Below are 57671 nucleotides of genomic sequence, written 5' to 3'. Positions count from 1 at the left end.
GGCGGAATGATGGTTGAGCAGTGGGAGGCATTAGAGGAATCGGGATACTTTGATGATACGGCAGAAAAAGATGGCCAAACCTGGACGATTACTGGAACTTTTTGCGCCCCAGTGGAAGATTAGCCAGATTTGGAAATGCAGAGATATTCACTTCAATACACGTTGGACTCAAACGGGACGAAGGCAAAACCTTCGTCCCGTTTTGTTTCCTTATAATACGTGATCTCGGGTTAGTAACTCACCTTACGCGGTAAAGCTGTAAGGCGAGATTTATCTCGTCTTTCAGGTTGTTCTTGCGCAAGAGCGACATGAATGTCGCGTTACGGAGATCAGACCGACTTCAGTTTTGTTTTACCTCCGATGGAACGAACAGGACGCCTACATCTTTACTTTTGCCAAAGGAGGCAAATACAATGTCTGACAGAATTATCGGAACGGTCAAGTGGTTCAACGGAACAAAAGGCTTCGGCTTCATCGAGCGCGAAGGCCGCAAGGACGTGTTCGTCCATTTCTCCGCCATTCAAGGCGATGGGTTCAAGAATCTGACGGAAGGCCAGAAAGTCGAATTCACCGTGGAACAGGGACCGAAGGGTCCGCAGGCTAGCAACGTCACCACAGTGAGCTAGTTTGACAAGAGAACAGCCCCGCGATTTCGCGGGGCTGTTTTTGATTCAAAACCCGCCTCTCATTGAGACGGGTTCGTTGTTACGCAGGTATCTTTTTACTTTCACGCGTAATTTTAATAAGCGTTCGCAGAGCTTCATTCACGGATTCGGAATCTGTGAATACCTCAGCCACATCGGGCGAAAGGACGACGAGGTTGCTCCCCTCCTTGAAGCGGTCAACGTATTTACCCCGAATACCCTTGCTGAAATTATATTCTTCCAGCATGTTATCGTCAGCTGTGTTCGGAATGGAGTTTGTCATGCTCTTGTGGCAAGTCGTTGACGTAGCAAGTCGTTTGCAAGGCGGCTGGGTGTAACGCCCTTTTTCCTTGCCGCTTTCCGAAGCACCTGAGCGACGTTTTCATCAATGGCAATTTCGTAGCGACGCTCACGAAATTCGCTGATGACTTTTACAGGGCGCGAATTTTGCAGGTACTTTGTTGTATCGTGTTTGTCCCAGAATTCGGCGGCTTCTTCGTAACTGCCGAATTCCTCGGGAATGGGGTCAATTTTCTTTTTGTTTGTCATACTATTCGCCGATTACGATCTTCGCCTCGGCGCGAGTCGATTCTTCGAGAACCTCGTCGGCGTGGGGGCGGGGCGTGGGGGGCGAGTCCCTTCACGGCGCTGGTGACCAGACCGAGGCGGGGCGGGAGGCGAGTAGTCGAAGTCGGGCAGAGTCTTTTTCTCCAATGGATGCCCCATGATGCGTTCGAGAGCGCGGATCATATCCTTGTCTTCATCGGTGACCAGAGTGAACGCGTCGCCTGTGCGTTGCGCGCGCCCCGTGCGTCCGATGCGATGGATGTAGGCGTCGGCGGTGTCGGGCATGTCGTAGTTGATGACGTGCGTGATGCTGTCAATGTCGAGACCGCGCGCCGCGATGTCGGTGGCGACCATGATGTGGAAGTGTCCCGTTTTGAAACCGTGAAGCGCGCGCTCGCGTTGTCCCTGCGTGCGGTTGCCATGCAGACTCGTGACGCGATAACCCGCGTGCGCGATCTGTTTCGCCACCTTGTCGGCGCGATGTTTCGTGCGCACGAAAACGAGAATCGAATCCGAATCGGTTTGTTTGAGCAGGCGCAATAACAACCCCGTTTTCAAATGTTGCGGCACGGGATATAACGCATGACTCACCGTGACCGCGGGCTTGCTGATACCCATCGCAATTTTTTGCGGCTCAACGAGCGATTGCGCCGCGAGTTGTTCCACTTCGGCGGGGAAGGTCGCGGAGAACAGCATCGTTTGCCGCTGTTCAGGCACGGCTTTGATGATGCGGCGCACATCGGGTAGAAAGCCCATGTCGAACATACGGTCGGCTTCATCGAGCACCAAAATTTCGATGCGATTCATTTTCGCATGGCGTTGCCCGATGAGGTCGAGCAGACGCCCCGGCGTAGCCACCAGGATTTCCACACCCTGACGCAATGCCTTGATCTGACGGTCGGCTCCGACGCCCCCGTAGATGGTCGCGCTCCTCAGCCCCGTCCCCGCCGACAGCGCGCGCACGACCTGATTGATCTGCTCGGCGAGTTCGCGCGTCGGCGTGACGATGAGCGCGCGCGGCATTCCTCGTTGTCCATCCAGCAGTTTGTTGAGAATGGGGAGGACGAACGCAGCGGTTTTGCCCGTTCCCGTCTGCGCGGTGCCAATGATGTCGCGTCCGCGCAATGCGGCGGGAATCGCCGCCTCTTGGATCGGTGTGGCAGTTTCATACCCCGCGACTTTGATTCCCTGCATGAGGCGGGAATCTAAATTAAATTGTGTGAAGTTCAAAATGGTTTCCTGTTCTTCAGAAGCCTTGCACGTGTAAAGAGTGAGTATCCCTCAGTCGAAAACAGCGGTGGACTGCTGATGTAGATTATTGATGCGGAGATTATACACCACATCCAACCCTCGCTGGTTGAGTAGCCTAAGCAAGCGTTTCTTAAGTCTGGAGCCATGCTCTTTTGCGCGCGGATATCACGGAACACACGGAGTAAAGGTAACTTTTAGCGGACAACAAAACCACATGTGATAACTCTACCCTTCCCTCCGATTCCACACCGATGAGCGGTTTGCTATAATAACTTCATGAAGTCCAACGCAGAAATTCTCATCATCGGCGGGGGAGTAGTCGGCGTGTGCTCAGCCTATTTTCTGGCAAAACAAGGCGCGCGGGTGACGCTCATCGAAAAGGACGAGATCGCTTCGGGATGTTCGTATGGCAACGGCGGGTTGATCGCGCCCAGTCATGCCGTGCCGCTCGCGTCACCTGGCGCGTTGGGCGATGGGTTGCGCTGGCTGTTCGACTCTGAAAGTCCGTTTTACATCAAGCCGCGCATGGATGCTGAGTTAATCCGCTGGTTAGCGCGTTTTGTGTGGGCGAGCCGCGAAGGGCAGATGTTGAAATCTCTGCCGGTCTTGCGCGATCTGTTGTTTGCCAGCCGCGCTCTGTATGAAGAACTGTCGCAAACGGCTGGCTTTGATTTTGGCTTCGAGGGCAAAGGCTCATTGCTGGTATGTCTTACAAAACAAGCGCTCGAAAAAGAACGGCGTGAGACACGCCTCTTCGAAGAGTTCAAGATTCCCGTCAGCATGGTGAACCGTGATGAAGCGCTCGAACTCGAGCCTGCGCTGTTGCCGTCGATCGCGGGCGGCGTGTATTACCCGCGCGATGGGCGTATCGACCCGCGGCGCTTTGTCGTCGGGTTGGCGGAAAAGGCTCAAGAGTTGGGAGCCCAACTCCACACAAAGACAGAGGCGCTTGAGTTTGAATCCCAAGGCGGGCGGGTGACGAAAGTTCACACCACGCGCGGCGAGTTCACTGCGGAGCAGATCATCCTTGCGAGCGGTTCGTGGTCGCCACAGGTGGCGCGGGCGTTGAAGTTGCGTATCCCGATTCAGCCTGCCAAGGGATACAGCGTTACGGTGGAAAATCCGCCGGTGACGCCGCGCCTGCCCCTATTGTTTTCGGAGGCGCGTGTGGTGATCAACCCCCTTGGTCACGCGCTTCGCATCGCCGGGACGCTTGAGCTGGCTGGCATGGATTTTTCGCTCAATCCCCGGCGGGTGGCGGCAATGCGAAACGCCTCGTCGGACTACCTGCCTGGTTTGGCGGAGGCGAGGGTCATCGAGATTTGGCGCGGTCTTCGCCCGTGCACGCCCGATGGCTTGCCGATCGTCTCGCGCGTGAAGAAGCTTGAAAATGTGATCGTCGCGGCTGGTCACGCCATGCTGGGTATGTCGCTGGGACCGATCACCGGCAAACTGGTTTCACAGCTGGCGCGGGGAGAGGCGTCGCAATTGGGTTTGACTCCGCTGTCGGCGGAAAGGTTTTAAAACACGCATTTGCTTCTGGGGAATCGGAGCGATTTTTCCACTTTGCATGTTTGTTAGGCAGTTCAAACGAGGCGCGCCGGTACTCTGGTCTGCCCAGTACTTTCGTTCAGACGACTCTTACAAAAATGTTTGTAACTTTTGCTTAGCGAAACTTTCAATACAAGTGGTTGGCATGTAACCTTTAGGCACACCCTGATCGAAAAGGGTTTGCCCACTCGTGTGGCAATTCATTTCCTGGAGGTCCCATGTTTACTATTTCGACAAAGATTGCAAGGAAAGTCATGAATGTCGGCTTACTCCTTCTCATGCTTCTCTCCACAGGGTTTGGAGCAGTGGCGCCAGCGCAAGCCAGCGCCAGCGAGCAATCGCTCAGTTACGCGATCGTGTTCGTCTCGCGCAAGATCCCGACGAACGGAAGCGTGTACTACCCCGCCGGCGGCTCAATGCCGGGCGTAATGCCATATAGCCGCTTTCAAGTTGCCGCCCCGGGCAAGTTGATCGTCCGTGAAGCGAGCGGCGCCACGCGCACTTTGATCGATGGCGCCGCCCCAACCGCCGCGTCGATGAACCTGATCGACGTTAACGCGCCGGACGTTTCGTTCGATGGAACAAAGATCGTGTTCGCCGGCTTGGCAAACGGTTCCTATTCGTCAAATCCGATGAATAACCCGGGCGCCTGGCGGCTTTACGTGATCAATGTGGACGGCACCGGGCTAAGGCAACTCACCTTTGCAGATCAAAACCTGAACATGTCGCAGTTTGGCGGGGTGGCTTCATCCCTCTCTCGCTACGACGATACAGATCCCGCCTGGCTTCCGGATGGGCGCGTTGCGTTTTCGTCCACGCGCTGGCCCTCGTTCGGCATGTATGGCGCGGCGCGCACCAGCAACCTGTATGTTGTCAACGGCGATGGATCCAACCTGCACCGCATCACATCCGAACGTAACGGCGCGGATCGTCCGCTCGTCGACCCGTTGACCGGGAAGATCGTTTTTTCGCGCTGGTGGCGCAACCATCATGTCGCTACCAACGATATGGGCACCATCCCAGACCCGCGCGGCGGATATATTATGAAAGACGGCTTGTGCGCCCTCAACAGTTCCGGCGCGCGCTGTTTCGAGCCGGGCGGCAAGTTCAACATGGAACGCAATTCCTGGTTCCTTGCCTCCATCAACCCCGATGGCACCGATCTCGAACAGTTTGCCGGGCAATCCAACACGACGTTCAACGGAAGCAACATTAACCATGCGTACGGCGGGTCGATCGCGCCGGACGGTTCCATTTACACCACCTTCTTCCCGATGGCGAACGGAACGGAAGCCGCAGGCTTTGGCGGAATCCGACGCTACCAGCGCGGACCCAATGGCTATTCACACATCATCGGCATTACTACTCGCGATGAAAGCGTTCAACAGTTTGTGAAGACGAACCCCAACTCGTACGGCGTGTACGTGGGCAATTACGCCGGTGAACCGGATGTCTTGCCCGATGGTCGCGTGATCATCTCGTGGGCGCAAGATGCGACACAGGATTACGGCTTATACATCATCAATGCCGATGGCAGTGGCTTGACCAAACTGTACGATAACGTTGGCACCACCGAACTCCGCGCGCGCGCGATCCGCCCTCGTTCCGCGCCGGTGATCGCCGACAAGATCACCCAAAACCCCAGCCAACTGCCTCCGCTGGCGCAAGGTCCTTACAACACCGATGGGACGTTTACCTTCCAGGCGTTGAACGTGTACTTCAATGCGCCGGTGGATGTGAATATTCTCAACGCCATGCCTGTGGGTTCGGCGAACACCATCCGCTTTTTCATCGATCACCAGCGTTCGCAACAGACCGGCTCCATCGAAGCCTTCGACTGGCCCATCCTGCTTGAGGAGGTGCAGATTAACCCGGACGGTTCTGTGACGGCGCAAAGCCCAGCCAATGTGCCGCTGTTCGAGCAGATCCGTTCCGCTCAGCCGGGCTATGAAGTTCCGCTGGTTGGAAATAACAAGTTCTACTTCGAATCCCCTGGCGCGGCGCACGTAGCGGGCGAAAACTATGGTCGCCCCGGCGCAGTGACTGCGTGTGTCGGTTGTCATGCCGGGCATACCATGATCGATGTGCCTAATGCGGAAGCCGCCAAGTGGACCAACCTCGCCACCGGCGCGACCGTGTCGGTTTCTTCGACAGGCAGTGGTTCGCCCAGCGGCATCAATGACCGTCGCGTGAAAATGAGCATCCCCAACGGCGCCACCCCGCGTTATTGGTCGAGTGGCGGCGGCAACCCCAGCGCGCAATGGGTGACGTTGACCTTCCCTGTTCCAGTCACTGTGCGCACGGTGCGTTTGTATAACCCTGCCAGTTTCGACTCATCGAACAAGGTGTTGGATGCGACCGTCCGTTTGTATAGCGACGCGGCAGGCACTGTTGAAGTTGCCAATAAAAACTCGGGTCCGTTGACCGACACAGGCACGAATGTGGACTTCCCTGAAGTGTTTACTCGCGTCGTGCGCGTTCAGTTCAATTCGGTGAGTGGCAATGCCGCCGCCCTTGGTGAGATCGAAGTCATCGCCCGGGCTGAGGCGGCAAATGGCACAGGCGGACCAACCGCAACGGCGGGCCCGAACGTTACTCCCACGTTTGTGTCAACATCTACCAACACGCCGTCTGTGCCGGTGACCAGCACATTCACATCCACGCCGACAACTGTTGTATCGAATACGGCAACATCCACGAGTATCGCGCTCCCCAGCGCGACGGTCACGAACACGCCATTGCCGCCGGCGACGAGTTTGCCGACCATCACGAACACGCCGGTGATCGGAGTGACGAATCCGCCGGTGAACACGAACACGCCGGTGGTCGGAGTAACAAACCCGCCAGTGAATACGAATACGCCGGTGTTTGTGCCAACCAATACGCTTACGCAGGTCAGCCCATTGCCGACGAACACCTCCATTCCCGGTTCGCCGCTGGTTCGCACGATCTTCCCAACCGCATGGACAACGAGCAAAGGATCGGTCACCGGTTCGCTCGCCAGTTTGAGCCTGTTCGACCAAAAGGGAGCGGATAACAATCCTCAGGCGTATGTCGCCTTCCAGACGCCGTCTAGCGTGTACGACGGGTACCAGTCATTCTTTATCCCGGCAGATTTAAACCGCTCGCTGGTGACCGGCATGGCGCTGGAACTCAACTATAAATCGCCGGGACCTTCGACGCAGGTTTGGACCATTGCGCTGTACGATTGGAGATCTAAGAAATGGCTCACGATCGGCGCCACCAACGTGGATAGTTCGGTGGAGTGGCGCAAGCAGTTGATGGCACTGCCGTTCATTTCGCGCTACATTTCATCCAGTGGCGAGATCCGCATCCTCTTGAAATCTAACAATGCGAATGGAGACGCGTTCCTCGATTACGAAGCCATCCACCTCGGTCTTGCGGCGCCGAATGGAGCATTGCCTGAACCAACTCTGACGCCGACCATCATCGTTCCAAGCCCGACGGAAACAGCCACACCGTAGCAACGTCATACGAATCAAAAAACGGACAGCCGAGCGGCTGTCCGTTTTTTGATTTTCATTATAGACCCGCGGCTTGTTTCAGCGCGCTGGCTTTGTCGGTCCGTTCCCATGGGAATTCGATATCGTCGCGACCGAAGTGACCGTAGGCGGCGGTTTTGCGGTAGATCGGCGCGCGCAAGCCCAAATCACGGATGATCGCGCCGGGGCGGAGGTCAAAATACTCATCCACAAGGGAGGCGATCTTTTCATCCGCAATCTTCGCGGTGCCGAAGGTTTCGACGTTCACCGAAAGCGGACGCGCGACTCCAATCGCGTAGGCAACTTGCACTTCGACTCGATCCGCGAGTCCCGCGGCGACGATGTTCTTCGCCACGTAGCGAGCCGCATATGCCGCGGAGCGATCCACCTTTGTGGGATCTTTGCCGCTGAACGCGCCGCCGCCGTGACGTCCCATGCCGCCGTAGGTATCTACGATGATCTTGCGACCGGTGACGCCCGCATCGCCCATCGGACCGCCGACCACGAATCGCCCGGTTGGGTTGACGTACACCTTCACATGTTTGTCCACCATGTTTTCGGGAAGCGCAGGCATGATGATCTGATCGGTGACGATCTCGGTGATTTCGTTTTGCGAAACATCCGGCGCGTGTTGTGTGGAGATGAGAACCGTATCGACGCGGACGGGCTTGCCTTGCGAGTATTCGATCGTAACCTGACTCTTCGCATCGGGTCTCAGCCAGGGGATGCTCCCATCTCTGCGGAGTTCGCTTTGTCTACGGGTCAACTTGTGCGCGAGGTAGATGGGGAGGGGCATGAGGGTGGGCGTTTCGTTGCACGCGAAACCGAACATCATGCCTTGGTCGCCTGCGCCGACCGCTTCCACTTCGGCTTCGGTCATTTCGCCGGCTTTGGCTTCGAGGGCTTTATCCACGCCCATGGCGATGTCGCCGGATTGTTTGGCAATGGCAACCTGCACGCCGCAGGTGTTGCCGTCGAATCCTTTTTCGCTCGAGTCGTAGCCGATCTCGTTCACCACCTTGCGGACGAGCGCGTCGTAATTGAAACTCGCGTTGGTGGTAATCTCGCCCAACAGCATCACGAAGCCGGTCTTGGTGGCGGTCTCACACGCCACGCGCGAGCGGGGGTCCTGCTCAAGGCAGGCGTCCAGCACCGCGTCCGAGATCTGATCGCACATTTTGTCGGGGTGTCCCTCCGTCACTGATTCAGACGTGAACATCAGTTTGGGGGAGGTCATAAAAGTGTTGCTCATTTCGTTCTAACTCCTTTAAAAAAATTTGCCCTTTCAGACGAGCAGAAAGGGCAAATCAGTTTTTGGTTTGAAACCCTCTCATCTCCCAGAACATCCGTCTGTAGGAATTGGCACCTTTTCAACGGTAGTCTAATGAGAACATTGTTGATAGGTTGTCGAGGCATCGTCGGGCCGTTCCCTCCGCCTCTCTGGATAAGAGCGCCTTGCAGGGCTATTGAATTGTGGCGGCAGTGTACCACATGGAGAGGGGTTGAGTCAATTTTATTGCCGCTCCCAACGGATGAGGATCAAGAGTCTTGCAAGTGGCTGGGTATCGGGTTCTCACTCAAGTAATTTTTAGGCAGGGAGGTATAGAGGTTCTCCGGGTAGTATGGTGGCGCGTTGTTTTCTGCCTGCGCGAGAACCACAAGCATATCGCGAAGGGATGGAAAGAACCATTTTAGCATCTTCGAGTATCCGCGATGAGCATACGTATCGACAATTTCCGCGGCGCGTATCGAATAGCCGCAACCGGTTAATATCTGGGTCAATTCATCCAGCGTCCATTCCCGGTTGTGGCGGCCGTACACGCCATAACCCGAGTAGGGATGATAGATATTTTGCCTGTTTTTAAGCAGGGCAAGGATATTGCGCAATACAAGCACGTTGGGGGTCGTGATCAATAACTTGCCGCCGGGCTTGAGCACGCGATGGATTTCCATCAGCATATGCGTAGGGTCAAGCGCCAGGTGCTCGATGATTTCCCAGCACAACACGGTATCGAAACTATGGTCGGGGTATGGGTAACGGTCCAGTTCGACGTTGAAGGTCTGATACTTAAACACATGCTCCTCGCCGATGGCGGGCTTTGTGAGTTTGATCGAACTTTCAGACGGTTCTCCGGGAATAACCGCATTTGACAGGGACAACGAGTACGGAAAATACTTTTTCAGCAACAAGGTGGTGAAATAAGGCGCCGCCCCCAGTTCTAACAGCCTCTCGCCCTGATTTCCAGACGGTATAAAGCGCAGGGATTCGTGAAAACGATGCGCGTGGGCGTCTAAATACCGCTGATTCTCCTCCTGCCAGTTTTCGCCGCCTTCTTGAGAAAAACCCGTTAGATATTGACGAATCTCTGAGATTGTCGGTGTAGGCGTTGTCATCTAACCTCCATGGATAAATACGTTACTTTACTTTGCTTGATCTCGGATATTGAATTGTAGGATCGTTTCTATCTCTCGTTTACCAGCCTTCGGCTTTTGCCTTTGAGCCGGGGTATCTTTGCTTAATTTCTCTTCCTCGTCATTATAACCTTTCCATGGCGATCAATCGTTGCGGATAGATGGTAGATCGCTCTTTCGAATCCTTCGCGCAGGGACAGTAAGTAGGTAGGTAACATTCAGTAGTTCTCCTCAACAGAGTTGATTTCCCGCCGCTTTATATCAAGACGCGGAAGATTATTCCAGATGTGCCTATGCAGATTCTCATAAGCCTCGTTGAGGAGAGTTTTCAACTGGGTTGATGATTTTTGGAAATAAAACAACCTCCGCGTGGAGGTTGTTTTTTGTTGAGTTACAGATAGATGTAGTAACTGCTCAGCGATTTTCAACGAGCGGGGCTAAAGCTACCTGATTTCGACAAGCTCAATCCAAGGCTCAGCATGTGGAAGCCCCTTCGGGGCTGGCGTAATGAGTCCGCTTGAGCGGACTTTCATGAACTGAGGCAGGATGCTACGCGACCCGCCGAAACCTCATGCGGCAGACGGTTCCAGTATTTGAATCGATTCGTCTGCGAGCCACGCCGCGTATTGCAGAGCCTGACGAACGTCTTCCTCCTCGAGATAGGGATAATCCTTCACGATCTCGGCGGCATTCATCCCGTTAGCGACGAGATTAACGACCAAGGCGCCCGCCCATCACTAACGGATCGAATGTGATGCGATTGAATTGGGTCATGGTTTTAATCTCCAAATTTCAGTATATCGCAAACAGCAGAGTCTTATTTTGGCGATGGAGTAGGTGAAATTGAACTGCCTTTCGGCTAATCATTTAGACGTTTTCTTCGCCGCCTTCTTCGTCTTGCCGACTCTCCGATACGGCGGCATATCAATCACGCAGATCTGACACTTGCCCGTATCCAGCAACTTATTCCACAAACTCGGGTAACTCTTCGCAAACGACTCGGGGTCAAGCGTGGACGTGATCACCGTCGGCAGGTTGGCGTAGTAGCGGTGATTCAAAATCTGGTGCAGTTTATCCTCTGCCCACACGGAACTGATTCCGCTTTCTTTCAGGTCGTCGAGCATGAGCAGGGGTGTGGTGCGGATTTCGTAGGAACGGCGATCAAACGTCACGTCCGAGTTGGGGCGAAAGGTGGCTTTGAGATAATCCAACAGAGTCGATACTTCCGCAAGGATCGCTTGTCCGCCGAGGAGCAGGCGATAATTCCCAACCGCCGCGGCGAGATGCGTCTTGCCTGAGTGCGATCCGCCGAGGATCACCAGCCAGCCGTTGGGACCCTCCGCAAAATGGACAGCCGCATCCAGCGCCTCGTGCAAGCGCTTGATGTGTTGCGCGGTGACTTTCTCGCGCACGATCTCTTTGTCTTTGACGGGACGTCCGTAACGATCTTGTCGCTCCTTCGTGATCGTCGTGACAATTTCCTTGCCGACCTCATCGTCGCGTGTTTCAAAATTGCCAAATGACAAGTCCTTGATGTGCGAAAGCGACAGCATCGAGATGCCAGGGTTGCTTGTCTCGGTGGGACGGCGGAAGTCGGGCGCGGTGATGCGGATGTATTTCACGAACTCCGCATCCTGCAAACGCGAACGGATGCGGCTCTCGACTTCATCCAGAATCAAATTCGTCGTGATGACCGTCGGGAGTTTGTTGATGTACCGCGCGTTGATGATCTGGAATAGTTTTTCCTGCGCCCATGGGGTTGCGTTCTGTGTGCCGAAATCATCCATCACGAGCAAGTCTGCGGTGCGGATGGTTTCAAAGCGTTCCTCAAAAGTTGTTTCGGGGTCGGCATACGCGAAGCGAAGTGAATCGAGCAGATCGGGGACAGTGATAAACAACGTCGGCACGCCGCGTTGCACGCATTCATTTGCAATCGCCGCGGCGAGATGCGTCTTGCCGCATCCGTACGAGCCTTCGAGCAACAACCATCCGCTCAATGTTTTTGCAAAATGTTCCGAAGCGTCGAGCGCGTCGCGCAGACTCGCCACTTCCTGCGGCGAGACAAATTCCGCTTTGGGGTTGCCCGACGAGTTGAAATTCGCAAACGTGAGATGACTCAGCCGTTCGAGATTGCTCATCTCGTACAAACGCTGGCGCGCGTTGTCCGCGATCTCATTCGCGCGGCACACGCACGGTTCAAGCCGACCGAATTTTTCGTGTCCCACTGGCACGTCCACGCGCAAGAAGCCCACGCCTCCGCAGTATGGGCAATCGGGCTTACCGAGCAACGGCGCGACGTTATCCATCGAGATATTCGGCGAACTCGCTTTTTGTGTAGCGCTCAGAACCTTGTCGAGCGTCCCGTTGATTCGTTTTTCCATGCCTGCCTTCATCTTTCCATCGTTTCAAAATCGCTTCGCAATATTTCCAATTGCGTTTGTTATTTTTCACCGCGAGCTCGATCGCCTCGGCGATCCACTCCGCATGATACGTCCCTTCCGCATCTTTCAACGCGTCCGCGATCATCGGCGTCAGCGGACCGATATTCTCCTCGTACAACCGAAACACATTCGGTCGCTCCATCGGCGGCGCAGAAACAACACTGGATGGATTCCACTTTCCACTTTCTATCGCTTGGATTCCCGCCCGTCCCCTCGGAGAATTCAACAGGAAGTAAACCACCGCTTCTCTTTCGACCGTCAGCAGGCTCCCGCGTTTGACGGCTTTCTCCAGCCCGCGCTTGATCTCCTCCGCCCCCAGCCCCAACTCCTTCACATCGAAATCCATCTTCGTCAACGCCCGAAACGGACTGTCCATATGCTCCGCGCGCCAGAGAAAATACAGCGTCACTTTCAACTCCGCCGCATCGTCAATCTCTTTCAACAACTCGTGAAAGAACTTATCAGGCAGAGAAATGAATGTCTCGGAGTCGGTAAATCCACGGAAAGTCTTCATAACCTTCATCTACGCAATACGCAGTACGCAATACTTCGTACTCCGTACTGCGTATCCCGTAACTCGTATCATTCGTTAGGTTTAAACACCCTCGTCGCCGCATTCTCGAATTTCGCCAACGCGCCGCGGAAGACCAGCTCCACGCTCCCAACGGGACCATTACGATGCTTCGCCACAATGATCTCAGCCACGTTTTGCTTCACCGTATCTTTCTCGTACTGGTCGGGACGATAGATGAACATCACGATGTCGGCGTCCTGCTCTAAAGATCCCGATTCTCTCAAATCCGATAGCACAGGACGTTTATCCGAGCGTTGCTCCACCGCGCGACTCAGCTGCGCCGCCGCAAGGACGGGTACATTCAACTCGCGCGCCAGCACTTTGAGATTGCGCGAGATGTATGAAACTTCCTGCACGCGGTTATCGGTGCGCGTGTCGCCGCCCATGAGTTGGAGGTAATCAATGATGATGAGGTCGAGACCAAACTCAAGGTGAAGTCTTCTGCATTTTGTTCTTAATTGCAAAGGCGTGATCGCGGGCGTGTCGTCGAGATAAATGTGCGTATCGCCGAACACTTCAATCGAGTGTGTGAACAGGGGCCACTCGTTCTCTTGCAACTTTCCCGTCCGCAGACGTTGCGAGTCGATTCCCGTCTCTTGCGCGATCAATCTCTGCACAACTTGTTCGTTGGACATTTCCAATGAAAAAATAGCCACATGCTTTTTGTGTGTCAACCCCGCGTTCTTTGCGATGGAAAGAAGAAAGCCCGTTTTACCCTGGCCAGGTCGGCCCGCGATAATCAACAGGTCCGATGGTTGTAAACCCGTGAGCATTTTGTCGAGGTCAATGAATCCCGTCGGCACACCGACAATTTTATCGGGGCGTTTGGCGAGCGTATCAATTCGGTCATAATACTCGCTCAACACATTGGAGATCGGCTGAAGGTCGTGTTTGAGCCGCCGCTCGCTGACGTTGAAGACCGCCTTCTCCGCCTCATCCATCACATCGTCAACGTTCGTCTTCTCGTTGTACGCAATCGAAGCGATCTTGTTCGCCGCGTCGATCATCTTGCGACGGATCGAATGTCCCTCCACAATGTGCCCGTACGATTCCGCGTTGAGCGACGACGGCACTTGATTCACCAACGCGGTGAGGTACGCGGGTCCGCCGAGTTCGCCGAGTTGACCGCGCTTGTCGAGTTCGTTCGAAACAGTCAGCAGGTCGATGGGGATGCGTTGTTCGTGCAGGCTCGTGAACGATTCCCAGATCCACTTGTGACGGTGGATGTAAAAATCGTCCGCGCTCAAAAACTGCGCGACATCGTAATACACCTCAGGGTTAATGAACACCGCCCCAACGACGGCTTCTTCGGCTTCGCGGCTATGCGGCACTACCGTTGATGCGGCGGGGGCAGTTTCATTGGGCAGGAAGTCGTTCATTTTTTCTTTGGCTTTTTCGGTTTATCGGAAGAGTCGTCCTCGGATTTATTTTCATCGGGTTTATCGAAGTTGAGTTTATCCAAAAAATTTTCGAAGACGGATAAACGCTCGGCTCCTTCTTTCGACAGGGGAGCTGGTTCGCTTTTCTGCGGCGGAATCTCCCCTTCGGGCATATCCTGCTCAGGGACGATGCTCGCCACGTCCATCACGCTCGCGTGGACGAGGATCGGCACGTGCGCCCGCACCGACAACGCGATCGCGTCCGACGAGCGCGAGTCGATCCGCACTTCTTTACCGTTCACATCCGCGATGATCGCGCCGTAATAAGTATCGTTCTCCAGCTTGACGATCTCGATGCGCGTGATGCGCGCGTTGAATGCGTTGAACACATTCTTGAGCAGGTCATGCGTAAGCGGACGGCTCACTTCCACTTCCTGTAACGCGACCGTGATCGCCTCCGCTTCATACACGCCGACCCAGATGGGTAAATAGCGATCTTCGTTAACTTGTTTCAGCACAACCAAGCGGTTGGGCGTCATCAAGTGAACGCGGACGCTGTCTATTTGCACTTCGATCATGTTTGCCATGGGAAACTCCAAACGAGTTTTTCTATTGTACACCATTCAATGATGGATGTCATTGCAGTTACAACACCCCCGTCATTGCGAGAAGGCTCGCTCTGAGCGGAGCGAGTGACAACGAGCGCAGACGAAGAGCAGCCGACGAAGCAATGACGGAAAAATTATTTTGTTGCAAGAATGATGAAACGGGGCTATAATCCCGCCCTGTCACCGGGGACTTTTCCCTAGTTGATCGGAGAATGACGTATCGGTAAGCGCATGGCGCTGAGAGCGCCAGGGTCGTTATGTCACATCCGCAACGAATCATTCGGGGCGTGGCGCAGCCCGGTAGCGCACTTGCATGGGGTGCAAGGGGTCGCAGGTTCAAATCCTGTCGCCCCGACTGAATCCGATACGACGGCAGTTGAACTGCCGTCGTATCTATTTAGAGAGACCTGTGAGGTCTTTTTGATAAAAACATGACTCCCGAATTCATCCCCATCTCCTCCTTCAACCGCAAAGCCCTGCTCGGATTTGTGTTATCCATTCTCGCCGTCCTCGCGTTGTGCGCGGGCTTCTTGCCCGTCCCACTCACCGCGCTGATCTGTTACCCGCCGGGCTTTGTCCTTTCCCTCGCCGCGCTGATCCTCGGATTCATCGCCCTCCGCGAAACCCGCACCGACGGCACAAACGGACGCGCGCTCGCGTTATTCGCAGTCTGGGCAGGCGGTGTTACCTTGCTTGCCATGTTATGTTTTGTTACGGCGGGCGTGTTGCTCTTCCCGTATATTTCTCAAACCGTTCAACAAATGATTGAGCAAGCTAGACCTTAACGCTCACTGATAAACTTCCTTGCAAAGCCTTCTTGCTTCGATTATCCTTGCGCTTGGGAGTGGTTAGGTCCCGGTGGGCTTCCTGGTCTTCAAAACCTGTGGTGGGACGCGTTGCGTGCCGCGGTGGGTTCGACTCCCATCCACTCTCGCCTAGACTACCCATGTCATCCTGAGCGAAGCGAAGGATCTCCAACACGACCAGCAAGACTCTTCGGTCGCTATCGCTCCCTCAGAGTGACATGATGCCAACAAGGAAACACATGTCCCTCCCCGAAATCGAAATTCTCACCTCCCACGTTTCAAAAATCTTCCGCGTTGACGATGTGACCGCGGGCGACCCGCGCGAGTGGATCGTCCGTTATCGCGGACACCTGCTCGGCGAAGACACTGTCGCCGCGTACGATCAACTCGCCGACGCGGTTCGCGGCTTCAACCTCACCCCGTTGTTCAGAAAAGGCGAAGACGGCAGGCAAGTCATTTTTCTTGTGCAAAGCCTCCCAACGCCGCGGACGAATACGCGGGTACACATCAACATCATCCTTTTTATTCTCACGATCATCAGCATGTTGCTCACGGGGGTTGAAATTCCCCCAAGCGCCGTGCCAGCGGACGGATCGTTTCCCTTCATGTATCTGCTCCTCAATATTCTTTCGGGCTGGCCCTTCGCGCTGAGCATGATGGGTATTTTGTTCGCCCATGAAATGGGACATTACATTGCTTGTCGCATTTATAAAGTCCCTGCCACGTTGCCGTATTTTTTGCCCGCGCCGATGATCAGCCCGTTGGGGACGTTTGGCGCGTTTATCGCCATGCGCGGCATCCCGAAGAACAAACGTGTGCTGTTTGATGTGGGCGTGGCGGGACCGATCGCGGGTCTCATCGTCGCGCTTCCCGTTCTGTTCATCGGATTGTCGCTTTCGAATTTGGGTCCAATTCAACATGCGCCTGAAGGTATGTCTGGTTTCCTCGAAGGGAATTCGATCTTTTACCTGTTTTCTAAGTTCATGGTGTTCGGTCAATTGTTGCCCGCGCCCGTCAGCACCGGCGGATTGTCGCAAGCCGTGTATTGGCTTCAATATTTTTTCTCAGGTTCGCCCATTCCCTTCGGCGGCATGGACGTGCAACTTCATTCGGTCGCGCTCGCTGGCTGGGCGGGACTGCTCGTCACCGCGTTGAATCTCATCCCAGTTGGGACGCTCGATGGCGGTCACGTGGCGTACGGCTTGTTCGGCGATAAAGCGCGGAAGATTTTTCCCTTCGCCATCGGAACGTTGATCGCGTTGAGCATTCTCCCATCCCTGCTGACTCTTTCGCTCGAATCGTTCAACTTCAGTTGGCTTCTGTGGGTGTTCATCTTGTACTGGCTGGGCAACGTCCGCGCACAGCCGCTTGACGACATCACCGAACTCGACTCCCGCCGCCGCGTGTTGGGATTTGTGATGCTCATCGTTTTTGTTTTGCTCTTCACCCCGATCCCGATGATGGCGTATTGATGACTCCCAATCCCGAAGGGATGGTAGGATTCTAGATGAAGATGAAATGACACGAAATCCCGAAGGGATGACATAGCGACCAATGTATGTCATCCCTTCGGGATTTGAAATTTTCATATCGTCATCTATAATCATGCGACCCCTTCGGGGTCGTTGACGCTATAATCTAATTTATGCGAGTTTCAATGCCAATCAGAAAATTCCTCACCGTATTTTTGTTATTCATTTTCATTATTTCCGCCTGCGCACCGACCTCAACCGACTCAACTACGCAAACGCCTCGTCCGAGCGCGACGCCAAATATTGAAGACGTGAAAACGCCGACGCCTGCCGCGAGCCAGCTTGGCGTCGAGAAAGAAGCGTTGCGCGGGAAGCAGGTCAACGTCTGGCATCCATGGTTCGGCGCGGAGGCGAGTCTGTTCGAGTCGCAAGTCGAAAAATTTAATTCGACGAATGAGTGGGGCATCGTCGTCAACGCGGAATCAAAAGATAATTACAACGAAATTTTTTCGCAGACCTCCGCCGCGCTGGAGGAGTCCAGCAATCCGCAAATTGTGATCGCGTTGCCCGAGCACGCGCTCGCGTGGGGCGACGATGTGCTTGACCTGAATCCATACGCGCATGATGTCGAGTTTGGAATGAGCGCGCTCGACATGTCGGATTTTGCGAACGTGATCTGGCGGCAGGATGAAGTGGACGGCAAACGATTCGGCGCGCCCGCGCAACGGACAGCGCGCTTCATTCTCTACAATTCAACTTGGGCGCGCCAACTTGGGTTTGACTCGCCGCCTCAAAATTCTTCCGAGTTTGAGGCGCAAGCCTGCGCGGCGCACATCGCGCTCACGAAAGATTCCGATACCGCCAACGATTCGCTCGGCGGCTGGTTGATCGACGCGGACGCGCACAACGCGCTTTCGTGGATGTTCGCCTTCAACGGCGGCGCGCAAGAGGCAGATGGTTATCGTTTCCTCGCGCCCGGCAACATTGACGCGTTCAAATATTTGAAATCACTGCAACAAAAAAGTTGCGCGTGGGTCGCGTCGCCCGATCTCTCTGTGTATGATCGTTTCGCGGCGCGGCAGGCATTGTTCGTCACCGCGAGCCTCGAAGAATTTCCGAATCTCTCCCGCGCGTTTTCTGCCGCGAGCAACACCGACGAATGGATCGCCCTCCCATTCCCCGGCGCCGATCGCGACGCGCTCGTCGTCTACGGCTCGTCGTTCATCGTGTTCAATTCGGACGACGCGACTCAACTCGCCTCGTGGCTGTTCATCCGCTGGATGCTTTCCTCGGAGACTCAAGCGGACTGGGTGAGAAGCACGGGACTTTTCCCGCTTCGTTCCTCGACGGTGGACCTGCTCGCCGATTATTCAGCCGATCATCCCCAGTGGGCAGAAGCAGTGACGTATCTATCAAGCGGCGAAGTGACACCGCAACTTTCATCATGGCGGCTCGTACGAGTCATGTTGGAAGATGGTTTCCGTGATATGTTTGACACCATCCGCCATCCCGATCTGACAGAGGGGCAGGTGCCTGTCATTTTGACTCAGATGGATCAGACAGCGGAAGAGTTGTCGAAGTAAGTCGCGCTGAGCGGAGCGAGCCGTTAGGCGAGCGCAGACGAAGCGTCCTTCGTCTGCGGACTTCGCAACGAACGCTCAGTCCTCCGCTCAGGACGGAAGGAGTTAATATGTCCCAATCACAATATCGCGCGCGGCAGGTTGCCGCGAAGACGCATGAGGTCGTTGAATACGACCACGATGATTCAAAGCCCGGCAAGCCATTGCACATCATGGTGCCCGGCGGACTCGTCGCGTTGGGCGCGTTAGGCACGATCATCCTTGTCGCTTATCTCACCTGGATTGAAACCCGGCTTGATCAAAGCACAGGGCTGATTCTGATCGGCTTGCTCTTTCCATTTTATGTCGGCGGCGTGTTCCTGTTCAGTTATGGCTATGAGTTGTACAACATCCCTCGCGCAATTCGATTAACCGCGATCATTGTGTTCCTCACGTTGGCGGCGGTGGTGATCGTCGCTGTGTTGTTCTTCGTGTTGGGCGAGTCGAAAGGCGGCGGCTCGTCGCGGTCTTCGGGATCGAAATCAAAGGTGTCGTCAGGCGGATCGAAATCCAGTTCGGTTTCTTCGAGCGGATGGAACGCGCCGAATCTTGGAAATGTTGTCGTTTTAGGCGGCGGTGGGACACGCACACGCGAAGTGACCAAAGAAGTTGTGAAAGAAGTGGAAGTGCCGGTTGCACCGCGTTCGATCAATTGTCCGAGTTGTAATCGCGGATATGTGCCTTCTGAGGAAAAATATATTTGTCCCAGTTGCGGCGCGCCGACTCCACAAGAGTTGATCGAGGAGTCCGAGAAGCCGAGGAGCAGAGAGTAATTGGTAAGCCTGCCCTGAGCTTGTCGAAGGGTGGTAATTAGAGATTTGAGACTGGCGGCTGAAAGAGCGGAGAATTAGAGGATTGGAGAATTGAGAGTTGGGAGTAGAGACTGGAAATTTGAGATTGGAGACTGGAGATTGGAGATTGATTCATGAAGTTCATGCACATCAGTGGTGAATTCACGAAAAGGAAGTGTAATTGTCAGACTCGATCAATTCTGCTAGAGGAATTGCGCGCATTGGGGTTTCAATTTTGAAGATAGATTCCAAAGATATCCATGAGAGAGGTGGAGAGCGGGTTGGTTAGAAGAGGTTGTGTGAATGGTATTCGTATATAATGGTTGTCTTGATGATTGCTCCCTGAACTGAAATGACAATTTCCGTAGCGCAGAACCCGAATAATTTGAATGGATAAGGTTGATGTCCGCCCGTCAGTGTAAATTGATGTTTGGCTTGTGGAGTCTACAGGGATTTATTGCCTTCCTGTGGATCGTCATGATTCCGACGGATGCGGAAAACCCCGCGCTTTTCGGTTTTTCCCCCGCGCGCTTGATGTTGATGAGCGCCGCGCTCGCCCCTGCGGCGTTGTTTGCTGTACTGTCGCTCAGATACAAGGTTTTGGAGCGGCAGCCTTTCTGGTTGAAGATTATACAGCGCGAGGCGTTTTGGGACGCATTGTATGTTGCTTCTGTTGTGGTCGTGCTTTCTTCGATCCTTAGTTTGGAACTATTTAATTTACTTCACCATTCTTCTAGATATGAAGCTTACGCGCTTAGAATACAGCCGTTACAACTCTGGTTTGGTCTTTGCGGGCTTGAATGTGCATTCTTGATCGGGCGGAACAGATATGAACAAGTTAAAGGTATTTTTGACCTGTGGCGCCCTGTTTTTATTGGCTTCGTCGCCGCGCTTGGTCTATTTGTCATTTTGGGCTTTCTGATAATTATTACCGGAGTTGGTATCACTCCGATTGATAACTTAGGCGGACCACCGGTCCCTTATTTTGAATGGCAAATTCTGTTTGTTTTATTCATCATTGGAGTCATTGCTTATTTATCTCGCGCAAAGTTATTGATCAACATATCTTGGGCGCCTTTGTTGATCTACGCGCTTACTGTGTTTATTTGGTGGAGCCAGCCTATCAACCCTGGCTTTACCGCGACGCCTCCGCGCGCGCCTAATTTTGAAATTTATCCTTTTTCTGATCCTCTTTTCTACGCTCAATATGCCCAATCAGCATTGACCGGGAACGGCTTTCATTGGCCCGAAATTCCCTCGCGACCGTTTTACGACGCTTTGTTAACCTGGTTTCACTTGCTTGGAAACCAAAGTTATCTCCGTGTCATATTCGTTCAGTCATTGTTACTTGCGTTTTTTCCTGTCATACTCTACCTGTTGGGCAGGGAGATTGGCGGATGGCCCCTGGGCGTGGGACTTTCGCTATTGACGATCTTCCGCGACGTGAATTCTAACGGCGCTGTTCTACTTGCCAATAATGTTACAAATTCCAAATTGTTTCTCTCGGAATTGCCTACGGCGCTGTTCATCAGCCTGGCTACGTTGTTGTTGTTTCTTTGGCTGCGGTCTATCCATAGACCTGTCTGGCTTTCCGCATTGATAGGCGGAGTGATCGGAGTCGCCGTTCTTATTCGGTTGCAAAGTGTTGTGTTTATTTTTGTGGCGATCGCCATAACGTTTCTTATGTTTTCTGATCGTAAGCAATGGCTCATTAACACATTATTATTAGTCACGGGACTTGGCGTAGTCGTTGCCCCATGGTTCGCGCGGAATTATTTAGCCGCTGGCGGTTTCGTTTTGGACAATCCGCTATCTCAGACAATGACAATGGCGCGTCGGTGGAGCGGCAGTTGGGGCAACGAAATACTACCTCGCCTTCCGGGTGAAAATGACGCGCAGTACTCGAGCCGGCTCACGCAGATGACATTCAAGAGCCTTCTGCAGCATCCAGGTTATATTTTAGGCACGGCTGCCGATCATTTTGTCGATAATACGATCACGAGTCTTTTAGCGTTCCCGGTGCGCGATGAATTGCTTTCCCCAACCGAACTATTTTTGCCGCAACATGCGTTTTGGGATTTGCCGTTCACGAGCGAGCGGGTCTCGCGTCTTGCCATTAACATTATATTTTTTTCCCTGGGGCTTTCCGCGGCTTGGCGGCGGCTGGGGCTGATCGGGCTATTTCCTCTTTGCCTGGGTATTGTTTACAACTTGTGGACTTCGCTATTCTTTAGTTCGGGTGCGCGCTTTATTATCCCAGTAGATTGGGGTTTTCATCTATACCAATTCTTTGGCATATTGTTGTTATGTGGACTCCTTCTCTCTTTTACAAAAATTGGGAAAGACAGTTTGAAGTATTGGCTCCCGATGCGGAACGGCGCTGGCTTATCCTTGCCATCCCTGCCTTCTTTCACCCGTCGAAATTTAATCGGAAGTTTTCTGTTGCTGTTGGTTTTAGGTGGTTTTACGCCAACGACCGAATTTGTTTTTCCGCAAAAATACCCTCCAAAATCACAAAAAGAAATCCTCGAGCAAATCGGAGCAACAGCGCAACCTGGAGAGATCGCGCTGTATGGCCGCGCAATTTACCCTCGATATTACGCGGCGGGGGATGGAGAGCCTGAAACGGCAAAGTTGGGCTACGAAATAAGCGAAACCCCGCGCCTGGTATTTTATCTGACGGGTCCCAATCACTATTTGGTGATCTTTAATTTAGAGTATTCGCCGGAGTATTTCCCCAACTTGTCAGATGTCTATATGGTAGGCAAACAAGTCGATGGATACTTTTCTCCGCGTGCGGTGTTTGTGACAAAGGATGGTCGCGCCGAAATGTATGAAATGACCGATCAATGAATGCGCTATATATGGGAATTAATTCATGATAGAAAATCATAAGTGGGTAGTTTGGGGAACGCCCTTCATATTTTTGATCATATTGTTCCTTTCGTTTGGATTAATGATCCCGTGGCTGGGGCATGAATTCGACGAATGGCATTTTGTTTACTATGCTACTCGCGGCGCGCAAGGCTTGACTGAAATATTTAACTACGACGGTCACCCCCAGGCAGTATGGTCGTATATTCCTAGTTTCTACTTGTTGGGCTATAACCCTGTTGCCTGGCATCTCTATTCGTTACTCTGGCGCTGGCTAGCAGTTCTCTCTTTTTGGTTATGTCTGAAGCGAATCTGGCCCGATTACCACCGTCAGACTTTTTTCGCCTCCGCTTTATTTGCGATTCACCCGGTCTTCACATTACAAATTTTCCCGATTTCGTTTTATGAAATATGGCTAGGGTATGTATTATTGTTTTTATCTTTCTTGTTTACGATCCTTGCTGTCCAGGATCTTAAAAGAAGCCGAATATTTACGATCATTTCGGTTGCGTTGGCGCTTGGACACATATTTACGTCAGAATATACATGGTTCGTTGAGTTGATGCGCCCCGCATTGATTTGGCTTGCCCTTCCTTCCGATGAGAGACCGGGGAAGAAAATCATTCATATCGCCAAAACATGGGTGCCCACAGGGGCTATTTTTGTTTCTGCAGTAGTATGGAGAGGCTTTTTTTATACCCCGTTGCGTAAATCTTTTCAGGTTCAGAGCGATCTGTTTGCAGATCCCATAAGAACCATTCTCGTATGGACCGCGAATTTCTTGCCCGATGCAAGTATCGTGCTTGTTACTTCCTGGTACAAAACCTTTAGTTCAGAATACATGTATCTGGCTCGGCCCTTCAACCTTGCTTTAATTCTATTGCTGATTCTGATATTGATCGCCGGGAGTATGTACCTGCGTCAAGTTGATCGCTTATCGCAAAACCCTGAACAATGGTCAACCCAGGCTGTTTTCTTGGGCTTGCCCAGCCTCTTATTTGGAATTCTCCCGTTTTATATTGCGTCCTATTCAATCCAGTGGACGGAGCCCCCATATAATTCGCGGTTAGCCCTGGGCATGTTGCCGGGCGCGGCTCTTATTTCCGTCGCAGTGATCGAACGAATCGTTTCTAAACAAAACCACAAGAAATTCATGATCTTGATGATTCTTGGCGCGGCGATCACTTGGCACATTCGATATACAAATGACTATAGAAAAGTGTGGGAGTATCAGTCTAACTTTCTTCAGCAACTGATATGGAGGGCTCCAGGAATAGAAGGGAATACAGCGTTATTTGTTTGGCAGCCCTCCCTGCCCGATATTGGCAACTCGGAGGCTAACTTTGCGTTTTATGGAGATTTCTCCCTTAGTCTGGCTGTAAATTCATTGTATGAACCAAATCCGGTTGCTGCTGAAAACAGACTATCGTACTGGTATTATTTCGTATCGGGTGAATCCGCCACTGGAATGGATAATAGCCCGTTGCGAATGGAGCACGCAACAACCTATTTTGAGGGAAATTCATCCGATAGTTTGTTCTTTTATTATGACCCACGAAACGATCGCTGTTTGCACTTGGTTACTCCTGAAGATCAGTATTATAAGCAGTATCCGGGGACCATCAAAGAAATTGCATCACAGGTCGCGGTTGATAGAATTCTCCCGGAAACAAGACAAAATATAAACCTGCGAGACGATATCTTTAACAGCGGAAAGAAAACCTGGTGTTACTTTTATCAAAAAGCTGAATTAGCGCGTCAATATCAACAATGGGACGAAATCAAGCCGTTGTGGAATGGCGCAGTTAGTAATAATCTGCAAACGACAATTGGCGTGGAGTATATTCCTTTTATTGATGGCTTTGCTCATCTTTCTGATTGGCAGATGGCGGCAGAGTTGACAGTATCAGCCAACAAACTCTCGAAAGCCATGAGTTCTATCCTTTGCCCTCTTTGGAACGAAATAGAACAAACAACATTCGATTCAGTGAAAAGAGACGAAACGATCAGGCAGGTCGAAATAGAACTTGAATGCGCCAGCCCGTAACCATTCCAAGTCTCATCCGTTTAGCTGTTGCTTCCAGTGATTACCGCCTTGGGGTGGCGATGTCGCTTTTGTTCGATTATTGTGGCGCCATATTTTGATTCGATCTTCTCCTCTGGATAATAAGTGTGACTGCGTTTTTGAATGTGGTAAAATCTCGCTCGCACGCGGGAGTCGCCAAGTGGTAAGGCATCAGCCTTCCAAGCTGATATTCGTGGGTTCGAATCCCATCTCCCGCTCAAGTTCGGTGAGCAGTGATCAGTTTGTCAGTTATCAGTAGAAATTACTGTTGCGCTGATTGCTGATCACTGATTACTTTATCACTGAAACGAGGGCCCATGGCGCAGCGGTTAGCGCAGGCGACTCATAATCGCTTGGTCGTAGGTTCGAATCCTACTGGGCCCACTTTCAATTTACGATTTCAGATTGACGATTTTCGATTATGGATGGACGATTTGTGCCGCGCTGGATGGCGGCATTTTGTGTTAACATGAGAACCAGATTTGGCTTGCCATGAAAAAGATTTCCATCGTAATTCCCGTCTATTTCAACGAATCCAACCTGCCTGATACCATTCCTCAACTTCTTTCCTTGGAGGAGAAACTCGCGGAGTATTCTCTCGAACTTGTTTTTGTGGACGACGGCTCAGGAGATCGCTCGCTTGACGTTCTGCGGGACTATCAATCCCGGAGCCCGGAGAGAATCAAAGTCGTCAAGTTGACTCGCAACTTCGGTTCGATGTCCGCTATTCAGGCTGGGTTCACGGTGGCGACCGGCGACTGCGTCGGCATGATCTCCGCCGACTTGCAGGATCCGCCGGAGATATTTCTGGACATGATCTCTCACTGGGAAAAGGGGAGCAAAGCCGTCTTCGCCGTTCGGCAGGATAGGGAGGAGCATCTAGTTCAAAAGATGTTGTCCAATACCTATTATTCGCTGATCCGAAAGTTCGCGCTTGCCGATTACCCCAACGGCGGATTTGACTTTTTCCTCGTTGACCGTCAGGTGGCTGCCGACCTCAACCGCATTCAAGAGAAAAACACGAACATCATGACCCTCGTCTACTGGCTGGGATATAAACCTGTGATGATTCCCTACATCCGCAGGCAAAGGACAAAAGGAAAATCCCGCTGGACGCTGGCAAAGAAAGTCAAACTTTTCATTGATACTTTTGTGGCTTTTTCCTTTGTCCCGATCCGCATCCTTTCCGCGCTGGGACTGCTCGTGGCGGTGGGGTCATTCATCTATGGCGGCTACGTTTTGTTTTACTGGTATTTTTACGGGATCGAGGTCAAAGGCTATGTGCCGATTGTTGTCGCGCTGGCGTTTAACTCGGGTTTGCAAATGGCAATGCTCGGCGTGTTAGGCGAATACCTGTGGCGCACACTCGACGAAGTCCGCCGGCGACCTCAATTTGTGATTGACGAAATTTATCAAGAACCTCAACAGGCAGACTCTGAAAAATAAGAAAGTGGCGAAACCTGTGCGCAAAAGGCTTCTTCGCCACAGAGATCATAGAGAAAAAATCTCAAAATCTCTGTGCGCTCTGTGGCTTCACGCGCCAAAGCCGCCACTCCAAAAATAACGGAGATTGAATGGCTGATTTTTTTTCACATCCGAATTCAATTGTTGAGTCCACGCAGGTCGGAAAAGCGACGCGCGTGTGGGCGTTTGCCCACGTGTTACCCGGCGCGGTGATCGGCGAAGACTGTAACATTTGCGACCATGTCTTCATTGAAAATGACGTGGTGGTTGGGGATCGAGTCACGGTCAAATGCGGCGTGCAGTTATGGGACGGCATCCGCCTGGAAGACGATGTGTTCGTGGGACCGAACGCCACGTTCACGAATGATCCGTTTCCCCGCAGTAAAAAATATCCGCAGGAATTTTCCAGAATCGTCGTTCAAAAAGGCGCTTCGATCGGCGCGAATGCGACCATCTTGCCCGGCATCACGATCGGGCAAAATGCGATGGTGGGCGCGGGAGCGGTGGTCACAAGGGATGTTCCTCCGAACTCAATCGTCATGGGCAACCCCGCGCGGATCGTGAACTATGTGACCGAAAGTTTTCACACCGAAGAGACTCTTGCGCAACCCGCGAGCGGGAATCAGGATCTGCCGGTGAAAGGCGGTGTGTTGATTCGCCTGCCCGAGATCACAGACCTGCGCGGCAGTTTGTCCTTTGCTGAATTTCCCGGTCTGCTTCCGTTCGAGCCGCGCCGTTTTTTTATGATCTACGATGTGCCGAGCAAGGACGTGCGCGGCGAACATGCTCACAAGGAATTGCATCAACTTCTTGTGTGCATCAAAGGCGCGTGTTCTGTTGTGTTGGATGACGGAAACGTTCGCGCCGAAGTGAGGCTGGACAAGCCGACCCTCGGGCTTCACATCCCGCCGATGGTTTGGGCGACCCAGTACAAATTCACGTCCGACGCGGCTCTTCTCGTGTTCGCCTCCGATGTGTACAAAGCCGATGATTACATCCGCAATTACAACGAATATTTGGAATCGGTTTCCAAATGAAAACATCCGTTCCTTTTCTCGATATGAAAGCGCAGTACGATGAACTGCGAGAGGAAATCGATCAGGCGTATCAGCGCGTGATGGATTCGGGTTGGTATATTCTCAGCGACGAAGTGCGCGCGTTCGAGCAGGAATTTGCAGATCGTATCGGCGTCAAGCATTGTGTGGGTGTAGGCAATGGACTTGAAGCGCTTCAATTAATTTTCATGGCGTATGGAATTGGCGCGGGGGATGAAGTGATCGTGCCGTCCAACACGTACATCGCGTCGTGGCTGTCGGTCTCCTATGCTGGAGCGACACCGATTCCCGTCGAACCGAATCCGTTGACTCACAACAGTGATCCGTCGCGTATCGCCCAAGCCATCACCAAGCGGACGAAGGCGATCATGCCGGTGCATCTATATGGTCAGCCAACGGAGATGACTGAAATTTGGAAACTTGCCGAGGGACATGGACTGCGCATTGTGGAAGATTCCGCGCAAGCGCACGGCGTGAAGTACATGGACAAGATGGCGGGAAATTTAGGCACTGCCGCCGCGTTCAGTTTTTATCCCACAAAGAATCTCGGCGCGTTCGGCGACGCAGGCGCGGTAACCACCAACGATGATGAACTGGCGGACAAAATTCGCGTGTTGCGAAATTACGGATCGCGTAAAAAATATTACAACGAGGTGAGGGGACATAACTCGCGGCTCGACCCATTGCAAGCCGCGTTCTTGCGCGTGAAGTTGAAATATCTCGATGAATGGAATATGCGTCGAGCGAAACTTGCCAGTTACTATTGCGAACGCCTCAACGGACTGCCCGGGCTTGGCTTGCCGATCACCGCGCCGCAGACGGAACATGGCTGGCACATCTTCGTCGTTACCCACGATAATCGCGATAAACTCAAATCATATCTTGATGAACACGGCGTGGACACGTTGATTCACTATCCCGTCCCGCCGCATCTGTCTAAAGCGTATGCCGACCTCGGTTACAAAGCGGGCGATTTTCCTCTTGCAGAAAAACTTGCAAACACTGTGTTGAGCCTGCCGATCGGTCCGCATGTGACACGAGAACAAGCCGATGTTGTGATCGAACGGATCAGGGAGTTTTGCCTCTCAAGCAGGTCGTGACTTGACGATGGAAAAGCGGTCTTTCATCCGCAAGAAGAACTTCTCAAATGCTTCGTATGAGATGACAGACATAATCACCGTGATCAGAAACGAAAGCAATAGCCCGGCGACACGATACGGAAGATCGCTGGACGGGTCTATGTTCTGTTTGATAACTTGATAAGCAAGATAAATCCCCAACTTGTGATACACATATAACCCATACGATATCTTTCCAAGGTAGGCGAGCGGCTTGACCCTGAGCAGGGGCGAGAGCGCCCAAAGATTTCCTTGCGTCAGCGAATGGATGATGAGCGATGTGCCGATTCCCACGAGCGGATAGGTTAGCATCAAGTCCCATTGAATCTTTGTCACATTAGGCAGCTGTGTTACCTGCCACAGCGCGAGGATGCCGAGCGCCAGCCAGATGAGATTCGGGATTTTCTTCAACGGCTTATCGAGTACGCCAAGCCCGATGACGATTCCCCCAAGTACGGAATCAAAATGGGAAAACGGCAACACCCAAATATCGGGATGGTTCGTGCCGCGATAGATCATGAAGGCGCGGATGAACGTCCCGAGCAAACCCATGCCCAGCAGAATCAAACCTGCGACAGACGTCTTTCGACGATATAAAAATAGCAAGACCCACGGGATGAATAAATAGACCTGTTCTTCGTATGAAATAGTCCATAGGTGATTTGAGTAGAGGATTGCGTTGTTGTATCCCCAACGCGCCGCCATGAAGTTGTCGGTAAAGGTCAACATTCCCAGCGCGCGCGTGGTCAACGAGTTGCTCCACCCCTCCTGTTGAACCGTCAATGTGACTGCGATAAGGAAGAACAACACATACAGGGGCCAGATGCGGAATGCGCGGCGGATATAAAAATTCTTGACCGTTACGGTTCCTGTCGCTTGGTATTCTGCATACAACAACCGCGAGAATAAAAAAGCGGAGAGGCATAGAAACAGATCAACGCCCATCCAACCGTACTTTGCAACGACCTCCCAGGATGGAATAAGGGCTGAGTATCCCGCGTGATGGATAAGCACCAACAAGAAGGCAAAAAAACGCAGGCTGTCGAGTTCGGGAATATAAAATCCGCTTTTTTTCATTGGCATTTCATAAGGACATCGCTTACGCAGTTGGCGGGCAGTTGTACTGCCGCCGCCGCAGTGCAACTACGGCGCAACAGGTTCAACTGCGTAAATCCGAAAGGATAAGTTTTTTCACACAGAACGCCCGATATGTTATCATGGTTTCAACCCCGAGGAATCATGTCGCCTTATATTGCCACTCTTCTTACCTTTGCCATTGCCATCGCCTTCCTCCGCCTCATGGATTTTCTCGCCCATCGCGGCGTGATCGAAAGCCGGTTGAGTCGAAAACTCATCCACATCGGCACGGGTCCCATCTTTGTCTTGTGCTGGCTCATGTTTACCGATGTGTCCATCTCTCGCTGGCTTGCCGCGCTCGTGCCGCTGGTCATCACACTTCAATTCGCGCTGGTCGGCTTGGGCATCATCAAAGACGAAGCCGCGGTTAAAGCCATGTCGCGGACGGGCGATCCGCGCGAGATCTTGCGCGGTCCGCTATTTTATGGGATCGTGTTTGTCGCCATGACGTTGATCTACTGGAAGGATTCGCTCATCGGCATCCCCGCCTTGATGATCCTCTGCGGCGGCGACGGGATCGCCGACATCGTGGGGCGCCGCGTCAATTCTCCGAAGTGGTTCTGGTCGCGCGAAAAAAGCGTTGCCGGCTCCCTCAGCGTTTTCCTCGGCGGCTGGCTGTTGACCATGTTCATCTTCACAATTTACGTGTGGCTGGGCGCGTTCAGCGGACCCACCACGCGCTTTGTTATCCCTGTTGCTCTTGTAGCGTTAGCGGCAACGCTGATCGAGTCGCTTCCGTTCAAAGATATTGACAACATTACCATCGCTCTCGCTTGCGCGTTCATCGGACAACTCGTATTCTAGCAACATAATTACTCCCAAGCTTAAGGAATCAGCCACAGATTACACGGATTCTCGCGGATTTTAATTTTTCTGTCTCGAGTTGAGAAAGACTAAAGCCGACCAAATTGAAACTGGTCGGCTTTTTTCGTGTAAATTCGTGAAATCCGTGGCTAAAAGCTCGAAAGATTTAATTCAGGGTGAGTCATGTTTCAACCAACCTGCTCTTCCTCATCCTTTTTCAAAATCATCACGCGATAACTCTCGGCATACTTCATGCCTTTGTCTTTCGCTTCCTCCGCCGCCCAATCTGTTATCCATTTGCCGACTTCATCAACGGGAATTTGACTCGCGTGTTGTTGCAACGCTTTGATCTTCAGTTCCAACGTCTCGGTGATGTCAACCCACGTGTCCGACTTTTCCGAGCCGTGGACGTATAAGCGCTTCACCTCATGTGGTTCATACCCCGCTTCGAGCAGGTCCGTGAACATCAGCCGACTCCCCGCCGACGGGAAGACTGCCGTCGTTGCCGCCTCCGCCGAGGCGCGATGATCGGGGTGGTTGATATATTCATTGCCGTAAAACCACGCTTCGGGGTTGCCGCAGAGGACTGTATCAGGCTTGAATTGGCGGATGAGGCGCGTCAGGTCCTTGCGGAGTTGCATCGTCGGCTCCAATTCCCCATCGGGGTAGCGCATGAAAATCGTCTCTTTGACTCCAAGCACGGCGCATGCCGCGAGTTGTTCCTTTTCGCGCAGTTCAGCGAGTTCATTTTTGTGACGTCCATCCTTCGCGGGATCGTTCGACCCTGAATCGCCGCTGGTGATGACAACGCAAATAATTTCACATCCCGCCTTTGCCCATTTCGCCAGCGTGCCGCCGATGCCGAACTCCTGGTCGTCGGGGTGCGCTTGGATGGTCATTGCGATTCTTGGTGTGTACTCTTCTGGCATAAGTTCTCCTGTGATTCGCGCTGAGCGGAGGGTCGAGCGTTAGCGAGACCCGTAGTCGAAGCGCTTCTTTCCAACCACCAACATCTTATTTTGTATCTTGAACACTTTGAAAAACAATTTTACGAACGGCAATATTACATTGACAAGCAATTGCGACTTGAATAATTTCTTCAAATAAAATTCGTACGGGAAAGACAACTCGTGGAATTTATGCAAGTCGATCACTTCAAACCCAACGGACTCAAACAACCGCTTCATTTCGCTTGTCGAAAAGATCTGCTTGTGCCCGAACAAATGCGACGAGTACATCGCGTTCAAAAATGTCGGAAACCTGCCGCCGCTGAGACGGTACGTCAACGCGCCGAAACGGTGATAAAAACTATCGCGGCAGGGAGTATCGATCAGCAACAAGCCTCCCTGCTTCAACACCCTCGCCGCGGATTGCAACGTCTGCAACGGATAATTCACATGTTCGATCACATCCCACAACGTGACCGCGTCGAAGTGAGTCGCGTAGCCAGATTGCCAATACTCATTTTCTATCGGATGTTTCTCTATAACGAGTCCGTGTTTGACTTTGGCATAGCGCGCGCGGCTGTCGCTGAGTTCGATTCCGATCACCTCCGCGCCTTGTTGTTTCAACAATGAGAGAAATAATCCGCCGCCGCAACCGATGTCGAGTACTTTGGCATCTTGGAGGGGGAGGTGCGCTTTGACGATGTTCGCCTGGGTATCGAATTTTTTCGCGTTCGCTTGTAACTGCGTCTCGATGTACGCGGCAACTTCATCGGTCAGTTGGGAGGCGTCGACCTCAGGCGGGATGTCTTCCACAGGGTCGAGATAATCAATGAAATGGAATCCGTTTTTTGAAACGAAGACATTCGCATTTTTCAACTTGTATGCCAAACGCCCGCCCTCACGCGGATTCTTCTTCAGCGCGTCTATGTTTTCCATGGTCATAGGGAGCGATTGTAACCGAAATGCTGGAGACGACAGTTCAAACTCAAACTGTTGATCCAGCGGTTTTGGGGTCGGGAAATTAATAACTGCTGTTACGCAGTTGAAGTCAAGGCGGCTCTCGTAATGCGACATGTATGCCGCTCTTGCGGCGGAACAGCCTAAAACGCGAGATAAATCTCGCGTTACGACCATTAGATCGTTATGTATGGGTGAGATCGAGCCCGATGTTGATCGTCGCCGCATAACCGTTTGTGTGATCGCCTGCGATGTCGAGCAATAACTGGTCGCCGCCGTTGTTGAAGATGCCATCGGAGGCGTTGAACGTGTTGCGTTGCCCTCTCGCCGCGTAGGGTTGCGCGGAATACACTTGATCTGAAAGCGATTCGTCGAAGAAGAACTGCGATACGAACTCATACGCGTTCCCGTTTGCGCCCGTCGCGCGGATCATAAAGTGGATGTGAACCGTTCTGCCTGAATACCAGCCCGGATAAATGGTGAGGAACTGCGCCTTGCCTGTGGCGTCCGTCAGTTGATAGCCGCGCAAAAATTTTTGACCGACGGTGTTGAATGCCCGATCTGTTACGCCCGAATACACGCCAGCCGCGTCGCAGTGCCAGATGTCCACCTGAGCGCTTTCAATAGGGTTGCAACTGTTTTGCGACACATCGTACACGCCAATTGCCAGCGTCAGGGGCGCGCCTTCCTTTACCGAATTATCCGAAGGTTCAGCGCGGATGTCGGAACGATTCAATTGCTTATCCACGAAATACGGTCCAAGTGTTAACTCGGGGCGTACCACACAGGAAAGCGCCTCGGCAGTTGCAGGCAAGTTTTGCGTAGTTGGCGCGACTGTTGAAGTCAACGCGGGGAACAAGGTGCTTGTCAGTTGAGGAGCCGCGCACGACGCAAGAAATGCCGCGCCTCCCACGCCCAACAACTTGAGCATATCTCTTCGGCTGAGGATCAATCCTACGGGTTTGTCGTCGTTATCCATGAAATCTCCTTTTATATTTCGCAGTATCATACACAGAAGATTTTAGAACAGGATGAAAAACATCCATGTAGATTTCGCGCGGGCGTCACGACCGCGGCGCGGTTTCGAGCGGTTTGATGCGCTTCCAATTCCCAGCCGCGAATGCCGCCAGCCCAAGCAATTCCAAGATTCTTCCCGCGAAGACAAGCCCGGTCGCCGCCAGCAGACTCTGCCCAGCCGCGAGAAGTATGCCGCTATTCAATAACATAAATGCCGCCCAACTTAGTTTTTCGTTTCCACGCGGAGAGTCGCTTGAAAAACGGGGCGCGATCCAGAAGACCATGCCCATGGCTAATTGCGCCATCCAGCCCATGAACGCGAATTCGATATGCAGAGGCAATAAATTCCAAAGCGCTGGCAGGTACATAATTCCCTTATTTGCCAGCAACAGCCCGCCAACGGTAAACCCCAGCACGGCATAGATCAGCGATGCGCGAATAAAGTAAACGCTCAGGCGGGGCATCTATCGTTCCTTGACGCGGGTCCAGGTGTTGATGGCAAAGCCGACGCCGGCGAGCCATTGCAAAAGAGCGGAGGCGACCAACGTCCAGCCGGTCAACGCGGAGGGGGCGGCGGCGTTGATCGGTTCGGCGACAATCCGCAAAACCAGGCCCGCGTTGAACGTGATGAAGGTTGCCCAGCCCAGCCATTCGTGCCCGCGCGGTTTCGCAAGGTTGAATTTGGGGAACATCCAAAAAGCCACGCCGAAGATCAATTGCGTGAGCCAGCCGAAGGTGAGCATGTGAAAGTAGGCGGGGAAAAACCCGGTAAGGGGATTTCTTAACGGTAACGCCAGAAGTATTCCCGCGACGAGCGCGAAGAGCAAATACAAGAGGGCGGCTTTCAAGAACCATCGGGTAAGGGTTGGCATTAGGCGCTTTTCCTGTTGAGAACGGAATACACGGTCATGCCTAGAAACATCAGGATGGCGACTTCATTGAGCAACCCGCCAAATTTGCGGATCTCCACTTGATTGGTCAGGTCGCCTGTCACGCGCAGGAGCAGGGAAAGATGTAGAAGCGCGAGATGACCATAAAAAGCGGGATAAAAATTGATCGGCGCGCCTAGGATGGCGGGGAAGATGATCGGCGCGTGACCGAAGATCATGGACATCACGAAGCCGACAAAGACCGTGTGCAAGACCGCGTCGTATAGCGGACCCGCGTAGGTTGCGCCATACATTAATTGGAGTATCCCCCCGATGCCCATCCAGATGAATCCGCTGAAGAGGCAAAAGGCGATGTAACGAGTCAACGGGATGGGGTGACGGATGTTTCGCGCGGCGAGATCGTTCTTGAGAAACCATAGCGACAGCGCCAACATGACGAGTCCGCTGAGGCGCGCGCCCCAGTTTGCGTTGAACATGGAAAGGACCGTGCCGGCGAGAAGGGCGAGGGCGAGAACGCCGAAGATTTGAATCTGCCCGCGCGTGGGACGCAGGACGCGGCTGAGTTCGAGCCGTTCTCCGCCGATCGTCAAGATGAGATAGCAGATCCACCAATGCGCGAGTTGGTAGATGGGAAATCCAGAGATCCATAAGATGTTGCCGATTACCCAAGCCGCCATGCCGACCGCCATGGTGATGGTGTGGATGACGGGTTCGCGCCGCACCATCACGATCAGGATGAAAAGCGCGACAACACTGCCGAGGGTCATCAAGATGCCGCCGAGAGGCGGCGCAAACAGGAGGCTGACCCAGCCAACCCCGCAGGCGAGAGGCGCGGCGAACATCCATTTTCTGGAGCGAAGCGGAAGCCCCGCGTATTCGTTGCGGGGTGAGTTGATGGCGACCGCGCGTTCGAGCGGGATTAATACGCCGAGGAAACCGGAGATCATGAGCGGTCCGTGCGCGAGCGCGAGGGTGGGGAGGGTGGGGAGCGCCCAGCCTAAACGCAATAAGCCCGCCCACATGGCGAACAGCAGGGCAAGGATGGCAAGCGCGAGGAAGGGAATGAAGCGGGTTTGAAGTTTCATTGAGGCTGTTTCATCCTGTGGTTTGATTACCTTACACTTTCAAAATTGGGACGCTGATTCACGCTGAAAACGCAGATTTTCTCCCTTTGGAATCAGTGAAATCAGCGTTTTCACCTGCCCGTGCGGGCGGTGCAAAGGTCTGCGTCCAAACGCATTCTGTAAGGTAATCAGTCCGGTGGTTTGGAAATAAATAACGGAGACCCAGAGGTCTCCGTTAATGATATGGAATTTTGGAAATGGGTCAACCCAAAAATCTAATGTCCTCCGCCGGATTCAACCGTGCCATCGAAAATTTCCGGGTCTGCTTCTCCTGTGACGTGGAGCACGCCCCAGGCGCCTCGGTCTACGCGAGCAAGCGCGTGGTCGACGAGCACATAGTTGCCGGGGAAATCCACCTTGAATTCGATCATCACCGCGCCGCCTGCGGGGATCAGCGTGGTTTGCAGTCCCTCTGCGGGTGGGCTGATCAGGTCGCCCTCGCGATAGACCCGGTCGAAGATTTCGCCGATCACGTGGAAACTGGAGACAAGATTTACGCCGCCGTTGCCTACGTAGAAGCGCACCGTGTCGCCGACTTCGGCGCTCATGTTATCTGCTAATGCGCCGGTCTTGCCATTGAAGACAATATATTGCGGTTTGCCATCGAGATAACCTTCCGTATCGAATAGTTGCAAACCCTGACGACCAAGCGCGCCTTCGGTGTAAAACTCGCCTTGCATGATATAGAATTCCTTGTCTACAGGAGGCAGACCGCCTTCGGGTTCGACGAGGATCAACCCATACATGCCATGCGTCATGTGCAGGCCGGCGTTGCCGAACGCGCAGTGGTAGACGTAGATACCGGGGTAGAGCAGTTTGAATGTGATTTCTTTGGAATCTCCGGGGGCAACGATGGTAGCCGCCGCGCCTCCGCCGGGACCTGTGGCGGCATGGAAATCTACGTTATGTGGGTGCAGGCTGGTTGGGTCGTTGTGAATTGTTAGGTGGACGGTGTCTCCCACCTTTCCGCGGATGAACGGACCCGGCACGGCATTGTCGAACGTCCAATAGTTCATTGTGGCGCCGTCAGCCAATTCCGCGATGACCTCGGTGGTGGTGAGGTTCACCTCGATCATGCCGTTCTCCCCGTATACTACAGAAGGCGGCACATCGTTTGGATCGCGGGAGATATTCTCCACCCGGGCAAAGTTATTGAAGTTCCTGAAAAAGTGATAGACGTTTTCGAACGGCAGATTGGGGGCTTCGCCCGGTCCGAACGCGCGGAGAGAGAGGGGGTATGCCAGTTCGTCCGGCATTCCGTGCGGCACATAGAACGCGATCGAAACACCGATGAAGATGGCGACCAATGCCGCGGTGATCTTGCGCGAATGAGCGCGGCGGAGCATCAAAAAGATAAAGATTGCCGCGAACACGTAGGCAATAATCAGCCCGAAGGCTTCCACAATGTATTGCCAAAGGTATGAGAGTATTTCCATGTTTGTCTCCTTTATCGGGCTATTTCGCCCGGCTATCTATGAATTGCTTGTTTCTTGCGCTGATTGTATGCAGGCGCAATTTTCTAGATAGTGATAATCTTCACTAATTGTAACCGATTTTGTCATAATTTGGATGATATTTGTCATATTTTAGCGTACGGCTTGATGTTCAACCTGAGAGCAGGAGAGAATTCGATGATTTGCTTTGTCAGGGGTAAAATACGCTTATTCCACGCTTAGGAGAGTCTTCATGACTATTGCCTTGAACGGATCGTCCCTCACCATTGAAAAACTTGTTGCTATCGCGCGAGATAACGAAGAAGTTGAACTAGCCCCCGAAGCGCTCGAACGGGTCAAAGTCTGCCGCGCCATGCTGGAGGAGAAACTCGCCAAGAAAGAGATCATGTACGGCACGAACACCGGCATCGGCGAGTTTTCAGAAAAGATTCTCAATGACGATCAGGTGAAAGAGTTCCAAAAATATTTGATCTACAACCACGCGGCAGGGATCGGCGATCCGCTTCCGATTCCCTTCGTCCGTGCGGCATTGGCGGGGCGGATCAACGTTCACGCGCACGGGAATTCTGGGTGCCGGCCTGAGATCACGCTGACCTTCGTCGAAATGCTGAACAAAGGCGTGACGCCGGTGGTCTGCACGAAAGGTTCCGTTGGCGCGAGCGGCGACCTTGCTCCGATGGCGCAAGCCGCGCTGTTGTTGATGGGGGAGGGCGAAGCGTTTTACGACCCCGACGGTGCCGGGGCAGGCGGCGAGCGACTCTCAGGGTCCGAAGCGATGCGGCGGGCGGGAATCAAAGTCCCGGGTCTGCAAGCGCGCGACGGACTCGCCGCGATCAACGGCTCCAATGTGTTGACCGCCATCTCCGCGTTGCACATCTACGAGATGGAACGATTCATCAAGCAAGCCGAGATCGCCGCGGCAATGACGATCGAAGCGTTACTCGGCAACCTCAAACCATACAACACAAAACTTCACGAACTGCGCGGGTTCAGCGGCGCGATCACGTCTGCAAAAAATTTGATGAAAGTGTTGGAAGGATCTGACTTGAAATCGGGCAAGATGAAAACGAAAGTGCAGGACGCGTACTCGATGCGTTCGACCCCGCAAGTGATCGGCGCAGCGCGTGATGCGATTGCGTATGCGCGTTCGCAAGTGGAGGTCGAGTTGAACGGCGTCGGCGACAATCCGATCTTTATCCCCGAAGAGAAATTGACTCTCACCGGCGCGAACTTTCAAGGGAGTCCCGTTTCGCTTCCGATGGATATGGCAGGCGCGGCGATCACGATGGTGTGCGTGTTATCGGAGCGGAGACTCAATCGCCTGACGAATCCCGCTCTTTCGCAGGGACTGCCTGATTTCCTCGCCCACGAGCCGGGCTTCTACTCCGGGATGATGCTCAGCCAATACACCGCCGACCATTTGATCGTTGAACAGAGAATCTTATCCGCGCCCGCGAGCGTTCAATCCATCCCTGCCGCGGCGGATCAGGAAGACTTCGTTTCGATGGGTATGAACACTGCCTTGAAGAACGAACAAATTCTAGACAACGCTTACGGAGTTTTAGGAATCGAATTCATGGCGGCGGCGCAAGCCATGGATTTCCGTCAGTTCCTGCCGGGGCATGGAACGAAACGCGCGCGCGAAATCATCCGCAAATACGTGGAGCATCTCGAAGTGGATCGTCCGTTGTACAACGATCACAACGCGATGAAGAAGTTGGTGAAGTCGGGGGAGATTTTGGCGGAGGTGGAGAAGACGGTGGGGGAGTTGGGATAGTGAAACAAAGTGACTGTCACTTTCAAGGTGACCGTCACTTTTCAGACAAATAGTTCAACACCCCGTTCCCCGCCGCGTAGCCGCTGGAGAAACATGCCGTCAGCAAATATCCACCGGTTGGCGCTTCCCAATCGAGCATTTCACCGGCGCAGAAAACGCCGGGCAAATTCTTCAACATCAGGTTTTCATCGAGCGCGTCAAACGTCACGCCGCCCGCCGTGCTAATCGCCTCATCCAATGGGCGCGGAGCGACGAACGGCACGGGCAAGGCTTGGATGAATCCCGCGAGTCGTTTCGCGTCTGAGAAGTCCTCTTTCGATACGAACTCGCGCAGTAATCCCGCCTTCACCCCCTTGATTCCCAGCGTTTTTTCCAAATAACTTGCCAGTGACCTCGACCCGCGCGGACGCGATAATTTTTCTGTCAACCATTCCAGTGTGCGGTCGGGTTGTAGGTCTAACAGAACGGTCGCTTTGCCTCTCGCATAAATTTCATCGCGGATGAATGTCGACGCGCTGTAGATCAACCCGCCCTCCACGCCTTCTTTTGTCACGATGAACTCGCCTTGTTGACGAAACTCGCCAAACGATAAAATAACCGATTTGATCGGATGCCCTTCGAACTTCTCTCGAAAATGCGGACTCCACTCCACATCGAATCCGCAATTGGATGGAGACAACGGTTCGACCTCCGCCCCAGCCTGTTTCAACCAGTCAACCCACGCGCTATCTGAACCGAGTCGGCGCCAACTCCCGCCGCCGAGGGCAAGGACTGTCGCATCCGCTTTGACATGCGCATCTCCATTGGGCGTGACGAAGCGTAGAGACCCGTCGGGTAGAAAACCTGTCCACTGGTGACGCAGGTGAAACGTCGCGCCTGAATCGGTTAATCGTCTCAGCCACGCCCGCAACAGCGGACTCGCCTTCATCCCTTTGGGAAAGACGCGCCCCGAAGTCCCGACGAAAGTTTCGATGCCCAATCCATGCACCCATGCGCGGAGTTCGTCCGCGCCGAATTGTTTTAGCAGAGGTTCGATCTCTTTGCGGCGGTTGTCATATCTTGCAACGAACACCTCGAACGGATCGGAATGTGTGATGTTCAACCCGCTTTTGCCCGCCATCAAAAATTTGCGCCCAACAGACGGCATGGAATCGTACACATCCACTTGTACGCCGCGCGCGCAAATGACCTCCGCCGCCATCAAGCCCGCCGGTCCGCCGCCGATGATCGCTACTGATTTTTGCATGGGGTCATTATAAAGACAATCTCCCGAATTTGCGCTGAATCAAAACACGCACACCGATAACCCGTGTACGTGTTTTCTTGTGTATTTGTTTCCGTAAATCCTTCTACGGCTCCACGCTGAGAATACCATCCGCGAGATTCATTCTTTAGACGTTATCGGAAATAATTTTTCGGACGCGGATTGACGCGGAAAACGCGGATTTTTTCTTCTTTATCAGCGTTCATCGGCGTTTATCCGCGTCCTACAAAAGAACTTAGGCCTATTACCGATAAAGTCTTTTATCTACGACCGATTCACATCTCCTTTAGGATCTCAACGCGCTTTTGTTCATACTCCGCTTCGCTGATCAGATTCGCATCGCGCATGCCCTTCAATTCCTTCATGCGATCCAACGCATTCAACGACGATTTGGTCCTCGCGCCTCGATCTTTGAATTCCAAATTGGTTTGGTGAATTTGTTCAGCCAGGTCGAGCTCCCAATTGGGCTTGGGTGTCATATCGTCCTGAATTGGCAAGACGCGAGAAGCAAGCTTGTACATCCATATCTTCCAGCCCGCATAAATAACGAGGAAAAGCAAAAAGCCATAGATCAACCCGGCATACAAACTCATGGGGAAGAGACCCAACTCGACCTTTTCTCCGGTAGTGTTGTCCACGCAATACCACGTCAGCGTTGTGACCGTCTCCACCGGCGAGGGATGGTAATCCTGCGTTACCAACTGCATTTCTCCGCGCGGACAAATGAACGGCTTGGCGATGCGGTTCATGGAGGGAAAGACCGCGCCGAATCCGATCGAGATGGCGGTGACGCCCATGAAGAGACACCAGATAAAGAGCAAAGATATACCCATCCAATTATTTTTCATTGATAGACTCCTTGAGGATGAGTATATTCCTTTTTGATTTTCCGCGTATGCTCGAAAAGTCACACATCTGTATGTGATGTGAGAGACGTAGACGCATACGCTTCAGAATGAATCAAAACACGCACACAAACTACCTGTGTGCGTGTTTCCTTGTTTACCTGTTTTCGTTTTCTACGGCTCCACGCTTACCACGCCGCCCGCGAGATTCATGTTCAACGTCCATGTGCTTCCGGTGGTGAATTGCTGAAATTCAGACACTGAACTTGCTGTGTATGTTTCTTGCGAGCCATCATCGGTTAGAAAATACACGGTCAGCGTTTCGGATGTGTCTCCCAAGCGTTGATCAGAGGAAACGTTTGGACTTTCATAGACCGGTTGCAGGTTATGCCCATCGAGCGTGTACGTTTGGATCGTCGTCCATTCGTCAACGGTATACGAACAATATGTTTCCGTCTCGGTGTGACATTCCTCCACAACTTCCGAGTAGCCGTTGCCTTTGTCAACTGTCTTTTGTTCGCAGACATCGCGGCTTTCATCGTGACATGAAACATTGTACGCGTCGGAAGGCGCATTACCGCGTTCATTGTTGTAATGCACCGGCTGAACTTCCTGCACAGGGACCGAAGTCTGCCAGTACACATCCGTCACTGTGGCTTGTACCGACGAAGTGGGAAAGACGAAGAAGACTAACACGCCAACGCAAATGATCGCCAAACATCCCAGCACCGCCGCCGCGATGATCCACGGCGCGCGCGATGACTTTTTCCCGGTCAACGGCGCGGCGGGGGAGAGTCCGCTTCGAGTTTGCGGAGCATTCATCACCGGTTGAGCCGGTGTCAGTTTGGGCAGTGGCGATCCGCAATTCGAGCAGACCGAGTTACTGCTTGGGTTATCCGTTCCGCAGTTATCGCACTTCACAATTTTTGGTTGCGCGGCGGGTTGTTGCATCACGCGCCCCGCCTCGCGGGCTTTGCCCTCTTTCAAGTCCGCGCCGCATTGCGAGCAAGTCACGGCAGTGGCAGGGTTGCGCGTCCCGCAGAATCCGCAGTGGATGTCCGCGCCTGATTGTGCGGCTTTCACCGCACTTTCATCGGTCACAAATTTTTGTTCCGACGGCAATTGAAATTGCACATTCTCGGGTTGCGGCGCGCCGCAATTTTCGCACGTCTTCTCGCCGCCCTTGTTGCGCGTTTGGCAATTCGGGCATACCCATTCATTTTGAACATAACCAACCGTACGTCTTCGAGCCATCATCGCTCCTTTAAAAAATCCTTCGTGACCTTTGTGTCCTTCGTGGTGAGAAGGTTCTCTTCTCTATTATAAAACGCGTCTCACGAAAATCCATGCCACTTTCGTATCTCTTCGATTCGGGATTCGCAATCCGGTTCCCGGTGCGGACTGGGATCACTCGCTTCATTCCGACGGGGCGACTTGGTCAGCGCGTGGATGGTTGCCTCAGCCCCCTCCGCCACATTGACCGGGTCGTAGCCGCCTTCCAGCACGAAAACGATTTTGCCACCGCAGAATTCCTCCGCCAGCGCGACGCACTTTTGCGCCAGCATCAAATATCCATTCGTTGACAGCCCCAGCGACGTGATCGGGTCGTTCCAATGCGCGTCGAACCCAACGGAGACAAAAATCATCTGCGGCTTGAACGACTCCACGAACGGCTTGAAAATTTTATCCGCAACTTCTTCGTAGACTTTATCCCCCGCGCGGGCAGGCAACGGCACGTTGACGATTCGTTTCTTTGCGTGCGCCGCTTCCTTCAACGCGCCCGTGCCCGGGTAAAACCCCGGCTGAAATTGATGCGCCGATAAAAATGCGACGCGTTCCTCGTTCAAAAATGCGGCTTGCGTCCCGTTGCCATGATGCGCGTCGTAGTCAAGGATTAGCGCGCGATCCATGCCATGTGCGAGCGCGTCCATCGCGCCGATGGCGACATTGTTGAATAAACAAAATCCCATCGCGCGATCGGGTTCCGCGTGATGCCCCGGCGGTCGGACGATGGCGAAGGCGTTGTCGGCCTCGCCGTTGATTACCGCCCGCGCGCAAGCAAGAACTCCGCCCGCCGCGAGCAAAGCATCGTCGAAGGAAGATGGAGTTACATACGTAGGCGCGTAATCAATGATGGCAGGCGCGTCCTCCCGGCAGACCTTTTCCAGCGCCGAAATAAGTTCCGGGTTGTGGACTCGCGCAACTTCCTCGCGTGTCGCTGGCGTCGCATCGATTCGCGCTGCGGAAAATGAATCCAAGCGGGGTTGCAAAATATCCAACCGCCCCGGTCTTTCGGGATGATCGGGGTACAAATGATTCGGCGAGGGGACAAATGTGTACACGGTGGACATGAGTGAATTATAGTCTTAGTTAATTATGCGACCTTGACCCCGAAGGCGGTGCGTTGAGCCTGTCGAAACGGGTCAAATGATTATCAATACTTCACGAAAGTTGAGGCGACAGTTGTACTGCCGCCTGTCTTGACGCAGTGCAACTGCGTCAAGAACTTGTTTTCGTGATCTACTGATTATAGATTTTGCGGGAACAAAAATTAACCCCGAAGGGGTGTCATAGACACAATGGTATATCATCCCTTCGGGATTTGAATTCATATTACTCTTTCCCTATCATCCTTCCATCCCTTCGGGATTGTACAGTGTTTCTTCATTAGGCTGTCCTCGGTCAAAAGCGACATGAATGCCTGTCCTGAGTTTATCGAAGGGTCGCGTTACTCAAATCCTCAAATCCTCTAATTCTCTAATCGTCTGCTCTTTTCCCCCCAAACTCTTTCATCCATTCTTCCACTTCTTTTTCTGAAATAACTCTCTCGCCTTTTGCCACGCGCGGAGAATTCCTCACCTTGTTGAGAGTCTTCGCAAATTCATCCGATGAAATAACCTCCGCTTGCATTGCCCGCGCATTGGATTGCACTTCGCGGTCGGAGGAAACGACGGTCCAATTTTTGGCGGCTTTGCCGAGACTCTTCAACCGCTTGCGGATGGCGTTGTCGGCGGGACTGCCGACGGGCGAGAAATGCTGAGTAACGGCGCCCAGCTTTACCGTCCGAGAAAGAGGCGCTCCGTCAAAGTAGACTTCCACTTGACGGCGTTCGAGGCGGCAGAATTCCTGCAAGATGGCGATCAACTCCATTTCATCGTCCAGAGAATCGAGTCGCAATCCGAGTTTGGGAATGAGGTTGTGCCCGTCAATGAGATATGGCATGAGAAGAGATCGTCCCGCAGGTTTTTATTTTTCCAAAACCTGCGGGACGTGAATGTTTATTGACTCAGGTCAATCGTCTCGCCGCCGTATTCGCCGGTGAGCGTCATCGAGCCGTCGTTGTAATTGCTGGTGTAGGTGAGTGTGCCGGTTTTGTCTCCGCTCACTTTCGCCTCAAACGTGAGGAGTCTGGCGCTGTAATCGAAACCGCCCGCGCCTGTGATGGCAAAGCCTTTCGTGAATTGACACTTGTCGTACGTATACTTCTCGCCCGCGTCGCTGGGACCGAAGGTGAACGAGCCGCCATACGGACAGGCAAAGGATGTGTCTTCGGTGAAGCCGTTGTAATAATATTCAGGCTCGATCGAGAGCTCGGTGTCGATCGCCGAGAAAATGTCGAGCGGGTTATCGTACTCGCTTGCTTTCGGGGACATGCGCGGCACATACGCGCTGATGACCGACGGGTCCCACTCGCAGACGATCTCGCGCTGTTCGGGAAGTTCTCCATTGACCATGAAGTTGGTGATGTAATCGTCGGGGCATTCGTTGCCGAAGCCGTAGATGGAATGACGCCCGCCTTCCACATACAGGTGATAACCGTTATCTAAACGTTCAAACACGGCTTTGCCTTGCGCGAAGGGAGTCGCCGGGTCGAGGGTGGCGTTCAGCACGAACGTCGGGACGCCTGGCGCGGTGAGCGGCTCGCGTGTGACGACCTCTTTCGGGGCGCTGGGCCAGTACGCGCAATATAAGCCGGTGTACACGCCGCCATCTATACGCGGAACGGTTCCATTCGATGCTTGTCCTGCTTCGATGGTCTGCTTGATCCGCTCTTCGGGCGTGCCGCTAAAATACGAATCGTCGGTGCAGTTCACGCCGGTGAACATCGTGTCTGAGAAGGTGGAGTCTCCCAGATATTCGTCGGTGGCGGGGTCAACGGTGGCTTGTATATAAAATAATCGCGCCATTGGAACCATGTCGCCCTCGTTGGCAGATGCCAGCGCGCGCAAGAAGAGCATCCGCCCGCCGAGCGCATACATCTGATAAGCGGCGGTAAATTCCAATTGACCGAAGGTGAATTTCTTTTTTACGGTTTTGCCCGAAGCGAGCGGATATTCATAGGCGATCGCTTTCTCCGCGAGTTTTGACGCGAGCGAATCGTACGCCGCCAGCGCGTTGCCGCCCAACTCTGCCGCGCAGGCTTCGTCGGCATCGCAGGCTTTGAGGGTCGCCACGAGGACTTCATCGAAGGCTTTTTCTTGCGCGAGCGCGCCTTCTTCGCCGTTCAACGTGAGGTCAATCGTCCCATCGAGGATCAAGCCCGCCAGATGATCCGCGTGAGCCGCGGCGTAGGTCTGCGCGACGGAGGTGCCATAACTGACGCCGTACAGCCAGAACTTGTCGTCGCCGACCAATTGACGGAACGATTCGATATCTTCCGCTACTTGGTTCGTTCCGTAGTAGACCAGTTTCGCCGGGTCAATGCCGATCTCTGCAACGCAACTATCCACAAAGGTCCGGGCTTCGTCAATCGCGTCTTGTTGTTCGGCGGGCGTATCGTAGCCTTCTTCGCCGGCTGTGTCATCGTAATTCAGGGAACTCGAGAAGTCTTTCTCATACGCCTTCGGGCAGGCTAACTCGCTGGAGAGACCGATTCCGCGCTGGTCGAAGTAGACGATATCAAAGTGTTCGAGGATCCCCTCGGGAAACCAGCCCAAGCCGCCGGAACTGATCCCTTCGCCGCCGGGTCCGCCGGGGAAGGCTTGCACGAACATGCCGTAGCGTTCGCCGGTCGCCTGCGAAACGGCAAACGCCACATTGATCGTTTCGGTATTTGCCGCGTCGAAATGATTCAACGGTACGGGAATGGTCACGCATGTGAAGTCGGGGTTTTCCTCGCAGGGAGCGCCGTTCAAGCGTTCGAGCAGTCCAGCCATGTCGCCGTTTTGAGTGGTCGTGACTTTCGTCGGCGGCGCGGTCGGGGGTGGAGCGGTCGGCGTCGGCGTATTGAGCAAGCCGCCGAAGTTGCAAGCGAGCGCAAACAACGACAGGCTGGTCAGCAAGACAAATAGTTTATTTCGAGACATTGGGTTTTACCTCTGTTCATTTGGATGGGTAACGCTGGATTTTATATGCGCCGATCATTCCACGCAAGAACCAAAAGTAAGCCTATGTTCTGGTTGAGGGGTTTTCCAACAAAGCGTTTTAGCCACACCGTTCGTGCCGCGAGCACGACGGTGCGAGACGGCAGAGCGCGCAGAGAACTTTGAGATTCTTTCTCAATAAAGAAACCCCTTTCCGTGGTTTCCGTGAAATCCGTGTGCAAAAATTCACCCCCATTTTCACAGACGATTTTTTCTTGAACTCGTTTTATTCGCCTTCGAGTGTTCGCGCGGTGATCTTGAACTGCGGAGGATTCTCCAACGTCTTCTTCACCTTGCACAACTCCGCCGAACGGATCAACGCGCCGAGATATTGTTTCGGAAACGCGGGCGGGACTTGAATCTCAAGTTCGATCGTATCGGCGTGGACGCGCTGAACGATGCGGACGCCTTCGGTGGGCAGGTTGCGCTGGCGGCAAAAGCCGAGGATGTAGATTCCCGCGCATGTGCCGAGAGAGGCGAGAAATAACTCAAAGGGCGAAGGCGCCGAATCGTCGCCGCCTCCGCTCCTCGGTTGGTCGGTGTGAACAAGATGCCCTCGCACATGCGCGTCCACGCGCGCGCCGCCGGGGAAGTCGATCAATATTTCCATACGCTACTCCAAAATAAGTTTTGCGTAGATATTGACATCGCAAAGAACGCCGTTCGTATATGTGTTTTATAATGTATCGCACAGGATGGATGTCACATCCCTTCAAAGGAGAACAACATGGCAGACAAACGACCTTCGCAGATTGTGCCGTCGCCGCAAGGCGGAATGGTACGCGACCTCGTCACGCGACTCAAATTGATCGGGCGGCTGATGGCAGACCGCCGCGTAAGTATTTTTGTAAAACTTTTGCCGCTGGCTTCGCTTGCCTATCTTTTTTCGCCGGTCGATCTGATGCCGGGCGTGGTTCTGCCGGTCATCGGCGCGCTCGACGACGCGGCGGTGTTGTGGATCGGCTCGACTCTCTTTGTGGAACTTTGCCCGCCCAAAGTGGTCGAAGAACACATGAATCAACTCACCGATAACACGGACGATTCATCGAACGATGATGTGGTGGATGCCGAATCAACCGACGTGGACGACAGATGAAGCGATACCTGATCCTGTTAATTCTTCCAATCCTTGCATGTAATGGATTAAGTACGCCGCTTCCTCCTCCGACGGGTGGACCTGCCTCGCCCACGTCAACCGGCGTCTCGCCTACGCAACCGCCCCCGCTGACTCCGGCGCCGCCGACCGAGCCCAACGCATCCACCTTCCCCAACGCGGACGCGTACACATGGCAGTTCGTCGCTGATGGACTCGAACGCCCGGTAGACCTCCAACCCGATCCGCAAGGTCGTTTATGGATCGTGGAAAAATTGGGTCACATCCACCTCTTCCAAAATGGGCAATTGAACATTGACACGCCCTTCCTCAACATCGAAGACCGCGTCAACGACGAGTCGAATGAAATGGGGTTGCTGGGGCTGGCATTGCATCCGAACTTTGCGCAGAACGGATACTTCTACGTCAACTACACCGGCGCGCGCGGCGATACGTTCATCTCGCGTTTCACCGCCGGTGAAAATTCTGTAGACCCCAACAGCGAACTGATTCTGTTGCGCGTCAAACAGCCGTACCCGAACCATAACGGCGGCACGATGAACTTCGGACCCGATGGCTACTTGTACATGGGTCTCGGCGACGGAGGCTCCGGCGGCGACCCGGAAGGCAACGGTCAATCGTTGGATACCCTGCTCGGAAAAATTTTACGCATTGACGTGGACTCGAAAGAGCCTTATGCCGTTCCCGCCGATAACCCGTTCGGTAACGAAATTTGGGCGTACGGTTTGCGCAACCCGTGGCGTATGTCGTTCGACTCGGCGACCGGCGATCTATACATCGGCGATGTGGGGCAGGGCGATTGGGAAGAGATTGACATCATCCCCGCCGGTTCGCGCGGCGGCGAAAACTTCGGCTGGAATTACCGCGAAGGCGCGCACGATTTTGAAGGCGGCGGGCCCGCCGATATGATCGACCCCATCGCGGAATATGATCACGGCGAAGGCGGATGCTCCGTCACTGGCGGCTACGTCTATCGCGGCGCGATGCCTGAATGGAACGGCATCTATCTTTACGGCGATTACTGCACCGGGCAGGTCTGGGGCTTGATCCGCTCCGGGGAGGCGTGGCAGAATCAATTGTTGTACGACACGGACTTCACCATCACATCCTTCGGGCAGGATAAAAATGGGGAGTTGTATATCCTCACCGACGGAGGCGAGGTGTATGTTTTGGATCCCAAGTAGAGGGTGCTAGTCGCATATATGCGATTCGTCACCCGAACGGATGACGCGTGTCACTTTTTAGCGTCCTCTGTTTTTTCTATACTAAAGGCATGGATTCGAAAATAGGTTCTTGACGCAGTTGTGCTGCGTCAAGGCATGCGACAGTTCCACTGTCGCATGAACTTTTGTGAACCGCTGATCATAAGAGCATAGATTCGGAGGCGTTCATGGCTCAGAAGAAGTGGCAGATTCGTAAAACGATCTATTGCGAGCACGCCGGGCGGGATGTGGTTCTGGAGACCCAGATTATCGTCCCATCTGCAATGCTCCCAGACCAGCCGCCGCGCGTCATTGCCCATCGTTGTTCCAACGCGATCGAGTGCAACAAGATCGAAAAAATGACTTGCGCCCTGTGCGGCACTAATCCGAATCATCAGGTATCCTAAAGTGACGCGCGTTTCTCCCGCGCGGTATCACTCTCTCCTCCCTTCTCTATTGGTCCGTGGCAACCCCGCCTGCGCAGGCGGGGTTCGCCATTTCATTCGTAAGGGCGATCAGGGGAGGCTTCTATAGTTATTCAGCACCCTCATATAATTCGCCCGTTCGAACGCTTCCGGCTCCTTGACCGACTTCTGACTCATGCTCCCTTGCATTTGCCGGATGGATTCGTATTCCCGTTCCTTCATCCACGCTTCGAGATAAGCGAGGATCGGACCGATGGTGTCTTCGCCGAACTGAAGTAAATTCGACGCCATCATCGCCACCTTTGCCCCCGCCATCATTGCTTTTAATACATCGGTGTACGCATGAACGCCGCTGGTCAGCGCAAAATCAACATTCAACTTTCCGTGCAGGATCGATATCCAGCGCAAGGGCAGCCTCAACTCGGAGGAGGTGCTCAAATCCAAACTGTGGAGGATTTCCAACTCATCCAGGTCGAAATCGGGCTGGTAGAAGCGATTGAATAACACAAGCCCATCCGCGCCCGCTTCGACGAGTCGTTTCGTGAAGTTGGGAATCGATGTGACAAACGGGCTGATCTTCACCGCCAGCGGAATCTTGATCGCGGATTTCACTTCCGCCACCAGATCCACTTGCATATCCTCGATGTCGTTCGAAGTGACATTGATGTCGGTGGGGATGTAGTACATGTTGAGTTCAAGCGCGTCCGCCCCCGCTTCTTCGATGCGGCGCGCGTAATCCGTCCAGCCGCCTTTGGAAACGCCGTTCAGGCTGCCAATGACCGGGATGGTCAATGCCTTTTTCAAGCCAGCCACATGATTCAAATATTTTTCAGGGCTAATCCCGTACATGCCGCCGTCGGGCAGATACGATAACGCCTCGGCGAACGAATTACTGCCGCGATTGAGATAGTGATCCAACTCGAGGCTTTCGTGGATGATCTGCTCCTCGAACAGCGAATACATCACAATAGCGGAAATTCCCGCTGCCTCGAGCTTTTTCGCGCGGTCGATCTTGCGTGAAAGAGGGGAGGCAGACGCAACGAGGGGATTTCGAAGGTTCAGACCCAGATAAGTGGTGGAAAGATCCGTCATATCATTTTCCTTTTGGATGATCGGGCGATCTCGTCGAATTGAGCGGGCGCATCACGATCACCTGCATACGTGTCTACCTGTTTACGTGTCTACCTGTCTACCTATTTACGTGTTTCCCTGTTTACCCGTCCCGTTCCCATACTGCATCGCCGCCATCTGTTGATACAACGCCCAGCGCGATTTCGCGTCCTTTTGGGCGTCTCGCATCAACTCTTCGGCGCGTTCTTCATCCATCTGCGTCAACATCTTGTAACGGGTCTCATTATAAGCATAGTGCGAGAAGGGGACGCTCGGCTCCTTCGACTCGATGACCAGCGGGTTTTCTCCCTGCCCCGCAAGGCGCGGATCATATCGGAACAGGGACCAGTGACCCGATTGCACGGCAAGTTTGGTCTGGTCGAGGCTTCTCGCCATGTCGTATCCGTGCGCAATACACGGACTGTAAGCGATGATCAACGAAGGACCATCGTAGGCTTCGGCTTCGAGGAACGCCTTCAACGTTTGCTGGTCGTTCGCGCCCATGGCAATTTTTGCCACATATACATATCCGTACGACATGGCGAGCAAACCCAGATCTTTCTTCGGCATCGCCTTGCCGCCCATGGCGAACTTGGCGACCGCCGCTCGTGGCGTGGCTTTGCTTGCCTGCCCGCCCGTGTTGGAATAGACCTCGGTATCAAGCACCAGAATGTTCACGTTGCGCCCGCTCGCCATCACATGATCGAGACCGCCGTAGCCGATATCGTACGCCCAGCCGTCGCCGCCGATGATCCACACCGATTTTTTCACGAGCGCATCGGCGACGCTGATCAAATCCTTCGCTTTGGAGTCATTTGATTCGGACAGTTTGTTTTTCAACGCGGTCACGCGCTCGCGTTGCGCTTCGATGCCCGCGTCGTCGCTTTGATCGGCATGCAGGATGGCTTCGACAAGATCGTTGCCGAGTTCATTTTCCATGGCGCGGAGAATTTCACGCGCATATTCATTTTGTTTATCGAGCGTCAGCCGCATTCCCAAACCGAACTCGGCGTTATCCTCGAACAGCGAGTTCGACCACGCGGGACCGCGTCCGTTCGCATCCACAGACCACGGCGTGGTGGGGAGGTTGCCTCCATAGATCGAAGAACAGCCTGTGGCATTTGCAATAACCGCCCGGTCGCCGAATAACTGCGAGACCAACTTCACGTAGGGCGTCTCGCCGCATCCCGCGCAGGCGCCGCTGAACTCGAACAACGGGCGAAGCAATTGCGAATTCTTGATCGTCGATGGGTTGATCAGCTTTCGGTCCAAATCGGGAATCCGCATGAAGAAATCCCAGTTCTTCGCTTCCGCTTCGCGCAGAGGCGGCTGGGGCTCCATGTTGATGGCGCGGCGCCCCACTTGCGATTTATCCTTCACGGGGCAAGCCTCCACGCACAACGTGCAACCCGTGCAATCCTCCGGCGCCACTTGCACGGTGTAAGCGTATCCCGCAGAAAACTCCTTGAATTTCGACGGCATGTGTTTGAACGATTCGGGCGCGTCTGCCAAAGCCACCTCGCTATACACTTTATGACGGATCACCGCGTGCGGGCACACGATCACGCACTTACCGCACTGGATGCACAACTTCTCGTCCCACACGGGAATTTCCAGCGCGATGTTGCGCTTCTCCCATTGCGATGTCGCCAGCGGATACGTCCCGTCGTTCGGAAGCGCGGAGACGGGAATCTCATCGCCCTCGAATTGGATCATCCGCCCCAGCACATCCTTCACAAATTCGGGCGCTTCCTTCGGGACGGGGGACCGCCTCGCCGCCTCCGACGTGATCGCCGCCGGAACGTTCACCTCGTACAGATTCTCCAGCGTTCGATCCACCGCCTCGAAGTTTTTCTTGACGACAGCCTCGCCGCGCTTGCCGTACGTTTTCTCGATGGCGCGTTTGATCTCGGCAATCGCCTGCTCGCGCGGAAGCACGCCGCTGATGGCGAAGAACGCCGTCTGCATGATGGTGTTGACGCGCTGTCCCATGCCCGCCTTTTCCGCCACGCCATACCCGTTGATCACATGAAACTTGAGTTTCTTCGCGATGATATCCTTTTGCGCCTCGCTCGGCAGATAATCCCAAACCTCATCGGGACCGTACAAACTGTTGAGCAGGAAGACCGCGCCTTCTTTGGCGTACTTCAGCATATCGAACCGTTCGAGGAAGTTGAACTGGTGGCACGCCACGAAGTTTGCCTGATTGGCTTCGATGAGATACGGCGCCTGAATCGGCTTGGGACCAAACCGCAAATGCGAGGTGGTCATCTGACCCGATTTTTTCGAGTCGTACACGAAGTAACCCTGCGCGTAATTCGCGGTCTCTTCGCCGATGATCTTGATGGAGTTCTTGTTCGCTCCCACCGTGCCATCCGAACCCAACCCAAAGAACACACAGCGGATGGTCTGATCGTCTTCGATGGAATAATTCTTATCGTGGGTCAGGCTTGTGTTGCTGACATCATCGTTGATGCCGACGGTGAAATGATTCTTCGGCTCAGGCTTGGATAATTCATCCAGCGTGGCTTTGACCATCGCTGGCGTAAACTCTTTCGAGGAAAGTCCATAGCGCCCGCCGATTACCCTGACCTGCGACCCTTCGACTTCGCTCAGGGCAAGCCTTTGACTTTCGACCAAAGCATTGACAATATCCAAATACAACGGCTCGCCCAACGCGCCGGGTTCCTTCGTTCGATCCAGCACGGCGATCTGCTTCACCGATTGCGGCAACGCTTTGATGAAATGTTCCATCGAAAACGGACGATACAATCTCACGCGCAAAACGCCGACCTTTTCGCCTCTTTCCACAAGATGCTTCACCGTCGCTTCGGCGGTTTCGCCGCCCGAACCCATGAGAATGACAACGCGTTCCGCTTCAGGGTGGCCGGCGTAATCGAAGAGATGATAGCGCCGCCCGGTCACTTGCGCGAACTTGTCCATCATCTCCTGCGCGATGGCGGGCGTCGCCGCATAAAACGGATTCACAGTCTCGCGCGCCTGAAAGTAGACATCGGGATTCTGCGCGGTGCCGCGCAGGATGGGTCGCGCGGGGGTGAGGGCGCGCGCCCGATGAGCGCGAATCAATTCCCCGTCGAGAAGGAGGCGGAGTTCGTCATCCGTCAGACAAAAGATTTTAGCGACTTCGTGCGAGGTGCGGAATCCGTCGAAGAAATGGAGGAACGGCACGCGCGTTTTGAGCGTGGACATTTGGGCGATGGCGGTAAAGTCGTGCGCCTCTTGCACAGAGCCGCTTGCGAGCATCGCCCAACCCGTCTGACGCACAGCCATCACATCTTGATGATCGCCGAAGATCGAAAGTCCCTGCGCGGCGATGGAACGCGCCGCCACATGGAAGACCGCGCTGGTGAGTTCACCCGCGATCTTGTACATGTTGGGGATCATCAGCAAAAGCCCCTGCGAGGCGGTGAAGGTGGTAGTGAGCGCGCCCGTTTGCAACGCGCCGTGGACCGCGCCCGCCGCGCCGCCTTCGGATTGCATCTCGATCACGAGAGGGATCGTGCCCCACAAATTCGGTTTGCCCTTTGCCGACCACTCGTCGGCGAATTCGCCCATGGCGGAGGAGGGTGTGATGGGGTAGATGGCGATGACTTCGCTCAAACGATGCGCGACCGATGCTGTGGCTTCGTTGCCGTCGACCATGATGATGGGATTATCCATGCTGGCTCCTTGAAATTTTCTCTGGCGCAAGTGTAGCCCCCGGCGATGCGAATCGTTAGTTATGAATGACTTAAATCCCCCGCATGTTGTCACGTATTGGATGATAATTGACGGAATTCGGGAGACGACGAATGAATTTGTGTGTTATATCTTTCACGCCGAGGAAACATGCCCGCCTTCAAGTAACTCTTCTTTAGTAGGCGGCTAAAAAAATCCGTAAGTTGGTTTCTGTGATTGAAACTTTACGTCTCTTCAGCCACACTACTTGTTCTCGTTCTTGAGAATCTTCTCAATTTCACCCACAATCATCGGCAAGTCTTCCAGAATGGTTTTCCAGACGACTTCCATGTTGATGCCAAAGTATTGATGGACGAGTTTGTTGCGCATTCCCCGAATATCGCGCCACGGGAGAGATGGATGTTTTGACCTGATCTCATCAGGGACGTTCGTTGCGGCTTCCCCGATGACTTCCACAGCCCGAATGACAGCATACACGGTCTTGTTATCTTTGGAAAACGCATCGTAGTCCATGCCCTTGACGAATCCAATGGCTAGCTGTGCGTTTTCCAGCATATCCCGTAAATAATCTATATACTCCCGACTCATACCGGCATAGCCTCTTTCAGGATACTTTTCCCGATGGCGGGCTTGAGGGAGTCCTTCATCACCAAATCCACTTTGATGCCGAGCAAATCTGAGAGTTGGTTTTCGAGATGTACAAACATCAGCAGGCTTGGGGCTTTTGTGAAGGTCACTAGAATGTCAAGATCACTATCTTTTCGTTCTTCATGGCGGATGTGCGAGCCAAAGATTTCCAACGCGGCGACGTTGTATTGCTCCATAAGGCGAGGGCGTTGCTCACGGAGAATTTGAATGAATCCTTGCAGGCGTGAACTCATTGCCATATTTCATATTATACAACAGTGTTTTCTGTGAGTTGCCAGATCCGTCGGACTCCCAAGGGCAATCGCATTTGGATTTTTTGTCCGCTAATCCTCACGAATTCACGCTAATCTTTCTCGGAAAAATTCGCGCAGATTGGCGAAGATTAGCGGATTCGAAGGCAAAACACCGTGTTTTGAGCCTCGAGATTTTCTAATGCGATTACCCTATCGGAATCCCAAGCGACGAAAGATCAATTTCCGTGTTTTACCGGTCAAATCGAGGAGATTTTCATGCCCGCCTTCAAACAACTCTTTTGGAAACATTGGTATCAATATCTCACGCGGCGCGTTGGCAATGCGCCGGTCACGTTTTTGAATTATGGCTTCTGGCCCCCCGAAGGCGAGACCGTCAAACTCCAGCCTGAGGATGAGATCAACCGCGCGGCGATCCAGCTCTATCATCACGTTGCCAGCGGCGATGACCTCAAAGATAAAAATGTGCTTGAAGTCAGTTGCGGACATGGCGGCGGCGCGTCGTTCGTCAAGCGTTATCACAAGCCCAAATCCTATACCGCCATTGACCAGAATCAAAATGCCATCGCATACAACCGCAAGACGCATGGCGCCCTCGGCATAGACTTCTGCACCGGCGATGCGCAGTCGCTCGACTTCCCTGAGAATCATTTCGACGCGGTCCTCAACGTGGAGGCTTCGCATTGTTATCCGCGGCAGGAGGCGTTCTTCCATTCTGTGCATCGCGTGCTTCGGCGCGGCGGAAAATTTCTCTATGCCGATTTCCGCACGGTGGCAGATGAGCCGAAGGTCGAGCGCGACATCCGCGCGGCGGGGTTCAACGTCCACTCGAAGACCGACATCACCGCGCATGTGTTGAGCGCGCTCACCCGCAACAGCGAACGCTACCGCGCCCTCGCGCATCAATTCGCGCCGAAGATCTTGCATCCCTTCGTGGAAATGTTCGCGGCGGTGGAGGGGAGCAGTATCTACAACATGTTCGTCAATCGGGATTACATCTACTTCTCGTACCAACTCTCCAAAGCGGACTGACGCTTCATTCTCCGGTTTTACCTGCCTCGCCCGCGGAAACTTTTCCTCAGCCTTGACATCCTCCCGTTTCCGTTCAAGTATCTCCAGCAGTTCAACTGCTGGAGAAACACGGAGTCAACGATGCGTTTGAAAGAATCACAAGCCTTGACATCCTCCCGTTTCCGCAGATAATACACCCCAACAGGCGACCCCATTTTAAAGGCTGGGACAGAGGAAAGTACACCGGCAAAGGTTGTTAGAGAGGCGCGAGCAATGGCTGAAACCCGCGCTCAACCAAACCCGGTCGAAGTTCCCTCTCGAGCCGTTCGTGTGAACGTGCGACAAAATTAATTTTGTCGTACCGCGTAGCCAGAACCGTTTTCTCAACGTTACAAGAGATGCCGATGACTGTCGGCGCAAAGCGAATCGTTCTGATGAAGGATGGTTAACTTGGGTGGTACCGCGAGAATTCCCTCTCGTCCCATTTTGTGGACGGGAGGTTTTTGTTTGGCGAAGAGCAGAGAGCAGAGAATAGAGAATAGAGATTAGTTCCACTGAAAAGATTGCTATCCACTTATCTACTTATCTACTTATCTACTTTCTATTCTCTCCTCATCTTGATTTTGGAGGCAGTATGTTAGATCAATTGAACGAAATCGAAAAATCCGCGCTGGAGGCTTTGCAATCCATCACGGAGTCGACCGCGCTGGAGGCTTGGCGCGTGTCGCATCTTGGGCGCAGTTCCCCGCTGATGACGGTCTTTGCCGGGTTGGGGAAACTGTCGAAGGAGGAGCGACCAGTTGTAGGTCAGGGAGCGAACCGTGTGAAAGTGGCGTTAGAGTCCGCGCTGGAGGAGAGGTCGAAGATCGTGAAAGAAGCCGCGCTGGCGAAATCCCTCGAAGAAGACGCGTTGGATGTGACGTTGCCCGGACGAGGCGTGCATGTCGGCAGACTGCATCCGTCTACGCAACAGTTGCGAAAAGTGTTGAGCATTCTCGCGGACATGGGTTTTCAGGTGTACACGTCGCGCGAAGTGGAGACGGATGAATACAATTTTCAATTGCTGAACTTTCCGCCGAACCATCCCGCGCGCGATATGCAGGACACGTTTTTTGTCGAGGCGGAGGGACGCGGCGATAACCCGATCGTGTTGCGGACGCATACATCGCCGGGGCAGATTCATGCGATGCGTGAATACGCCGCGACGAATCCCGAGAACCCGCCGCCGATCCGAATCGCGTTGCCTGGGATGTGTTTTCGTTACGAGCAAATTACCGCGCGTTCCGAGATCCAATTCAATCAAGTGGAAGGACTCGTCGTTGGCGAGAACATCACCTTCGCCGACTTGAAAGGCACGCTCGCCGATTTTGCGCGGCGCATGTTCGGTCAACACGCGCGCGTGCGATTCCGCGCGTCGTATTTTCCGTTTACCGAACCCTCCGCCGAAGTGGATGTGGAATGTTTCGTCTGCGGCGGCAAGGGATGCGGCGTGTGCAAAAATTCAGGCTGGCTCGAAATTTTGGGTTGCGGCATGGTGCATCCCGTCGTGTTGCAAAACGGAGGCTATGACCCGTCGCGTTATTCGGGTTTCGCGTGGGGCATGGGACCTGAACGTCAGTTGATGTTGAGATACAAGATTGACGACATCCGTTATTTCTGGGGAAACGATTTGCGTTTCCTTGAACAGTTCTAAAGAACAGAGAATTGGAGAATTAGAGAATTCTCTATTTCTCTAATTCTCTTTTGTGCAAAGGATAAATTTATGAAAGTACCTATTTCTTGGCTGAAAGATTATATTGACTTAGAGGGCTTGTCTGTTGAAGATATTGCCCGCAAGTTGACGTTGGCTGGTCTCGAAGTGGATGAGATCAAGTATGCGGGCTTGCCAATGCCCGAATATAAAGACGGCGAAAAGCACGAGTTCAAGACCAGCGGCATTGCGTGGGATAAAGAAAAACTCGTGGTGGCGGAGATCCGCGAGGTGAAAGAGCATCCCAACGCGGACCGATTGACTCTGCTTGATCTATTCGACGGCAAGGAGAGTCAAACCGTGTTGACGGGCGCGCCGAATATCTTCCACCTGAAAGGGACGGGCAAACTCGACAAGCCGATCAAAGCCGCGTACGCGAAAGAGGGGACAACCCTCTACGACGGTCATGCGGAGGGCTTGCAGTTGATGACCCTCAAACGGACAAAGATCCGCGGCGTGGAATCGTATTCGATGGTTTGCTCCGAAAAAGAACTTGGAATCTCCGAAGAACACGAGGGCATCATCCTGCTCGACGACGATGCTCCTGTGGGAATGTCTCTCGCCGATTACATGGGCGACGCCGTGCTGGATATTTCCGTTGCGCCGAACATGGCGCGGAATGCGAACGTGATCGGTATCGCGAGGGAGTTGGCGGCGTTGACGGGGCGAGAAATGCGTAGACACGGAA

At 53.5% G+C, this 57671-nt stretch carries 49 protein-coding genes, 4 tRNA genes, 1 pseudogene, 1 riboswitch and 1 other annotated feature (2 of these 56 only partly in view); of the genes and pseudogenes, 25 read left to right on the top strand and 29 right to left on the bottom strand.

Features of this window, described 5'->3' with window-relative positions; genetic code table 11:
* Together IPM31_16295 and IPM31_16290 are read left to right on the top strand one after the other, a co-directional pair.
* Window positions 1–123, top strand: partial view of a hypothetical protein gene (locus IPM31_16295; protein ID MBK9008537.1) — the 3' end only. It extends 399 nt beyond the left edge of the window; 123 of the gene's 522 nt are visible here — the last part of the coding sequence; its start codon lies beyond the left edge, outside the window; its stop codon occupies window positions 121–123.
* Window positions 124–413: 290 nt separating this feature from the next.
* Window positions 414–626, top strand: coding sequence for a cold-shock protein (locus IPM31_16290; GenBank protein ID MBK9008536.1), 213 nt, complete (start codon window positions 414–416; stop codon window positions 624–626).
* A 79-nt stretch (window positions 627–705) separates the two neighbouring features.
* Here IPM31_16290 and IPM31_16285 read toward each other — a convergent pair whose 3' ends face one another.
* From IPM31_16285 to IPM31_16275, 3 genes are read right to left on the bottom strand one after another with little or no spacing between them, the layout of a single operon-like run.
* Window positions 706–927 (bottom strand): hypothetical protein, encoded by a 222-nt coding sequence (locus IPM31_16285; protein MBK9008535.1) that lies wholly within the window; start codon window positions 925–927, stop codon window positions 706–708.
* Window positions 924–1193, bottom strand: coding sequence for a hypothetical protein (locus tag IPM31_16280; GenBank protein ID MBK9008534.1), 270 nt, complete (start codon window positions 1191–1193; stop codon window positions 924–926). The genes IPM31_16285 and IPM31_16280 overlap by 4 nt, the downstream gene beginning before the upstream one ends.
* 12 nt (window positions 1194–1205) lie before the next feature.
* Window positions 1206–2405: a DEAD/DEAH box helicase gene (locus IPM31_16275; GenBank protein ID MBK9008533.1), complete on the bottom strand. Its 1200-nt coding sequence runs from the start codon at window positions 2403–2405 to the stop codon at window positions 1206–1208.
* A gap of 333 nt (window positions 2406–2738) precedes the next feature.
* Between IPM31_16275 and IPM31_16270 the strand changes: the two genes are divergently transcribed.
* Both IPM31_16270 and IPM31_16265 read left to right on the top strand, forming a co-directional pair.
* Window positions 2739–3986 carry an FAD-dependent oxidoreductase gene (locus IPM31_16270; GenBank protein ID MBK9008532.1) on the top strand — a complete coding sequence of 416 codons (1248 nt, stop codon included), beginning with the start codon at window positions 2739–2741 and terminating at the stop codon, window positions 3984–3986.
* A 281-nt stretch (window positions 3987–4267) separates the two neighbouring features.
* Entirely contained in the window at window positions 4268–7498 is a 3231-nt protein-coding gene (locus IPM31_16265) for a hypothetical protein (GenBank protein ID MBK9008531.1), read from the top strand.
* 58 nt (window positions 7499–7556) lie between these two features.
* Here the strand turns inward: IPM31_16265 and IPM31_16260 are convergent, their stop codons facing one another.
* The 7 genes and pseudogenes from IPM31_16260 to IPM31_16230 form a co-directional block, all read right to left on the bottom strand.
* Complete coding sequence (locus IPM31_16260; protein MBK9008530.1) at window positions 7557–8768, bottom strand: methionine adenosyltransferase; 1212 nt, start codon at window positions 8766–8768, stop codon at window positions 7557–7559.
* A gap of 75 nt (window positions 8769–8843) precedes the next feature.
* A riboswitch (SAM riboswitch) is annotated at window positions 8844–8967 on the bottom strand.
* 88 nt (window positions 8968–9055) lie between these two features.
* Complete coding sequence (locus tag IPM31_16255) at window positions 9056–9910, bottom strand: class I SAM-dependent methyltransferase (protein ID MBK9008529.1); 855 nt, start codon at window positions 9908–9910, stop codon at window positions 9056–9058.
* Between the two features lie 587 nt (window positions 9911–10497).
* Window positions 10498–10702, bottom strand: a pseudogene (locus IPM31_16250) (DUF433 domain-containing protein).
* A gap of 89 nt (window positions 10703–10791) precedes the next feature.
* Entirely contained in the window at window positions 10792–12309 is a 1518-nt protein-coding gene (locus IPM31_16245) for an ATP-binding protein (protein ID MBK9008528.1), read from the bottom strand.
* The gene (locus IPM31_16240; protein ID MBK9008527.1) at window positions 12227–12883 is read right to left on the bottom strand and encodes a DnaD domain protein; all 657 of its coding nucleotides are present in this window, start codon (window positions 12881–12883) and stop codon (window positions 12227–12229) included. The genes IPM31_16245 and IPM31_16240 overlap by 83 nt, the downstream gene beginning before the upstream one ends.
* Window positions 12884–12951: 68 nt before the next feature.
* Complete coding sequence (gene dnaB, locus IPM31_16235; protein ID MBK9008526.1) at window positions 12952–14322, bottom strand: replicative DNA helicase; 1371 nt, start codon at window positions 14320–14322, stop codon at window positions 12952–12954.
* Window positions 14319–14909, bottom strand: coding sequence for a bifunctional nuclease family protein (locus tag IPM31_16230; GenBank protein MBK9008525.1), 591 nt, complete (start codon window positions 14907–14909; stop codon window positions 14319–14321). Before IPM31_16230 ends, dnaB begins: the two co-directional genes overlap by 4 nt.
* Before the next feature lie 302 nt (window positions 14910–15211).
* Between IPM31_16230 and IPM31_16225 the strand changes: the two genes are divergently transcribed.
* From IPM31_16225 to IPM31_16165, 13 genes are all read left to right on the top strand, one after another.
* A tRNA-Pro gene (locus IPM31_16225) sits at window positions 15212–15285 on the top strand.
* 76 nt (window positions 15286–15361) lie between these two features.
* Entirely contained in the window at window positions 15362–15715 is a 354-nt protein-coding gene (locus IPM31_16220) for a DUF4190 domain-containing protein (protein MBK9008524.1), read from the top strand.
* A 55-nt stretch (window positions 15716–15770) separates the two neighbouring features.
* Window positions 15771–15864: transfer RNA gene (locus IPM31_16215), tRNA-Sec, on the top strand.
* 111 nt (window positions 15865–15975) lie between these two features.
* Window positions 15976–17208: a site-2 protease family protein gene (locus IPM31_16210; GenBank protein MBK9008523.1), complete on the top strand. Its 1233-nt coding sequence runs from the start codon at window positions 15976–15978 to the stop codon at window positions 17206–17208.
* A 185-nt stretch (window positions 17209–17393) separates the two neighbouring features.
* Window positions 17394–18791, top strand: a complete 1398-nt coding sequence (locus IPM31_16205) for an extracellular solute-binding protein (protein ID MBK9008522.1) — start codon at window positions 17394–17396, stop codon at window positions 18789–18791.
* Window positions 18792–18898: 107 nt separating this feature from the next.
* Window positions 18899–19600, top strand: a complete 702-nt coding sequence (locus IPM31_16200; GenBank protein ID MBK9008521.1) for a hypothetical protein — start codon at window positions 18899–18901, stop codon at window positions 19598–19600.
* A gap of 420 nt (window positions 19601–20020) precedes the next feature.
* Complete coding sequence (locus IPM31_16195) at window positions 20021–22471, top strand: hypothetical protein (protein ID MBK9008520.1); 2451 nt, start codon at window positions 20021–20023, stop codon at window positions 22469–22471.
* Between the two features lie 25 nt (window positions 22472–22496).
* A complete protein-coding gene (locus IPM31_16190; protein ID MBK9008519.1) occupies window positions 22497–24539 on the top strand; it encodes a hypothetical protein in 2043 nt (680 codons plus the stop codon).
* A gap of 164 nt (window positions 24540–24703) precedes the next feature.
* Window positions 24704–24775, top strand: a tRNA-Gly gene (locus tag IPM31_16185).
* A 93-nt stretch (window positions 24776–24868) separates the two neighbouring features.
* Window positions 24869–24941: transfer RNA gene (locus tag IPM31_16180), tRNA-Ile, on the top strand.
* A 108-nt stretch (window positions 24942–25049) separates the two neighbouring features.
* Window positions 25050–26003, top strand: a complete 954-nt coding sequence (locus tag IPM31_16175) for a glycosyltransferase (GenBank protein ID MBK9008518.1) — start codon at window positions 25050–25052, stop codon at window positions 26001–26003.
* 128 nt (window positions 26004–26131) lie between these two features.
* Window positions 26132–27058, top strand: coding sequence for a WxcM-like domain-containing protein (locus IPM31_16170; protein MBK9008517.1), 927 nt, complete (start codon window positions 26132–26134; stop codon window positions 27056–27058).
* Window positions 27055–28176, top strand: coding sequence for a DegT/DnrJ/EryC1/StrS family aminotransferase (locus tag IPM31_16165; GenBank protein MBK9008516.1), 1122 nt, complete (start codon window positions 27055–27057; stop codon window positions 28174–28176). The genes IPM31_16170 and IPM31_16165 overlap by 4 nt, the downstream gene beginning before the upstream one ends.
* Here IPM31_16165 and IPM31_16160 read toward each other — a convergent pair.
* Window positions 28162–29277, bottom strand: coding sequence for an acyltransferase (locus IPM31_16160; GenBank protein ID MBK9008515.1), 1116 nt, complete (start codon window positions 29275–29277; stop codon window positions 28162–28164). The two genes, IPM31_16165 and IPM31_16160, sit on opposite strands and share 15 nt — an antisense overlap.
* A 156-nt stretch (window positions 29278–29433) precedes the next feature.
* Here IPM31_16160 and IPM31_16155 point away from each other — a divergent pair, with 156 nt between their 5' ends.
* On the top strand, window positions 29434–30135 hold the full coding sequence (locus tag IPM31_16155) for a phosphatidate cytidylyltransferase (protein ID MBK9008514.1): 702 nt from the start codon (window positions 29434–29436) through the stop codon (window positions 30133–30135).
* Between the two features lie 188 nt (window positions 30136–30323).
* On the opposite strand, the gene IPM31_16150 is transcribed toward IPM31_16155, so the two are convergent.
* The 7 genes from IPM31_16150 to nirK form a co-directional block, all read right to left on the bottom strand.
* Window positions 30324–31034 (bottom strand): PIG-L family deacetylase, encoded by a 711-nt coding sequence (locus tag IPM31_16150; protein MBK9008513.1) that lies wholly within the window; start codon window positions 31032–31034, stop codon window positions 30324–30326.
* Between the two features lie 69 nt (window positions 31035–31103).
* Entirely contained in the window at window positions 31104–32024 is a 921-nt protein-coding gene (locus IPM31_16145) for a class I SAM-dependent methyltransferase (GenBank protein ID MBK9008512.1), read from the bottom strand.
* 199 nt (window positions 32025–32223) lie between these two features.
* A complete protein-coding gene (locus tag IPM31_16140; GenBank protein ID MBK9008511.1) occupies window positions 32224–33018 on the bottom strand; it encodes an intradiol ring-cleavage dioxygenase in 795 nt (264 codons plus the stop codon).
* A gap of 85 nt (window positions 33019–33103) precedes the next feature.
* Window positions 33104–33520, bottom strand: a complete 417-nt coding sequence (locus tag IPM31_16135; GenBank protein ID MBK9008510.1) for a hypothetical protein — start codon at window positions 33518–33520, stop codon at window positions 33104–33106.
* Window positions 33521–33928, bottom strand: a complete 408-nt coding sequence (locus IPM31_16130) for a hypothetical protein (protein ID MBK9008509.1) — start codon at window positions 33926–33928, stop codon at window positions 33521–33523.
* Entirely contained in the window at window positions 33928–35031 is a 1104-nt protein-coding gene (locus tag IPM31_16125) for a hypothetical protein (protein ID MBK9008508.1), read from the bottom strand. The genes IPM31_16130 and IPM31_16125 overlap by 1 nt, the downstream gene beginning before the upstream one ends.
* 254 nt (window positions 35032–35285) lie before the next feature.
* Entirely contained in the window at window positions 35286–36506 is a 1221-nt protein-coding gene (gene nirK, locus IPM31_16120; GenBank protein MBK9008507.1) for a nitrite reductase, copper-containing, read from the bottom strand.
* Window positions 36507–36756: 250 nt separating this feature from the next.
* On the opposite strand from nirK, the gene IPM31_16115 reads away from it, so the two are divergent.
* Window positions 36757–38301: an aromatic amino acid lyase gene (locus tag IPM31_16115; protein MBK9008506.1), complete on the top strand. Its 1545-nt coding sequence runs from the start codon at window positions 36757–36759 to the stop codon at window positions 38299–38301.
* 34 nt (window positions 38302–38335) lie between these two features.
* On the opposite strand, the gene IPM31_16110 is transcribed toward IPM31_16115, so the two are convergent.
* The 7 genes from IPM31_16110 to IPM31_16080 all read right to left on the bottom strand — a co-directional run bounded on the left by IPM31_16110 (window position 38336) and on the right by IPM31_16080 (window position 46383).
* Entirely contained in the window at window positions 38336–39547 is a 1212-nt protein-coding gene (locus tag IPM31_16110; GenBank protein ID MBK9008505.1) for a TIGR03862 family flavoprotein, read from the bottom strand.
* A 293-nt stretch (window positions 39548–39840) separates the two neighbouring features.
* Window positions 39841–40413, bottom strand: coding sequence for an SHOCT domain-containing protein (locus IPM31_16105; GenBank protein MBK9008504.1), 573 nt, complete (start codon window positions 40411–40413; stop codon window positions 39841–39843).
* Between the two features lie 171 nt (window positions 40414–40584).
* A complete protein-coding gene (locus IPM31_16100) occupies window positions 40585–41664 on the bottom strand; it encodes a zinc ribbon domain-containing protein (protein ID MBK9008503.1) in 1080 nt (359 codons plus the stop codon).
* A gap of 80 nt (window positions 41665–41744) precedes the next feature.
* Window positions 41745–42761 (bottom strand): histone deacetylase, encoded by a 1017-nt coding sequence (locus IPM31_16095; protein ID MBK9008502.1) that lies wholly within the window; start codon window positions 42759–42761, stop codon window positions 41745–41747.
* A gap of 406 nt (window positions 42762–43167) precedes the next feature.
* The gene (locus IPM31_16090) at window positions 43168–43632 is read right to left on the bottom strand and encodes an NYN domain-containing protein (protein MBK9008501.1); all 465 of its coding nucleotides are present in this window, start codon (window positions 43630–43632) and stop codon (window positions 43168–43170) included.
* 56 nt (window positions 43633–43688) lie between these two features.
* Window positions 43689–45716, bottom strand: a complete 2028-nt coding sequence (locus IPM31_16085; protein MBK9008500.1) for an alpha/beta fold hydrolase — start codon at window positions 45714–45716, stop codon at window positions 43689–43691.
* Between the two features lie 283 nt (window positions 45717–45999).
* Complete coding sequence (locus IPM31_16080) at window positions 46000–46383, bottom strand: OsmC family protein (GenBank protein MBK9008499.1); 384 nt, start codon at window positions 46381–46383, stop codon at window positions 46000–46002.
* Window positions 46384–46500: 117 nt separating this feature from the next.
* Between IPM31_16080 and IPM31_16075 the strand changes: the two genes are divergently transcribed.
* The 3 genes from IPM31_16075 (at window position 46501) to IPM31_16065 (ending at window position 48496) form a co-directional block, all read left to right on the top strand.
* Window positions 46501–46869: a DUF1232 domain-containing protein gene (locus tag IPM31_16075; GenBank protein MBK9008498.1), complete on the top strand. Its 369-nt coding sequence runs from the start codon at window positions 46501–46503 to the stop codon at window positions 46867–46869.
* Window positions 46866–48071 (top strand): PQQ-dependent sugar dehydrogenase, encoded by a 1206-nt coding sequence (locus IPM31_16070; protein MBK9008497.1) that lies wholly within the window; start codon window positions 46866–46868, stop codon window positions 48069–48071. The genes IPM31_16075 and IPM31_16070 overlap by 4 nt, the downstream gene beginning before the upstream one ends.
* Window positions 48072–48277: 206 nt before the next feature.
* On the top strand, window positions 48278–48496 hold the full coding sequence (locus IPM31_16065; GenBank protein MBK9008496.1) for a hypothetical protein: 219 nt from the start codon (window positions 48278–48280) through the stop codon (window positions 48494–48496).
* A 108-nt stretch (window positions 48497–48604) separates the two neighbouring features.
* On the opposite strand, the gene IPM31_16060 is transcribed toward IPM31_16065, so the two are convergent.
* From IPM31_16060 to IPM31_16045, 4 genes are all read right to left on the bottom strand, one after another.
* Window positions 48605–49606 (bottom strand): dihydroorotate dehydrogenase-like protein, encoded by a 1002-nt coding sequence (locus tag IPM31_16060; GenBank protein MBK9008495.1) that lies wholly within the window; start codon window positions 49604–49606, stop codon window positions 48605–48607.
* Between the two features lie 105 nt (window positions 49607–49711).
* Window positions 49712–53305, bottom strand: coding sequence for a pyruvate:ferredoxin (flavodoxin) oxidoreductase (gene nifJ, locus IPM31_16055; protein MBK9008494.1), 3594 nt, complete (start codon window positions 53303–53305; stop codon window positions 49712–49714).
* Between the two features lie 261 nt (window positions 53306–53566).
* Complete coding sequence (locus IPM31_16050; GenBank protein MBK9008493.1) at window positions 53567–53911, bottom strand: DUF86 domain-containing protein; 345 nt, start codon at window positions 53909–53911, stop codon at window positions 53567–53569.
* The gene (locus tag IPM31_16045) at window positions 53908–54204 is read right to left on the bottom strand and encodes a nucleotidyltransferase family protein (protein ID MBK9008492.1); all 297 of its coding nucleotides are present in this window, start codon (window positions 54202–54204) and stop codon (window positions 53908–53910) included. The genes IPM31_16050 and IPM31_16045 overlap by 4 nt, the downstream gene beginning before the upstream one ends.
* Window positions 54205–54480: 276 nt before the next feature.
* Between IPM31_16045 and IPM31_16040 the strand changes: the two genes are divergently transcribed.
* From IPM31_16040 to IPM31_16030, 3 genes are all read left to right on the top strand, one after another.
* Complete coding sequence (locus IPM31_16040; GenBank protein MBK9008491.1) at window positions 54481–55254, top strand: class I SAM-dependent methyltransferase; 774 nt, start codon at window positions 54481–54483, stop codon at window positions 55252–55254.
* 195 nt (window positions 55255–55449) lie between these two features.
* Window positions 55450–55720: a binding site (T-box leader), on the top strand.
* A gap of 147 nt (window positions 55721–55867) precedes the next feature.
* The gene (gene pheS, locus IPM31_16035) at window positions 55868–56926 is read left to right on the top strand and encodes a phenylalanine--tRNA ligase subunit alpha (protein ID MBK9008490.1); all 1059 of its coding nucleotides are present in this window, start codon (window positions 55868–55870) and stop codon (window positions 56924–56926) included.
* Between the two features lie 69 nt (window positions 56927–56995).
* Window positions 56996–57671, top strand: the beginning of a protein-coding gene (locus IPM31_16030) for a phenylalanine--tRNA ligase subunit beta (GenBank protein MBK9008489.1). Its footprint extends 1898 nt past the window's final position; 676 of the gene's 2574 nt are visible here — the first part of the coding sequence; it begins with the start codon at window positions 56996–56998; the stop codon falls past the right edge of the window.

Origin of the sequence: Candidatus Defluviilinea gracilis (assembly GCA_016716235.1) — a bacterium.
In the GTDB taxonomy this organism is placed as follows: domain Bacteria; phylum Chloroflexota; class Anaerolineae; order Anaerolineales; family Villigracilaceae; genus Defluviilinea; species Defluviilinea gracilis.
Note: the sequence above shows the minus strand (reverse complement) of the source record. Positions and strands in the feature narration are given on the sequence as shown.

Bases quoted from the DNA above. Each gene is read 5' to 3' on its own strand.
- IPM31_16290 (MBK9008536.1), top strand. From the start codon at position 414: ATGTCTGACAGAATTATCGGAACGGTCAAGTGGTTCAACGGAACAAAA.
- IPM31_16285 (MBK9008535.1), bottom strand. From the start codon at position 927: ATGACAAACTCCATTCCGAACACAGCTGACGATAACATGCTGGAAGAA.
- IPM31_16280 (MBK9008534.1), bottom strand. From the start codon at position 1,193: ATGACAAACAAAAAGAAAATTGACCCCATTCCCGAGGAATTCGGCAGT.
- IPM31_16275 (MBK9008533.1), bottom strand. From the start codon at position 2,405: ATGCAGGGAATCAAAGTCGCGGGGTATGAAACTGCCACACCGATCCAA.
- IPM31_16270 (MBK9008532.1), top strand. From the start codon at position 2,739: ATGAAGTCCAACGCAGAAATTCTCATCATCGGCGGGGGAGTAGTCGGC.
- IPM31_16265 (MBK9008531.1), top strand. From the start codon at position 4,268: ATGAATGTCGGCTTACTCCTTCTCATGCTTCTCTCCACAGGGTTTGGA.
- IPM31_16260 (MBK9008530.1), bottom strand. From the start codon at position 8,768: ATGAGCAACACTTTTATGACCTCCCCCAAACTGATGTTCACGTCTGAA.
- IPM31_16255 (MBK9008529.1), bottom strand. From the start codon at position 9,910: ATGACAACGCCTACACCGACAATCTCAGAGATTCGTCAATATCTAACG.
- IPM31_16245 (MBK9008528.1), bottom strand. From the start codon at position 12,309: ATGGAAAAACGAATCAACGGGACGCTCGACAAGGTTCTGAGCGCTACA.
- IPM31_16240 (MBK9008527.1), bottom strand. From the start codon at position 12,883: ATGAAGACTTTCCGTGGATTTACCGACTCCGAGACATTCATTTCTCTG.
- dnaB (MBK9008526.1), bottom strand. From the start codon at position 14,322: ATGAACGACTTCCTGCCCAATGAAACTGCCCCCGCCGCATCAACGGTA.
- IPM31_16230 (MBK9008525.1), bottom strand. From the start codon at position 14,909: ATGGCAAACATGATCGAAGTGCAAATAGACAGCGTCCGCGTTCACTTG.
- IPM31_16220 (MBK9008524.1), top strand. From the start codon at position 15,362: ATGACTCCCGAATTCATCCCCATCTCCTCCTTCAACCGCAAAGCCCTG.
- IPM31_16210 (MBK9008523.1), top strand. From the start codon at position 15,976: ATGTCCCTCCCCGAAATCGAAATTCTCACCTCCCACGTTTCAAAAATC.
- IPM31_16205 (MBK9008522.1), top strand. From the start codon at position 17,394: ATGCCAATCAGAAAATTCCTCACCGTATTTTTGTTATTCATTTTCATT.
- IPM31_16200 (MBK9008521.1), top strand. From the start codon at position 18,899: ATGTCCCAATCACAATATCGCGCGCGGCAGGTTGCCGCGAAGACGCAT.
- IPM31_16195 (MBK9008520.1), top strand. From the start codon at position 20,021: ATGTCCGCCCGTCAGTGTAAATTGATGTTTGGCTTGTGGAGTCTACAG.
- IPM31_16190 (MBK9008519.1), top strand. From the start codon at position 22,497: ATGATAGAAAATCATAAGTGGGTAGTTTGGGGAACGCCCTTCATATTT.
- IPM31_16175 (MBK9008518.1), top strand. From the start codon at position 25,050: ATGAAAAAGATTTCCATCGTAATTCCCGTCTATTTCAACGAATCCAAC.
- IPM31_16170 (MBK9008517.1), top strand. From the start codon at position 26,132: ATGGCTGATTTTTTTTCACATCCGAATTCAATTGTTGAGTCCACGCAG.
- IPM31_16165 (MBK9008516.1), top strand. From the start codon at position 27,055: ATGAAAACATCCGTTCCTTTTCTCGATATGAAAGCGCAGTACGATGAA.
- IPM31_16160 (MBK9008515.1), bottom strand. From the start codon at position 29,277: ATGCCAATGAAAAAAAGCGGATTTTATATTCCCGAACTCGACAGCCTG.
- IPM31_16155 (MBK9008514.1), top strand. From the start codon at position 29,434: ATGTCGCCTTATATTGCCACTCTTCTTACCTTTGCCATTGCCATCGCC.
- IPM31_16150 (MBK9008513.1), bottom strand. From the start codon at position 31,034: ATGACCATCCAAGCGCACCCCGACGACCAGGAGTTCGGCATCGGCGGC.
- IPM31_16145 (MBK9008512.1), bottom strand. From the start codon at position 32,024: ATGACCATGGAAAACATAGACGCGCTGAAGAAGAATCCGCGTGAGGGC.
- IPM31_16140 (MBK9008511.1), bottom strand. From the start codon at position 33,018: ATGGATAACGACGACAAACCCGTAGGATTGATCCTCAGCCGAAGAGAT.
- IPM31_16135 (MBK9008510.1), bottom strand. From the start codon at position 33,520: ATGCCCCGCCTGAGCGTTTACTTTATTCGCGCATCGCTGATCTATGCC.
- IPM31_16130 (MBK9008509.1), bottom strand. From the start codon at position 33,928: ATGCCAACCCTTACCCGATGGTTCTTGAAAGCCGCCCTCTTGTATTTG.
- IPM31_16125 (MBK9008508.1), bottom strand. From the start codon at position 35,031: ATGAAACTTCAAACCCGCTTCATTCCCTTCCTCGCGCTTGCCATCCTT.
- nirK (MBK9008507.1), bottom strand. From the start codon at position 36,506: ATGGAAATACTCTCATACCTTTGGCAATACATTGTGGAAGCCTTCGGG.
- IPM31_16115 (MBK9008506.1), top strand. From the start codon at position 36,757: ATGACTATTGCCTTGAACGGATCGTCCCTCACCATTGAAAAACTTGTT.
- IPM31_16110 (MBK9008505.1), bottom strand. From the start codon at position 39,547: ATGCAAAAATCAGTAGCGATCATCGGCGGCGGACCGGCGGGCTTGATG.
- IPM31_16105 (MBK9008504.1), bottom strand. From the start codon at position 40,413: ATGAAAAATAATTGGATGGGTATATCTTTGCTCTTTATCTGGTGTCTC.
- IPM31_16100 (MBK9008503.1), bottom strand. From the start codon at position 41,664: ATGGCTCGAAGACGTACGGTTGGTTATGTTCAAAATGAATGGGTATGC.
- IPM31_16095 (MBK9008502.1), bottom strand. From the start codon at position 42,761: ATGTCCACCGTGTACACATTTGTCCCCTCGCCGAATCATTTGTACCCC.
- IPM31_16090 (MBK9008501.1), bottom strand. From the start codon at position 43,632: ATGCCATATCTCATTGACGGGCACAACCTCATTCCCAAACTCGGATTG.
- IPM31_16085 (MBK9008500.1), bottom strand. From the start codon at position 45,716: ATGTCTCGAAATAAACTATTTGTCTTGCTGACCAGCCTGTCGTTGTTT.
- IPM31_16080 (MBK9008499.1), bottom strand. From the start codon at position 46,383: ATGGAAATATTGATCGACTTCCCCGGCGGCGCGCGCGTGGACGCGCAT.
- IPM31_16075 (MBK9008498.1), top strand. From the start codon at position 46,501: ATGGCAGACAAACGACCTTCGCAGATTGTGCCGTCGCCGCAAGGCGGA.
- IPM31_16070 (MBK9008497.1), top strand. From the start codon at position 46,866: ATGAAGCGATACCTGATCCTGTTAATTCTTCCAATCCTTGCATGTAAT.
- IPM31_16065 (MBK9008496.1), top strand. From the start codon at position 48,278: ATGGCTCAGAAGAAGTGGCAGATTCGTAAAACGATCTATTGCGAGCAC.
- IPM31_16060 (MBK9008495.1), bottom strand. From the start codon at position 49,606: ATGACGGATCTTTCCACCACTTATCTGGGTCTGAACCTTCGAAATCCC.
- nifJ (MBK9008494.1), bottom strand. From the start codon at position 53,305: ATGGATAATCCCATCATCATGGTCGACGGCAACGAAGCCACAGCATCG.
- IPM31_16050 (MBK9008493.1), bottom strand. From the start codon at position 53,911: ATGAGTCGGGAGTATATAGATTATTTACGGGATATGCTGGAAAACGCA.
- IPM31_16045 (MBK9008492.1), bottom strand. From the start codon at position 54,204: ATGAGTTCACGCCTGCAAGGATTCATTCAAATTCTCCGTGAGCAACGC.
- IPM31_16040 (MBK9008491.1), top strand. From the start codon at position 54,481: ATGCCCGCCTTCAAACAACTCTTTTGGAAACATTGGTATCAATATCTC.
- pheS (MBK9008490.1), top strand. From the start codon at position 55,868: ATGTTAGATCAATTGAACGAAATCGAAAAATCCGCGCTGGAGGCTTTG.